Genomic DNA, 57,671 nt, shown 5'->3' with positions numbered 1-57,671 from the left:
AGGCCTCCGGCGAACTGCTGGCCGACCTGGTGGGCGGCACCCGGATCTCCTGCGACCCGGTCGGCGGGGCCGACCTCGCCGAGGCCTGCGCCGCCCGGCCGGCCACGCTGCGGCTGATGGCGCGCTGGCTGCGCGACAACCCGAAGACCGCGGTCACGGACGCGGCGCGCGAGCTCGACCGGGTGGTGGCGGAGGAGTCGGGGGCCGACGCCGAGGGCGGCAAGGCGGGGAAGGCCGGGAAGGCGGGGAAGAGCGGCAAGGCCGGGAAGAGCGGTCGGACGCCGAGCACCGCCGGGGCCCCGAAGAAGAAGGAGGGCCCGCAACAGGCGGCGGCGGAGGACAAGGCGGCGGAGCCCGCCGCCACGCCCGCCGCGCCCGAGCCGGCCGGCGGCCCGTCGACCTGGGTCAGGCCGGAGCCCGAGCCGGCCGAGCCGGTGCCCGTCCCCGACAACGACCCGCTGCTGGGGGCCTTCACCCTGCTGTACCGGGGGCTGCCGGCCGCCCAGGCGCGGATGCTGCGCACCCTCACGCTGGCCCCGGCCCAGACCGCCGACCCGCGCACCGCCTCCGCCCTGGTCGGCTGCCCGGTGCCGGAGGCCGCCGCGACGCTGGCCGCGCTGGCGGAGCGGGAGCTGCTCGGCGAGGAGGCCCCGGCCGCCGACGGCACCCCGCGCTACCGGGTGCCCGGGCGGCTCCACCAGCGGCTGGTCCGGCTGCGGGAGAAGGAGGACCGGCCCGCCGAGACCGAACTCGCCCGGGCCCGGCTGCTGGAGCGGCTGGTCCGGCTCACCGAGTCCGCCCGCGCCCTGCTCGCCCCGGGCACCGGCCCGGCGCCCGAACCGCTGCCCGCCGCGCTGCGGCTGGACTCCGCCGACCAGGCCCGGGACTGGCTGCTCGGCGAGCGGGAGCTGCTGCTCGGCGCGGTGGCCGACGCGATCGGCCAGGGCGACCTGGACGGCTCGGCCGGTCGGCTGGTCACCGCGCTGCTTCGGGCACTGCCGCTGACCGGCGCGGCCGCCCCCGCCGACCTCTACCGGCTGCACGAACTGGTGCTCACGGTCGCCGAGCGCAACGGCCGCCCCCGCCGGGCCTCGGCCGCGCTGCTCAACCTGGGCGATCTTCAGGTGGCCGCGGGCCGCTGGGACCAGGCTGTCGCGCACTACCGGGCCGCCCTGGAGCACGCCCGTGCGGTCGGGGACGAACCGCTCTGCGCCCGGGCCCTGGAGGGCGCGGCGGGCTGCCACCGGGCGCTCGGCGACGCGGTGCGCGCCGCCGACTGGTACGGGCGGGCGCTCGGCCTGCGGCAGTCGCTGGGGGACCATGCGGCGGAGGCCCGGCTGCTGGCCCGGGTGGCCGAGGCGCACACCGCGCAGCGCCGCTTCGAGGAGGCCGACCGGGAGTACCGGGCCGCGCTGGCGGTGCTGCGCCGGATCGGCGACGAGCCCGGCCGGGAGGCCGTCGGCGCCGCCCTCGCGGACCTGCGGGAACGCGTCGACGCCGGGTGGTGAGGGCACTTTCGGAGGTATCGTCGGAAGTGCCCGGCTACGGCACTTATGGCAGGTAAGTCCCTGTGGAAGCCTACGAACCTGCCAATGTGTTCGGCGAAATTATTCGATTTGGAAGGCTGACAGGCCGCCTGGGCTTCATTACACTCGAACTCAGTCGCGCAGCGATCCCCATGCCCCGGCCTGCCCGGAGGCTCCCCACGTGCGCGTCGCCCACCGGTCTTCTCCGGTCGGGACCCCCATGGCAAGAGGACGTGTTCAGTCGTGAAGGTCGGCATCCCCCGCGAGGTCAAGAACCACGAGTACCGCGTGGCCATCACGCCCGCCGGCGTGCATGAGCTGGTCCGCAACGGACACGAGGTCTACATCGAGGACAACGCCGGTCTCGGCTCCTCGATCCCCAACGAGGAGTACGTGGCCGCCGGCGCCACCATCCTCCCCACCGCCGACGAGGTGTGGGCCACCGCCGACCTGCTGCTGAAGGTCAAGGAGCCCATCGCCTCCGAGTACCACCGGCTGCGGAAGGGCCAGACCCTCTTCACGTACCTGCACCTGGCGGCCGACCGTGCCGGCACCGACGCGCTGGTCGCCTCCGGCACCACCGCCATCGCGTACGAGACCGTGCAGCTGGGCAACGGCGCGCTGCCGCTGCTCGCCCCGATGTCCGAGGTCGCGGGCCGGCTGGCCCCCCAGGTCGGCTCGTACCACCTGATGCGTCCGGCCGGCGGCCGCGGCGTGCTGCCCGGCGGCGTGCCCGGCACCCACCCGGCCAAGGCCGTCGTCATCGGCGGTGGCGTCTCCGGCTGGCACGCGGCCACCATCGCCATCGGCATGGGCTACGACGTGACCCTGCTGGACCGCGACATCAACAAGCTGCGCGAGGCCGACCGGATCTTCGGCACCAAGATCAAGGCCATCATGTCCAACTCCTTCGAGCTGGAGAAGGCCGTCCTGGACGCCGACCTGGTCATCGGCGCCGTGCTGATCCCGGGCGCCAAGGCCCCGAAGCTGGTCACCAACGAGCTGGTCTCCCGGATGAAGCCGGGCTCCGTGCTCGTCGACATCGCCATCGACCAGGGCGGCTGCTTCGAGGACTCGCACCCGACCACGCACGACGACCCGACCTTCCAGGTCCACAACTCGGTCTTCTACTGCGTGGCCAACATGCCGGGCGCCGTCCCGAACACCTCCACCTACGCGCTGACCAACGCCACCCTGCCGTACGTGCTGGAGCTGGCCAACCGCGGTTGGAAGGAGGCGCTGCGCCGTGACGAGGCGCTCGCCAAGGGCCTGAACGTCCACGAGGGCCAGATCACCTTCCCGGCCGTGGCCGACGCCTTCGGCCTGGAGTCGGTCACGCTGGAGAGCGTGCTCGCCTGATTCCCTGACCGCACGGCGGTCGTTCGCCCCCGACCCGATCCGTTCGGGTCGGGGGCTTCGCCGTGCCCGTGAACACCGGAGGGAGCGGGCGGGTCGCTCTGTCGTCAATTCCCCCGGGTCGTGTCACCCGACCCTCGGCGGCCCGCGGAAACGTTAGGGTCATAGGCCCGCTCATCCCTTGACAGCAGCCCGCCCGATAGTCGACACATCGTGCCCACTACCGTGGATTGTGTTGCTGCGAACGCCTTGAACGGCCTAGAGTCGCAAACCGTCGGCATGCTGCCACGCTGACGAATCGACATAGAGTCCTGGATGCCCAAGGAGGTAAGACGACTTGTGAATGAGTCGACAATTGCTCCCGGGGGTGGTCAGCCAGGACTGGCGGAGCTCACCGCCGGCCAGCCGAGTGAGGAGTCCGGGGCCCGGCAGCCCTCCGTGGGCTCGGCCGAGGTCGGCTCGGTCGCACTCCGTACCTTCGAAGCACGCCAGAACACAGCGCAGGTGACCACGGTGACCGATCACGACGCCGACTTGGCGGCCTACGGCCTGGCCTACGGCGAGTTCGCCTACGGCGCCTACGACGACCCGGACGCCGAGTACGAGCCGGACCCGGAGTACGCCGCCACGCTGGCCCCCGACGCCGCGCGCCAGCGCCGCGAGCGGGTCGGCCCGACCGGCCGTCCGCTGCCGTACTTCCCGATCCCCGCGCCGGTCGCCGAGCACGGCCCCGCCCAGATCATCGCCATGTGCAACCAGAAGGGCGGCGTCGGCAAGACCACGTCGACCATCAACCTGGGCGCGGCGCTGGCCGAGTACGGCCGCCGGGTGCTGCTCGTCGACTTCGACCCGCAGGGCGCGCTCTCGGTCGGCCTCGGCGTCAACCCGATGGAGCTCGACGTCACCGTCTACAACCTGCTCATGGAGCGGGGCCTGACGGCCGATGAGGTGCTGCTGAAGACCGCCGTCCCCGGCATGGACCTGCTGCCCTCCAACATCGACCTCTCCGCCGCCGAGGTGCAGCTGGTCAGCGAGGTGGCCCGGGAGTCCGCGCTGGCGCGCGCCCTGAAGCCGCTCCTGCCGGACTACGACTACGTCATCATCGACTGCCAGCCCTCGCTGGGCCTGCTGACGGTCAATGCGCTGACGGCCGCTCACAGCGTGATCGTCCCGCTGGAGTGCGAGTTCTTCGCGCTGCGCGGTGTCGCGCTGCTGACCGAGACCATCGAGAAGGTGTGCGAGCGGCTCAACCCCGACCTGCGCCTGGACGGCATCCTCGCGACCATGTACGACTCGCGCACCGTGCACAGTCGTGAGGTGCTGGCGCGGGTCGTCGAGGCGTTCGGCGAGCACGTCTTCCACACCGTCATCGGGCGGACCGTGCGCTTCCCGGAGACCACCGTCGCCGGCGAGCCGATCACGACGTACGCGACCAACTCGGTCGGTGCCGCCGCCTACCGCCAGCTCGCCAGGGAGGTGCTCGACCGGTGCCGCCCCGCCGAGTGAGTCTCCCGGGTGCCGACGAGCTGTTCCGGACCACCGGTGGGATGGCGCTGTCGCCGTCCCTCGCGCCGCGTCCGGCCGCCGAGGCATCCAGACCGGAGACCGCGCGGACCGTCAACGGCACGGACGGCGCCGAGGGTACCGAGGCCGCCCAGGGGGCCCAGGACGACCGGCAGGCGCCGCAGGAGCAACAGTCGGCCGCCACGGTGCCGTCGCCCGCGCAGCCGCCCGCCCAGCGCGTCGGCGGGCCCCAGGGCGCGGCCCCGGCCGGGCCGACCGTGACCGGCGGCCGCGGTGCCGCCGCCGCGCCGGCCGGCCGCACCCACGCCGGTGCCCCCGAGGAGCAGGCCGGCGCCGCCGGCCGGGCCCGGCCGCGCGGGCGCGCGCCGCGCCGTCCGACCGGGCGCGAGCGGCACGACGAGAAGATCACCGTGTACGTCTCCGCCGAGGAGCTCATGGACCTCGAGCACACCCGGCTGGTGCTGCGCGGTGAGCACGGCCTGGCCGTGGACCGCGGGCGGATCGTCCGGGAGGCCATCGCGGTCGTCCTGGCGGACCTGGAGCAGCGCGGCGAGGCCTCGATCCTGGTCCGGCGGCTGCGCGGCCGGTAGGGCGCCCGCAGAGGCGTGCCGCGGGCCCGGGGCGCGTGGGCCGGGGTGCGTGGGCCGGGGTGCGTGGGCCGGGCGGCGTGGGCCGGGCGGCGTGTCGGCGGCCCCTGGGCGGGGCGGCCGGTGCGGGCGGGTGAAGATGGACCGTCATGCCGAGCACCGTCGAATCAGCCGCCAGCGCCGCGAACGCCACCGAGGAGGAGTCCCGGGGCGGCTTCCGGGTACGGCTGGACAACTTCGAGGGTCCCTTCGACCTGCTGCTCAGCCTGATCGCCAAGCACAAGTTGGACGTCACCGAGGTGGCACTGGCCACCGTGACGGACGAGTTCCTGGCGCACATCCGGGCGATGGGCCCGGACTGGGACCTGGACGCGGCGACCGAGTTCCTGGTGGTGGCCGCCACCCTGCTCGACCTCAAGGCCGCCCGGCTGCTCCCGGTGGCCGAGGTCGAGGACGAGGCGGACCTCGCCCTGCTGGAGGCGCGTGACCTGCTGTTCGCCCGGCTGTTGCAGTACCGGGCGTACAAGCGGGCGGCGGCGCTGTTCGGCGAGCGCTGGGCGGACGAACTGCTGCGGCGGCCCCGGACCGTCGGGCTGGAGCCCCGGCACGCGGAGCTGCTGCCCGAGGTGGTCATCACCATCGGGCCCGAGCGGCTCGCCCAGCTGGCGGCCAAGGCCATGGAGCCCAAGCCGAAGCCGGTGGTGTACGTGGACCACATCCACACCCCGCCGGTGAGCGTGCGCGAGCAGGCCGCGCTGGTGGCCGGGCTGCTCACCGGCCTCGGCGAGGCCTCCTTCCAGGAACTGGTCGCGGACGCGCCGGACACCATGGTGGTGGTCGCCCGGTTCCTGGCGCTGCTGGAGCTGTACCGGGAGCGGGCGCTGGCCTTTGAGCAGCCGGAGGCGCTCGGCGAGCTGCGGGTGCGCTGGGTGGCCGAGGAGGGCCGGGGCCCGGTCGAGGTGACCGACGAGTTCGACCGGCCCGCGGGCGCCGCGGAGCGAGCCCGGGAGCCCCGGCAGTCCGCGGAATCCGAGGAATCTCGGGGATCCCAGGAATCCCAGGAGTCGCAGGAGTCGCAGGAGGAGGACGGGCGGCGATGAGTGGCGGGAACGACGGTGGGCGGCCGGTGCGCCGCCCGCTCGGGCTGCCGGGGCAGCCGCGGACCGAGGAGTGGTTGGAGCCGGCCTTCGAGCTGTTGCCGGACCGGGCGGCGGCGCCGGTGCCTGTTGCGGTGCCGGAGGCGGAGGGCGGCGAGCCCCGGGTGGTGCACCAGAAGTCGGCCTCGTCGACTTCCGGTGCGCTGGAGCCCGTCGGGCCGGGGCTGAAGGCCGAGCTGGAGGCGATCCTGATGGTCGTCGACGAGCCGGTCGGTGAGGACCGGCTGGCCGGGGTGCTGGAGCGGCCGCGGGCCGCGGTGGCCGCTGCGCTGCGCGAGCTGGCCGCCGAGTACGCTGCCCAGGGGCGCGGCTTCGACCTGCGGCTGGTGGCCGGCGGCTGGCGGTTCTACAGCCGGGAGACCTGCGCCGCGGCCGTCGACCGCTTCCTGCTGGACGGCCAGCAGGCCCGGCTGACCCAGGCCGCGCTGGAGACCCTGGCGGTGGTCGCCTACCGGCAGCCGGTGTCCAGATCCCGGGTTTCCGCCGTCCGCGGTGTGAACTGTGACGGCGTGATGCGTACCCTGGTACAGCGAGGACTGGTGGAAGAGGCCGGATCCGAGCCCGAAACAGGTGCGATCCTGTATCGGACGACGAAATACTTCCTGGAACGGATGGGGCTCCGCGGCTTGGACGAGCTGCCGGAGCTCGCTCCCTTCCTGCCCGAGGTCGACGACGTGGAAGCGGAGTCCCTGGAGGGCACGATGATCGCGGAGGCGGTCGCCGCCGCTGTCGCGCAGGCCGCGGACGGCAGTGGCGATGCCGATCGGGCAACGCCTGATCGGTAGGGGGAGGTGAGGTCGGCCGAAACGACCGCACATCCCAGACGGAACGACGTACGGACACTTTGATGCGTAGCAGTGGCAACGGCAGGAACAGCAGCGGCGGCGGCAGCGGTCGTGGCGGACAGGGCGGGGGTCGGGGCGGCTCCTACGGCGGCAGCAGCGGCGGCGGTCGCGGAGGCTCGGGTTCCGGCTCGCGCGGCGGTTCGTACGGCGGTGGCTCGTACGGTGGCGGCTCGGGTTCCGGCTCGAGTTCGCGCGGGGGTTCGTACGGTGGGGGCTCGGGTTCCGGCTCGGGTTCGCGCGGCGGTTCGTACGGTGGGGGCTCGGGTTCCGGCTCGGGTTCGCGTGGTGGCTCGTACGGTGGGGGCTCGGGTTCCGGCTCGGGTTCGCGTGGTGGCTCGTACGGTGGGGGCTCGGGTTCCAGCTCGGGTTCGCGCGGTGGCTCGTACGGGCGGGACGGTGGGCGCCGGGACGACCGGCGTGACGACCGCCGCTTCCCGGACCGCCCGCTGCGGCCCGAGGAGCGCAAGTACGACCGCCCCGAGTTCGGCGGCGGCCCCAACGCCACCCCCGCCCGCGGCGGCTTCGCCGGCCGTCGCCCCGGCCCGGCCCCGCGCCCGCGCCGGGAGGGCCAGGGCGCCCCGGGCGACCCGCGCCGTCAGCCGCAGCGCTCGCGCGAGCTGCAGGCCCGGATCGAGGACGCCGTGCTGGCCCGGCACGACAAGCCGGCCGTCAAGCTGCCCAAGACCTTCGGCGAGCCCGAGGGCGAGCGCCTGCAGAAGGTGCTGGCCCGGGCCGGCATCGGCAGCCGGCGCGCCTGCGAGGAGCTGATCGAGCAGGGTCGGGTCTCGGTCAACGGCAAGCAGGTCACCGAGCAGGGCAAGCGGGTCGACCCGGAGAAGGACGAGATCAAGGTGGACGGCCTGACCGTCGCCACCCAGTCCTACCTGTTCTTCGCGCTCAACAAGCCGGCCGGCGTGGTCTCCACCATGGAGGACCCGGACGGGCGCCAGTGCCTGGGCGACTACGTGACCAACCGGGAGACCCGGCTGTTCCACGTCGGCCGGCTGGACACCGAGACCGAGGGCATCATCCTGCTCACCAACCACGGCGAGCTGGCCCACCGCCTCACCCACCCCAAGTACGGCGTGACCAAGACCTACCTGGCCGCCATCCAGGGCCCGATCCCGCGCGACCTGGGCAAGCGGCTGGCCCAGGGCGTGGAGCTGGAGGACGGCTACGCGCGCGCCGACAGCTTCAAGGTGATCTCCAACGTCGGCAAGAACTACCTGGTCGAGGTGACCCTGCACGAGGGTCGCAAGCACATCGTCCGCCGGATGCTGTCCGAGGTCGGCTTCCCGGTGGAGAAGCTGGTGCGCACCCACTTCGGTCCGATCGCGCTCGGCGACCAGAAGTCGGGCTGGCTGCGCCGGCTCACCAACCCGGAGGTCGGACAGCTGATGAACGAGGTCGGCCTGTAGGAACCCGGCTTCTTCACCGGTTGTTCGTCGGAGGGTCCCCCGCCCGTGGTGGCGGGGGACCCTCCGACGTGTGTGTGAGCCGGGACGCAACCGCTGGTCACGGCCTTGTCAGCGCCATGATCCGTGGCCGAGGATGGCCACCGGACCACCGCCCCGCCGCATGGCGGGACCGCGCCAGCACCGGCGCCGGAGGGGTGTTCCGGGGCGAACAGGGGGAGACGGCGTCGTGTCCGATGCAGCACTGGGGCGGTCCGCCGGACTCGCGCTCGGCCCGTTGGGACTGGCCGAGCCGGACGGACAGGTGTACGCGGCGCTGGTCGCCAGTCCGCAGTCCACCGCGGAGGAGCTGGCCGAGAGCTGCGGCCTGACGCTCCAGCAGAGCGTGCGCGCGCTGGACCGGTTGGCGCAGCACGGGATGGCCACCCGGGCGCCGGTGGACCGGGAGCGCTACCTGCCCGTCGCCCCGGACGTGGCGATAGGGACCCTGATCGGCCACCGGGAGTCCGAACTGCGCAGCGCCCGGGCCGAGATGCACCGGCTGATGGACGCCTTCCGGGAGGCCTCGCGCTACACCGACCCGGCGCACTCGGTGGAGGTGCTGACCGGCGGCGAGGCGATCGCCCAGCGGCTGGAGCACATCACCGGGACCAGCCAGTACCAGGTCCGCGGTTTCGACCGCCCGCCGTACATCCAGGACCCGGTGGCGGCGATGCCGCTGCAGCGGCGGCGGCTGCGGGAGGGGCTGCGGTTCCGGACCGTCTACGACCGGGAGGCGGTGGCCTGGCCCGGCCGGCTGGAGAGGAACATCCTGGTCGGCGTCGCGGACGGGGAGGAGGCCCGGGTGCGGCCGACCCTGCCGATGAAGATGATCATCTCGGACGATCGGATGGCGATCATCCCGATCAGCGTCGGCGACAGCGTGCTGGACGCGGCCTACGTGATCCACCCCTCGGCGCTGCTGCAGGCGCTGGACACCCTGTTCGAGGCGGAGTGGGAACGCGCCGTGCAGCTCCAGGCCGCGATCGGCACCGGGGACGCCTCACCGGAGCCGGACGCCGACCACCGTAAGTTGCTCGGCCTGCTGGCCGCCGGGCTGACCGACGAGTCGATCGCCCGCTCGCTGGGCTGGAGCGCCCGGACCACCCAGCGGCGACTGCAGGCCCTGATGCGTTCGCTGGGCGCCACCACCCGCTTCCAGGCCGGGATGGCGGCCCGGGAGCGGGGGTGGCTGTAGGGCCTGTCGGGGAACCCTCGGAGGAGCTCAGCTCCAGGGGCTGAGGGAGGCCCAGCGGCCGTCCGGGCCGCGCTCGACCTTCTCCAGGCCGAGCACGGCGGAGCGGTTCAGCCGTCCGTAGATGTGCGGGAACAGGACGCCCGGGGTGGCCCCCGGCGGCGGGGCGCCGTGCGGGGCCTCCCACTTCACCATCGGCTCCACCAGTGCCTCCTCGATCAGCAGCACCATCAGCGGGTCCGGGGTGTCGGCGTAGAAGGCGTTGGCCACCGCGAGCGCCGTCTGCTCGTCCGCCGAGCAGTGGATGAACCCGTCGGTGAGCAGCGACGCGGTGGCGTACGGGCGGCCGGGGTCGGCCAGCCAGTCGTCCAGGGGGGCGAGATGGAGGATCATGTTCCTTTTGTACCCGCTTTCCGGTTCTGAACGGTCGTCACGAGCCCTCCCGGTCACAGCCCGGCCACCTTGGCGGCGGCGGAGACCTCGTACACCAGGGTGAGGCTGCGGCGGGCGCCCGGGCCGAGCGGGACGTCCCAGCGGACGATGCCCTCGGCGTCGAGGGAGTCCGGCGCCGGGGAGCACTCCTCCTTGCGCAGCCGCACCTCGACCGCGGCCACCTCGGAGACCGGCACCCGTTCGCGCACCGTGACCAGCTGCTCGTCGTGCTCCTCCGGGCCGGAGAAGCGGGACAGGTGCAGCCGGACGGTGCGGGTGGTGGTCTGGCGGCCGCTCAGCGCGGCGCTGCTCCGGCGCTCGTCCGTCTCCCGGACCACCCGGTAGTCGTCCGTGCTGCCGAAGGACAGCTCGGCGTCGGCGCCGGCGGCGGTGAAGCGCAGCGCGCCGCGGCCGGTGAAGCCGCTGCCGCGCACCAGCTCGACCGGTCCGGCCAGCAGCGGGTGCCCGGCCGCGTTGCGGAACCGGACCACCTGGGTGACCAGCGGGGACAGCTCCGGGGCGCAGGCGTACTCGCTGCCCGCCGGGACGGTGAAGGCACCCAGCGGGACCCGGTGCGCCCGGCCGTCGGAGGGGACGGAGGCCGGGGCGGGGGCGGACAGCACCCGGACCTCGCCGCCGTCGTCCAGGCCGGGGACGGCGGCGCCCGGGCCGAGGGTGGTGACCTCCTCCTCGCGCAGCTCGACCTCGACCGTGCGGCGCTCCTCGTCGGTGCGCTCGCGCAGGGACAGGACGTCCTCGGTGAGCGCGGGCGGGTCGGTGGCGAGGGCGGAGCGGGCGGTGGAGAAGGTCAGCCGGGCGCCGGTCCAGTCCTCTCCGGTGCGCTGCCAGACCACCGCCTCCGACTCCAGGCGCAGGCTGCCGGCGTCCAGGGCGGCGCGGTAGGAGGGACGCCACAGGGCGCAGGGCACCAGGTGGTGGACGGTCAGTCCGGCCGGGCCGGGGCGCTCGGCCTCCACGGTGAGCTCCAGGTGGGCGTGCAGTTCGGCGGGCTCCTCCTCGGCCGCGTCCAGGGCCAGCAGGGCCTGGGAACGCTCCTGGTCCAGGCGGCGCAGCCGGGAGTGGGTGGTGCGCAGCTCCTCGCCGTAGCGCTCGCGCTCGGCGTCCACCCGGTCCAGCTCGCGGGCCCAGCGGGTGCGCTCGATCTCGCCGACGCCGGCGCCCTCGCCGATCTCGCGCAGCAGGTCCGCGGTCAGCTGGGCGAGCAGGGCGAGCCGGGCCTCCAGTCGGGCGCGGGTCTGCTCCGCCAGCCGCGACTCGGCCTCCAGCCCGTGCAGCCGGTGGCGCAGCGCGGAGTCCGCCGGGCCGGGCGGCAGCGGGGCGCGCGGGGACCAGGTGCGCACCAGCCGGGCCTCCAGCACCCGGATGCCGGGGTCGGCGGACTCGGCGCGCAGGGTGCGGTCCACGGCCAGCGCGGTGAGCGGGCCCAGCCGCAGCCGCTGGACACCCCCGGTGAGCTCGACCGTCACCGAGCGTTCGACCTGGGCGCGGTCCTCCAGGCAGGTGACGGCGGTGACGGGGAGGGGAACGGTCTCTTCGGTCATCTGTCAGTTCCTCCGGTTTCCGCCCACGATGGCCTTTCCGGCCGGGATCTTGATCTGGTAGCCGCCGTCCAGCTCGGTGCGGCCGCCCGGCGGCAGTTCGACCCGCCAGAGCCGGGTGCCGGCCGGGCACTCCGGGGTCGGGACGGCCGGTGCCCGCCAGTCGGCGCGTTCCTCGATCCGGATCTCGGCGTCGGAGGCGACCGGCACGCGCTCGCGGACCTCGACCGTGACGGCGCGGCCGAGCCGGTTGGCCAGCTGGACGTGCACCCGGTGGTCGAGGACGGTGCTGTTGCCCTTCAGCATGCCGGTGGCGGACTCGTGCAGCTCGGTGCGGCGCGCCACCTCGACGCTCTCGGTGACGCCGATGCCCAGGCTCCTGGTGCCCCCCGGGGCGAGGGTCGGCAGGGCGGCGGTGAGCAGGAACTCGTCGTCCACGGTGACCTCCACCGGGCCGGCCAGCACGGCGCGGTCGGTGCGGTTGACGAGCACCAGGGTCGCGTACACCTTCGGTTCGACGGCGGGGACGGTGACGTACTCGGGGCGGACGGAGAGCGGGATGCCGTCCACCGTGACGGTGTGCCAGGTGCCGTCGGACGGGATGTCGGCGCGGGCCGCGGCGTCGAAGCGGTGGTCGAAGGAGCCGGCCGACTCGCGGGGCGGAACGGCGTGGCGGGGGAGGGCGAGCTGGGCCAGCTGGATGCCCTCGTGGCCGCCGGGCAGGAACCGCTTCAGCTCGTCGCGCTCGACCCGGGCCGGGTCGGGGCGCAGCGTGCCGCGGCGGCCGGAGGAGTCGTCGGGGCCGGCCAGCCGGAGGCCGGGGTAGTCGAGCAGGACGGCCTCCGGGGTGGCGCCGGTGGCCGGGGGCCGGGCCGCGCTGCGGCGGCGGGCGCGGCGGGACTCCCGGGGCGGGGCGCCGCCGAAGGCCTGGGGGCTGGGGGCGCCGCCCGGGGCCTGGGGCGCGGGGGCGCCGCCGGGGGCCTGGGGCACGGGGGCACTGCCCGGGGCTTGGGGCGCGGGGGCGCTGAGGGCGGGTGGGGCGCCGTAGCCGGCGAAGCCGGGCGGCGGCGGGGGTGCGGGGGCGGGCTCCGGGACGCCGAGGGAGCCGCCGCCGGCGGGTGCGGCCTCGTCCGCGAGGAACTCGGGGCCCGGGCCGGCGGGGCGGCCCCCGCGGCGGCGGGCGGGCTTGGCGGCGAGGGTCGGGACCGGGCGCGGGGCCGGGGTCGGGGCGATCGGGCCGCGGGTGACGGGGCGGCGAGGGGCCGGGCGGTCGGCGGCGGCCGCGTCGTAGCCGGTGAAGAGGTCGGACAGGCCGGCCGGGGGTTCGCGCCAGCCGGACGGCGGCGGGGCGGGCTGGCTGCGGCCGATCCGCAGCGAGGCGAGTCTGGGCAGGTCGGTGCGGCGCTCCAGGTCGGCGGTGGAGAGGGCGAGCCGGACGCCCGTCCAGTCCTCGCCGGTGTGCTGGGCGACGGCGGCGCGCAGGACCAGGTGGGCGGTGGACTCGCCGGTGCGGTGGCTGAGGCGGTAGGTGGGCACCCAGCGGGCGGTGGGGACGCCGTACTCCAGCTCCAGCTCGACCAGTTGGGGTTCGGGGGTGGAGTGGGGAGAGAAGGCGGCATCGGGGGTGCCGGGCGCGGGGGTGCCGGGCGCGGTGGTCAGGGTGAGCAGGACGGTGTCGGCGGCCTGAACGGGTTCGGTCCGCTCGGCGGTGGATGCCCGGTCCAGCCGGTCGGCGGCCAACTGGCGCTCGTGGTCGGCGAGTTCGATCTGCCGGGTGAGCCGCTCGGCGCGCTCCTGGAGGCCGGCCAGCCGCTCGTCGACGAAGTCGGCGAGCTCCAGCCAGGCCTCGGCCGGGGTGCGGCGCAGCGGTTCGGCGGGGCGGCGCTGGGGCGGGACGGCGCGCAGTGCGGCGGTCTCGGCGATCGCGGCCTGGACCAGCCGGTGGCGCTCGTTCAGCGCCCCCTGGCGCTCCATGGCCTCGTCCAACTCGCGCCGCAGTAGCGGGAGTTCACCGGGTTCGTGGAGTTCGGCGAGGGTTTCGAGGCGGGCCTCGACGACCGCCGTGCCGGCCGGGCCGGTGAGCACCCGGGCGCGCAGCGAGTCGGCGTGCAGCGAGCTGGGCAGGCCGGTCAGCCGCAGCCGTCCGTCGGGCGGGAGGGGGACGGTGGCCCGGCGCCGGCACACCGCGCCCTCGGCGTACACCACGACGGAGTCCAGGGTGGACGGATGGGCCGGTACGGCCGGATGGGCCGTTACGGCCGAGGGTTCCGACGGGCCGGTGTGGCTGCTGTGCTGTGCGTCCCGCTGCTCGTCCCGCTGCTCGTCCCGCTGGTCATCCCGCTGATGGTCCATGCGCAACCCCTTCGTTCGCGTCCGGTGTGCCGCGGCTCGCCCCGCCGCCCCCTGGGCGGCCAGTCTGCCCCGCTCGGGTCCGGGCGTCGCCGGATTTCCCGGGGCACGGCGTGTGCACGGTGTGGGACGGGGGTGCGGGGTGCCGCGGTTGCCGGGGCGGGGGGGTGTCGCGGCGGGGTTGCCAGGGGCGGCCGTTGGGGGTGGGGGTTGTGGGCGGGGTTGCCGGGGACGAAGGTTGTCGGCGGGGTTCTCGGGGTCCGGGGTTTTCGGGGGCTGTCGGGTGGGAGGATGGGCCCGGGTGCTCCCGGTCGACCCCGGTTCCTGTCGTGACACCGGCACCTGTTGAGAACCGCCAGTGACAAACCGTCCAGTCGAGAACCGTGATCGAGGAGAGCCACCCGCCATGCGCACTGCCGTCGTCGTCGGCACCGGACTGATCGGCACCTCCGCAGCCCTGGCCCTGGCCGCCCGCGGGCTGACCGTCCATTTGGAGGACGCGGACCCGGACGCCGCCCGCACCGCCGAGTCGCTCGGCGCCGGCATCACCGAACCGGCCGAGGGCCCGGTCGACCTGGCGATCATCGCCGTCCCGCCGGCGCTGGTCGGCAAGGTGCTGGCGGACTGCCAGCGCCGCAACCTGGCGCACTGGTACACCGATGTGGCCAGTGTGAAGTCCGGTCCGGGCAGCGAGATCGCCGCGCTGGGCCTGGACACCGTTCACTACATCGGTAGTCACCCGATGGCCGGCCGCGAGCGCTCCGGGCCGCTGGCCGCCCGCGCCGACCTGTTCGAGGGCCGTCCCTGGGTGCTCACCCCGACCGCCGACACCGACACCGACACCCTCAACGCCGCGCTGGAGCTGGTCGCGCTGTGCGGCGCGGTGCCGATCGTGATGGACGCGGACGCGCACGACCGGGCGGTGGCCCTGGTCTCGCACGCCCCGCAGCTGGTCTCCTCGCTGGTCGCGGCCCGGCTGGAGCACGCCGACGAGACGGCCATAAGGCTCTCCGGCCAGGGCGTGCGCGACGTGACCCGGATCGCCGCCTCCAACCCCGGGATGTGGGTCGACATCCTGTCCGCCAACGCGGGCGCGGTCGCCGACGTGCTGGAGGCGGTCGCCGGCGACCTCGGCGAGACCGTCAGCGCGCTGCGCGCCCTGGCGGCCGAGGAGGAGGGCGCCCGCCGCACCGGCGCCGAGGGCATCGAAGCGGTGATGCGGCGCGGCAACACCGGGCAGGCCCGCATCCCCGGCAAGCACGGCGCCCCGCCCACCCGCTACGAGACCGTCGCGGTGGTGCTCGGCGACCAGCCGGGCGAGCTGGGCCGGCTGTTCGGCGAGGTCGGCGAGGCCGGGGTGAACATCGAGGACGTCCTGATCGAGCACTCGGACGGGCAGCAGGTCGGGTTCGTCCAGCTGTCGGTGGCGCCGATGGCCGTCAAGCGGCTCACGGCGGCGCTGCGCGCGAGCGGGTGGAGTGTTCGGGACTGACACCCGTCGGGTGGCCGCGGTCGGGGTGAGGCGGTCGGGCGGCGGGCCGGGTGGTGTCCGGGTGGTGGCCAGTTGCTGAGGGGGCGGGCGTGATCATCGAGTTGCCGCTGGGGGACACCCGGCACAGGTTCGCCGGAGAGCCGGTGGACCTCGGGAACGAGCGGTTCCTGCGGGCGGTGGTGGGCGGGGAGTTCGCCGTCCACCACCGCAGCGTGGCGGCGATGGTGGAGCGGCCCCGGCCCACGCCGCCGGAGTTCGCCGAGCCGGAGTCCGTCGAGCCCGAGCCGACCTGCAGCCTGCTGCTGCGCGCCGCCCACGCGGCCTTCGCGGAGCACCTGCCGCTCAGCCTGTCGCCGGACGTGCTCTGGTACGCGGTGGTGCACGAGGTCGCGGTGCACGTACGGATGTACCCGCCGCGCTACCGGGCGCTGTTCGGCGCGGCGGACCGGTCGCGGGCGCTCGTCGTCCGGGACGACACGCTGGCGGGGCCGGACGGTACGGGCGTGGGCGCGGACTGGGCGCGGTCGGTGCGGCTGGTCCGGGAGCCGCTCGCGGCGGTGCTGGGGGAGGAGCTGGTGGAGCTGTTCCGGCCCTCGTTCTCGACCACGACGCCGGACGACGTGTCCTCGGTGCTGGTCGCGCTGATGGACGTGGTCAGCCCGTACTACGACTTCCGCTGGGAGACCCGCTGCGGCATCCCGAGGGTCCGGCTGGAGGGTACGGCGGAGGACTGGGAGCTGCTGGCGGCCCGGGTGGCCGCGCTGGCGGAGCGCTTCGACTGGCTGGCGCCGTGGTTCGCCGGGCTGTGCCCGGTGCTGGCGGAGATCGCGGCCACGGCGGCGGGCGGGCCGGTGGACGAGGGCTTCTGGCGCTCGCTGTACAAGTGGGAGTCGGTCTCCGGCGGGCCGCTGGTGACCGGTTGGCTCACCGCCTTCTTCGCCCACACCCAGTCCCCGGACGGGCCCCGGCTGCGGCAGACCTTCGACTGGCGGGAGGCGGCCGGCACCTCGTACCACCGGGACGCCTTCGCGGTGAACGACTTCCCCTCGCACCTGTCCACGGTGCCTTTCGTGTGGGATCGTCTGGGCGTCGAGCGGCCGATGATCTTCGTCGGCGGGGTGCTCGGGATCGAACGGGACGGGGAGTTCCTGCGACCCCGGCTGGGGCACGCGGTACTGGAGGTGCGGTGATCATCGAGGTTGCGCTCGGCGACGGGCAGGCGCCGGGCGATGCGGCGGAGCTGGAGGCCGTCGGGAACGACGGTTTCCTGGCGGCGGTGGTCGGCGGGGAGTTCGCGCTGCTGCACCGCAGTACGGGGACGCTGCTGGTCTCCCCGGAGCAGTACGCGCCGCGGGCGGGGGAGGCGGAGCCGACCTGGAGCCTGCTGCTGCGCGCCGCGCACCTCGCCTTCGCGGAGCACCTGCCGCTCAGCCTGTCGCCGGACGTGCTCTGGTACGCGGTGGTGCACGAGGTCGCGGTGCACGTACGGCTGGACGCGGAGCGGTACGAGGGGCTGTTCGGCGCCACCCCCGGCGAGAAGCGGACCATCGAGGTCAGGGACGACAGCCTGCTGAGCGTCGACCCGGACTGGGCGCGGTCGACCCGGCTGGTCCGGGAGCCGCTGGCGAAGGAGATCGGGCCGGAGCTGGTGGACCTGTTCCAGCCCTCGTTCTCGACCACGACGCCGGACGACGTGTCCTCGGTGCTGGTCGCGCTGATGGACGTGGTCAGCCCGTACTACGAGTTCCTCTGGGTCTCGCTGTGCGGCATCCCGAGGATCCGGCTGGAGGGCACCGCCGAGGACTGGGCGCTGCTGGCGCGACGGGTCGGCGAGCTGGCGGAGTGGTTCGAGCCGCTGGGCCCGTGGTTCGCCGGGCTGCGGCCGGTGCTGGCGGAGATCGCGGCCACGGCGGCGGGCGGGCCGGTGGACCAGGAGTTCTGGCGCTCGCTGTACAAGTGGGAGTCGGAGTCCGGCGGGGACTTCGTCTCCGGCTGGATCACCGCCTTCTTCGCCCACACCCAGACCGAGGCCGGGCCGCAGCCGCGCACGGACTTCCAGTGGCGGGCGACGCAGCGGAGGTGGAAGCGGCGCACGGTGGAGCTGGGCCCGGCGCGATTGACCGAGAACGCGTTCCCGTCGCACGTCTCCAAGGTGCCCTTCCAGTGGGAGACACCGGGCGGGGTACGGTCGATGGCCTTCCTCGGCGGCGTGCTCGGGATCGAACGGGACGGCGAGTACGTACGGCCCCGGCTCGGGAACGCGGTGCTGGAGGTGGAGCGGCAGCGGGAGGACCCGGCCGCCGAGCAGGCGGTGCCGGCGGCGGCCCAGCCGCCGGCGTAGCTGCCGGGGGGGGGGTGGTGACCCGGCCGGGGCGGGGTCCGGCGCCGGTCCATTAACCTTGAGGGAGACAATCCCCGGCCGCTCGCCCACGCAGGCGTCGGCTTCCATGCCTCAGCATGCTCAGAGAGAGGTTCGCCCCCGTGGACACTGCCGACCGAGCGCACGCCCCGGTCGTCGTCGCCATCGACGGACCCTCCGGCTCCGGCAAGTCGACCGTCTCGCGGGCGGTCGCCGCCCGGCTGGGCCTGAGCTTCCTGGACACCGGCGCCATGTACCGGGCGATGACCTGGTGGATGCTGGCCAACGACGTGGACGTCGACGACCCGGAGGCGGTGGCCGTCGCCTGCGGCAAGCCCGTCATCGTGTCCGGTACCGACGCCGACGGGCCGACGATCACCGTCGACGGCCAGGACGTCTCCGGCCCGATCCGGGGCCCCGAGGTGACGGCGCAGGTCAGCGCCGTCTCCGCGGTGCCGGCGGTGCGGGCCCGGCTGGTGGAGCTGCAGCGCGGCTGCGCCGAGGTCGCCGAGCGCGGCATCGTCGCCGAGGGCCGGGACATGGGGACCGTGGTGTTCCCGCAGGCCACCGTCAAGGTGTTCCTGACCGCCTCCGAGGCGGCCCGGGCCGAGCGCCGGGCGGCCGAGCTGCGCGCCAAGGGTGTCGACGAGTCGACCATCACCGCGATGGCCGCCGACCTCGCCCGACGCGACGCCGCCGACTCCTCGCGGGAGACGGCGCCGCTGGCCCAGGCCGTGGACGCGGTGCTGGTGGACACCAGCGAGCTCACCCTGGAGCAGGTGATCGACCGGATCACCGCGCTGGTGGAGGAGCGGGCCGGACTGTCGTCGGTCTGATCAACTGATCGGTCTGATCGGTCTGATCTGCGTGACCGGTCGATTGGCCCATTGGTCGATCAGCTGATCAACTGATCGGCCTGACCATGACCATCTGAGGTATCGAACGAACCGCGGGCCGTCAAGGCGCCGCGGGAAGAAACCATCGCGCTGCCCCAACGGGGCAGGTACGCACGGCACGCCCCTGGGAAGGGCCGGGCCGGGAAACGGAACAGACGAACATGACCGTAGAGCACTCCGCCTCCGGGCCCGGTGACCTGGACGCCGCCGACTACGCCGAGTACATGGCCCTCGCGGCCGAAGAGGGCTTCGACCTCGACGGCTTCGACGGCGTGGACGGCGTCGAGCACGTCCGGCTGCCGGTACTGGCCGTCGTCGGCCGCCCGAACGTCGGCAAGTCGACCCTGGTGAACCGCATCATCGGCCGCCGTGAGGCCGTCGTCGAGGACAAGCCGGGCGTCACCCGCGACCGGGTCACCTACGAGGCCAGCTGGAACGGCCGCCGCTTCAAGGTGGTCGACACCGGCGGCTGGGAGATCGACGTCCTCGGCATCGACGCCATGGTCGCCGCCCAGGCCGAGTTGGGCATCGAGCAGGCCGACGCGGTGCTGTTCGTGGTGGACGCCAAGGTCGGCGCCACCGACACCGACGAGGCCCTGATCAAGATCATCCGCCGGGCGGGCAAGCCGACCGTCCTGTGCGCCAACAAGGTCGACGGCCCCTCCACCGAGGCCGAGGCCGCCTACCTGTGGTCGCTGGGCCTGGGCGAGCCCTACCCGGTCTCCGCCCTGCACGGCCGCGGCTCCGGCGATCTGCTCGACGCCGTCATGGACGCGCTGCCCGAGGCCCCGCCGCAGACCTTCGGCGACGCCGCCCCCGGCGGCCCGCGCCGGATCGCGCTGATCGGCCGGCCCAACGTCGGCAAGTCCAGCCTGCTGAACAAGGTCGCTGGCGAGGAGCGCGTCGTCGTCAACGAGCTGGCCGGCACCACCCGCGACCCGGTCGACGAGATGATCGAACTCGGTGGCAAGACCTGGAAGTTCGTGGACACCGCCGGTATCCGCCGCCGGGTCCACCTGACCGCCGGCGCCGACTTCTACGCCTCGCTGCGCACCTCCGCCGCGCTGGAGAAGGCCGAGGTCGCGGTCGTCCTGATCGACGCCAGCGAGACCCTCGCCGAGCAGGACACCCGGATCATCTCGATGGCCGTCGAGGCCGGGCGCGCCGTCGTCGTCGCCTACAACAAGTGGGACCAGCTCGACGAGGAGCGCCGCTTCTACCTGGAGCGCGAGATCGAGCGCGACCTCGTCCAGGTGCAGTGGGCCCCGCGCGTCAACGTCTCGGCCAAGACCGGCCGGCACATGGAGAAGCTCGTCCCGGCGATCGAGACCGCGCTGGAGGGCTGGGAGACCCGCATCCCGACCGCGCGCCTGAACGCCTTCCTGGGCGAGCTGGTCGCCGCCCACCCGCACCCGATCCGCGGCGGCAAGCAGCCGCGCGTCCTGTTCGGCACCCAGGCGGGCGTCCGTCCGCCGCGCTTCGTGCTGTTCGCCTCGGGCTTCCTGGAGGCGGGCTACCGACGCTTCATCGAGCGCCGGCTGCGCGAGGAGTTCGGCTTCGTGGGGACGCCGATCTCGATCTCGGTGCGGGTTCGGGAGAAGCGGAAGAAGAAGTAGTAGGTAGTAGTGGGTAGTTGGTCGTAGGCAGTACGAGTTCGAGGGCTCCGTCACCGGTGGTGGCGGGGCCCTCGGCCGTTTGCGCTGCTTCTCGTGGGGGTGGGGGTGGGGGTGGAGTGGGGTGGCGGTGCTGGTGAGTGGGCGGCGATCAGTGGTGGTCGCCGACGCGGCCCGGGGGGAGGGAGAGCATCTGGCGGTGGCGGCCGCCGGTGGGGGGCGGGGCGGTGGCCAGGCCGGTGGCCGTGCCCAGCACCGGGGACGGGGCCGGCGGGGCGGGTACCGCGTGCGGGACCGCGCCGAGGTAGCCGGCGGCGACCCAGCCCTGGCCGTTGGTGAACTGGGGGGAGGGGGGCACGGCCTGGCCGTGGCCGTCGCTGGTGGCGGCGGTGGCAGCGGCGGCGACGGGCTCCGGGTGGCCGTGGGCGTGGCCGTGGCCGTGGCCGTGGGGCGGGGGGTACGGGTGGGACTGGGTGTGGTTCGAGGCGTGGTTCTGGGTGTGGCTTTGGGCGTGACTCTCGGCGTGACTTTGGGCGTGGTTGTGGGCGTGACCTTGGGCGGGCGAGTGCTGCGGCTGCGTCGGCATGAACTGGGGGAGGCCGGACGGCTGGCCCGCGTAGGTGTGGAAGGCCTGGTGCTGCGCGGGCGGGTACGGGCGCTGCTCGCCGAGCAGCGGGTAGCCGTCGCGGATCGCGAAGCCGGTGAACCTCAGGTCCTCCTCGCCCGAGCGGTCGCCGGGCAGGGCGCGGAACAGCCGTCGGTACTCGGAGTACAGCTCGTCGTAGATCGGGGTCGTCGAGTGCGGGTGCTCCGCGTCGTACGACGGGCGCATGCCCGGGATCGAGCGGGGGGCGGTGGCCGACCGTCCGGCGGGTGCGGAGACGTCGTAGCTGTACACGTAGGGGCCAACGAGTGAGAGGCGGCGGGGATGCGGGGGCGTTCGGCGTACGGGACGGAGGCGTTCGGCGTACGGGACGGGAGCGGGGCCGCGCGGTCGACGTGGGGACGGCAGATCGGCGCGGGGGCGGGAGGTCGGCGCGGGGGCGGGAGGTCGGCGTGGGGACGGGAGGTCGGCGCGGGGGCGAGAGGTCGGCGCGGGGCGGGGCAAGGGGGGTGGCGGGAGGTCGGACGGGTGGCGGGCTTCCGGGGGCTTCCGACGGGTGGCGGGCTTCGGACGGGTGGTCGCTGCCGGGTGGTGCGGCGGCCGCCCATCCGAAGCGTCGGAGCGCAGGATCAGGTGCCGGCCAGCGGGAGGGAGGCGGCGACCACCTGGCCCAGCGCCACCGCCCGCTCCAGCGCCTGGCGCAGCAGGTCCTCGCGGGGCTGGCGGCCGACCATGCCGGCCGGGACGGCGTACATGGTCACCTCGGAGAGCTGGCTGGCCGCCATCCGCCAGGCGTCGGTGACCTGGAGCGGCTGGTGCGCCTGCCACCAGCCGGTGCTGCCGCCGGCCGCGGCGGGCTGAAGGATCGCGTGCAGCTTGCCCATGGCGACCAGGACCGACCAGCCGGGCAGTTGGTCCGGGGTCTCGTCGAGGTCGGCGACCGGCTGGAAGCCCGCGTCCTGGAGCAGGTCGAGGAACTCGTCCTCGCCGGAGGTGCTGCCGGGGCGGCCGACCGGGCCGGTGGGCTCGACCACGAGGGAGGCGTGGCCGACCTTGCCGTGCAGCACGAGGCCGCAGGTGATGCCGAGGATGGCGGCCTGGCCGGGGGCGGTCGGCTGGGCCGGGGGCCCGGCGGGGGTGGTGGGTGCGGGGATGGTGAAGTTCGGGGCGGGGACGGCGAGGTCCGGGGCCGCGGGCTGGGACTGGTTGATGCTGCGGACGGCGCCGACCAGTTGCTCCTCGGCCACCGGTACCACCTGGGACGGGATGCAGCGGGCGTGGGCGAAGGCCAGGACGGCGGTCTCGTCGCCGACGAACAGCACGGTGCTGGTGGCCTCCGCGTGGGTGTCGCCGGGGGTGCGGCAGGAGGTGCATTCGTAGCTGTCGGGGGCGCGGTCGCCGCCGAGCAGGCGGTCGGCCTCGTCGTCGCCGATCTCGGACCGGACCTCGTCGCTGACGTCGAGCATGCGCGGCACGGGGGTCTCCTCGGATGGGTGCGGATGGGGTCATGGGGGCGGACTCGGGGAGGTCGCCATGCCCAACGGGCCCTTGTGTCAGGCGTCACGGGTGCCCGGTGAGGGTGACGGGAATTGCCCCGGATCCGACCGCGCCGCGTGTTCTCGTGGTCGCAATCTGTCGATGTCGGTGACACGACTGCCGGAATGAAACGGTGAGGTGGGTCACGCCGCCTCGATGTTTGATCTAGGAATCGATGGCTAAAACGGACAATTCGGGCAGGAATCCACGGGCCTTACCGCCGGTAACCCTTCGCTGACCTGGGCAGACCGGTGGTGTTTTGGTTTCCCCACCGACCGGCTCGTAGCTTCATTGGCGGCGCAACGAGCGCCACCCGGGCTCACCCCCGATGCACCGCCCCCCGGCTCCGGCCAGGCGTGGCAGGTGCCCGCCGACGCGATCGCTCGAACGGATCGTGCCGGCGAGCGGCTGGGTGGCCGGGGCGGCAGCGGCACGTCCGACACGTGCACGGCCGTCCGACGGACGCGGCAAGCGATCTCGGCCCTCCCCAGGGTCTGGTTCCGCATGCCCGCCCGGGGCTGTCGAGAGGAACCTCATGACCTTCCGTAACGAGAACGCCGCTGCCACCACCACCGCCGCCACCAAGCGCAACCGCGTTCGGATGGCCGTCGTGGCGGGCGCCGCTGTCGCGGCCCTGCCGGTGGCCGGCCTCGTCACGGCCACCTCGGCCTCCGCCGCCCCCGTCTCCACCTGGGACGCCGTCGCCCAGTGCGAGAGCGGCGGCAACTGGGCCATCAGCACCGGCAACGGTTTCTACGGCGGTCTGCAGTTCACCTCCAGCACCTGGGCCGCCTACGGCGGTACCGCCTACGCCGCGCAGGCCAACCAGGCCACCAAGGCGCAGCAGATCGCCGTCGCCGAGAAGGTCCTCGCCTCGCAGGGCCCGGGCGCCTGGCCGGTCTGCTCCGTCAAGGCGGGCCTGACCAAGGGCGGCGCCCCGGCCGCCGTCGACACCTCGGCCGGCTCCACCGCGGCCAAGCCGGCGCAGACCCCCGCGCCGAAGGCCGCGGCCGCCCCCAAGGCCGCCGCCCCGAAGGCTGACGCCGCGCCGAAGACCGCTGCGCCGAAGACCGCTGCGCCGAAGGCTGACGCCGCGCCGAAGTCCGACGCGTCGTCGAAGAAGGACGCCGCCAAGTCCTGGAACGGCGCCAAGTCCTGGACCGGCTCCAACGACGCCAAGCCGGCCAAGGGCAACTACACCGTCAAGTCCGGTGACACCCTGAGCTCCATCGCCGCCGCGCAGGGCCTGGACTGGCACGACCTGTACAAGAACAACGCCAAGGTCATCGGTGGCAACCCCGACCTGATCCTGCCGGGTCAGACCCTGAGCATCTGAGCCTCTGGCCTCTGAGCCTCTGAGTTCGTGGGCTGCTGAGCTGCTGAGCTGCTGGGCTCCTGAGCTGCTGAGTTCGTGAGCTTCGCCGGGTTTGCAGGGTTTGCTGCGTTTTGCTGGGCTTCGATGAGCTGACCGCTCGTCGGGTCGTCGTCGCCCGGTTGCCACGGCCGTTCCTCCGCCACGCGGGGGAGCGGCCGTCGGCGTTTCCGGCGTGTCGGTGCGGGGTGGCGCCCGGGGTCCCTAGGGTCGGCTGCCGTGCCGCATTCGTGTGATGAACGGACAGTCCGGGCCGTGCTTCGGGTGGCCGCCGCCGTGGCGGTGGTGATGGCCGTGGTCTCGGGCGGCGTACGGGCCGGCGCGGCGGCGCGGGTCGCGGACATGATCTGGGACGAGCTCGCCGACTGCGAGAGCGGTGGCGACTGGCGGGCCGACACCGGCAACGGCTACTACGGCGGTCTGCAGATCCGGCCGGCCACCTGGGCGGAGTCCGGCGGCCTGCGCTTCGCCGACCGGCCCGACCACACGGGCCGGCGGGAACAGACCACGGTCGGGGAGGAGATCCTGCGGCAGCAGGGGTGGGAGGCGTGGCCTTCCTGCGCGCGGGAGCTGGGGATGATCGGCCCCGGCGCGGCGTAACTGGGGCTTCCGGGCGCTCGAGGGGGCCGACGGCTGACCGGTGGTGGGGGCGGTGCGGGAGGATGGTGGGGTGATCCAGGGTGAGCTGTTCGACGACCTGCCCGGGGAGCGCCGCGGTGGGCCCGCCGGTCGGGCGCGGTCCGCGGGCCGGGTACCGACCGCCGGCCGGGAAGGGTCCGACGGCCGGGAAGGGTCCGACGCCCAGGTGCGGTCCGAAGCCCGGGTGCGGTCCGAGCCCGCTCCCGGGGTCGTCCTGCTGCCCGACTGGCTGGACCGGGCCGCGCAGTTGCGGCTGGTCGACGCCTGCCGGGAGTGGGCCCGCCCACCGGCCGGGCTGCACAGCGTGCGGATGCCCACCGGCGGCGTGATGTCGGTGCGGATGGTGAGCCTGGGCTGGCACTGGTACCCCTACGGCTACGCGCGGACCGCCGAGGACGGCACGCCCGTCAAGCCGTTCCCGCCCCTGCTCGGGGAGCTCGCCCGGCGGGCGGTGGCGGAGGCGTACGGGGAGCGGGTCGGGGAGGTCGCGGGTGCGGCGGCGTACGAACCGGACATCGCGATCGTCAACCACTACCCGCACGGCGCCAAGATGGGCCTGCACCAGGACCGGGACGAGCGGGTGGACGCGCCGGTCGTCTCGCTCTCGCTGGGCGACGCCTGCGTCTTCCGGCTCGGGAACACCGAGACCAGGAACCGGCCGTGGACCGACCTGGAGCTGCGCAGCGGGGACCTGCTGGTGTTCGGCGGGCCGGCCCGGTTCGCGTACCACGGGGTGGTGCGGACGCTGCCGGGGGATTCGGGTGCGGACGGCTCGGGGTTGGGGCTGGTCGGGCGGCTCAACATCACGGTGCGGCAGTCGGGGCTGGGGCGTGGCCGCCGGTGATCCGCTTCTGCGCTCCTGATTCGTTTACTCGTCACTCGTCACTCGTCACTCGTCACTCGTCACTCGTTACTCGTCACTCGTTATTCGTTTACTCGTTCGAGTGAATTGGGCGCTCGGGGTCGGTGAGCGGGAATGTCCTGGGTCGCCGGAGAATTGTCGCCGGAGCATTCGAGTGAGCTGGATGACTCGAATCGGCATCGACCGGCAACACGAGAGAGAGCGCGCGCATGGGTACCCCCGTCGACGACCTCGTCGATCTGCTCGACCTGGAGCAGATCGAACTGAACATCTTCCGCGGGCGCAGCCCCGAGGAGGCACTGCAACGCACGTTCGGCGGCCAAGTCGCCGGGCAGGCGCTGGTCGCGGCAGGGCGCACGATCGACGACGCGCGCCCCGTTCACTCGCTGCACGCGTACTTCCTGCGGCCCGGGGTGCCCGGCGTGCCGATCGTCTACCAGGTCGACCGGATCCGTGACGGCCGCTCCTTCAGCACCCGCCGGGTGCTCGCCATCCAGGGCGGCCGGTCGATCTTCTCGCTCACCGCCGACTTCCACAGACCGGAGGAGGGCAGCATCGAGCACCAGTACCCGATGCCGGACGTCCCGGCGCCCGAGGAACTGCCCAGCGCCCTGGACGAGGTCGGCTCCCGGCTCGGCGAGCTGCCCCCGTTCATCAGCCGCCGCCAGCCCTTCGACATCCGCTACGTCGAGCGGCTGCGCTGGAACAAGGAGGATCTGGTCGGCGTCGAGGCGCGCAGCGGCGTGTGGCTGCGCACCAACGGCCCGCTGCCGGACGACCCGCTGATACACGTCTGCGCCCTCACCTACGCCAGCGACATGACGCTGCTGGACGCCGTCCGCGCCCCCGTGGAGCCGCTCTGGGGCACCCGGCACTTCGACATGGCCTCGCTGGACCACGCGATGTGGTTCCACCGGCCGTTCCGGACCGACGACTGGCTGCTCTACCAGCAGGAGTCCCCGATCGCCCACGGCGCGCGCGGCCTGGCCCGCGGGCAGCTGTACGACCGGCACGGGCAGCTGGTGGTGTCGGTTGTGCAGGAAGGGCTGTTCCGGCGGCTGAAGGACTGACGTCCGCCTTCTGTTGCCGCGGCATTGCCGTGCCTTGCGGTCTTCTTACGGGTGCGGCGGCGTGCCGGGTGCGGGGAATGCTCCGTACTGGCGCGCGGTGTTGTGCAGGATGACCGATACGGGCGGCCCGAACGACGGGCCGTCCGCGGACCGGACCGGGAGGGTTGACCGATGACGGCGACGGCCGCGGAGGACTGGAAGTACTGGAGCGACGGGCGAGCGGCGTCGGTGAGCGCGCCGCACGGCCAGCTCGCACTCACCGGCACGCACTGGCTGGAGCCCGAGCCGGCCGAGGTCCCGGGCTTGCCCGGGCGCTGGTGGGCCGACGCCGAGGGCGTCCGGGTCCGGGCCGCGGCGGCCGACGGCATCACCGTCGAGGGCGCGGACGGGCCGGTCGACGGCGAGGTGCTGCTGCGCCCGGACACCGATCCGGCCGCCGACACCGCCAGGCTGGGCGACCTGCTGCTCGTCCCGATCGAGCGGGAGGGCGAACTCGGCCTGCGGGTCTTCGACCCGTCCTCGCCCAGCCGGACCGGCTTCGTCGGCATCTCCGCCTACCCCTACTCGCCTGAGTGGGCCGTGCCCGCCGTCTACACCCCCTTCGAGGAGGAGGGGCAGTCGGTGGTCGTCCCGAACGCCGACGGCAAGGACCGGCCGCTGGCCGTCACCGGGCGGATCGAGTTCACGGTCGCCGGCGAGCACCGCACCCTGACCGTCGGCCGCTCCGGCCCGCACCTCACCGGCGTCATCGCCGACGCCACCAGCGGCGTCGACACCTACCGCTTCCGCTTCATCACCCTGCCGGCGCCCGACGCGGAGGGCCGGACCGTCCTGGACCTCAACCGGGCCTACCTGCCGCCCTGCGCCTTCGCGGACCACTTCATCTGCCCGTTCCCGCCGCCGGGCAACCGGCTGGACTTCGCGGTGGAGGCGGGGGAGAAGCAGGTGCTCAGCCGGTAGGCCTGGGGCGGGGGTGGTCGGTCGAGTGGGCGTGCGGGCGGCGGTGCGGGTGGCGGTTCGGGCGGCCGTGCGGGTGGGGCGGGCCCCGGTGCGGGCGGGGCGGGCCCCGGTGTCGGGCGCGGCGGAGGGCGGGACAACCATGGACCGTTGTGACGACCAACCAACCCCCTGATGCCCCGACCGACGCCCCCACCGAGTCCGCCCCCGGCCCCGCTCCCGCCGTCTCCGTCCCCGCTCCCGCCGCCCCCGGCGCCGCTTCCGCCGTCTCCGCTTCCTCCTCCCCGGCGCCCGCCCCCTGGTACCGGCGGGCCTTCGCCGACCTCAGCCCGCTGCGCGAGCACCCCGACTACCGGCGGGTCTGGACCGGCCAGGCAGTCTCCTCCATAGGCCAGCAGATGACCTCCGTGGCCGTCTCCGTCCAGGTCTACGACCTGACCGGCTCCGCCTTCGCGACCGGCCTGGTGGGTCTCTTCTCGCTCGTCCCGTTGGTCGCCTTCGGTCTGTACGGCGGCGCGATCGCCGACACCGTCGACCGGCGCAAGCTCGGTCTGACCGGCTCGGCGGGCCTGGCCGCCGTCTCCGCCCTGCTCGCCGTGCAGGCCTTCGCCGGGCTCGGCCTGGTGGCCGTCCTCTACGCCGCCGTCGCCGTCCAGGCGAGCTTCTTCGCGCTCAGCTCGCCCGCCCGCTCCGCGATGGTCCCCCGGCTGGTCCCCGCCCACCAGCTCCCGGCGGCGAACGCCCTGAGCACCGTCAGCATGAACCTCGGCCTCACCGTCGGCCCGATGCTCGGCGGCGTCCTGATCGGCGCCTTCGGCGCCCAGGCCGCCTACCTCGTCGACACCGTCGCCTTCACCGGCACCCTCTACGCCATGTGGCGCCTGCCCGCCATGCGGCCACAGGGCCCACGCAAGGGCCGCGCCTCGGTCCTCGACGGCCTGCGCTTCCTGCGCGAGCAGCCCAACCTGCGCACCAGCTTCCTCGCCGACCTGGCCGCGATGATCTTCGGCATGCCGCGCGCCCTCTTCCCGGCGATCGCCGCCACCTTCTACGCCGGCGACGCCCGCACCGTCGGCCTCCTCGTCTCCGCCCCGGCCGTCGGCGCCCTGATCGGCGCGCTCTTCTCCGGTTGGGTCAACCGGGTCCACCGCCAGGGCGCCGCGATCCTCGCCGCCGTCTCCGCCTGGGGCCTCGCCATCGCCGCCTTCGGCGCCCTCCACAACCTCTGGCTCGGCCTCCTCTTCCTCGCCGTGGCCGGCTGCGCGGACACCGTCAGCATGATCTTCCGCAGCACGATGATGCAGGTCGCCGCCCCCGACGAGATGCGCGGCCGCCTCCAGGGCATCTTCATCGTCGTCGTGGCCGGCGGCCCCCGCCTCGGCGACTTCGAGTCCGGCACCGTCGCCGCCCTCAGCAACCCCGCCACCTCCGTCATCACCGGCGGCCTCGCCTGCGTCGCCTGCGTCCTCCTCCTCGCCGCCCGCCGCCCCGCCTTCCTCGCCTACGACGCCCGCCACCCCACCCCCTGACCCACCCACCCGCCCCACCCCCGAAACCTGGCAGCGAGCACCCCCCGACGTGCTGTATTGTTTTCCACGTCGCCGGGACACCGGAGACAAGGTCGAGAAGCCAAACCGGCAAGGCCCCCCAGGCCCCACCGCAAGGCACCGAGACCACGGGACGTGGCGCAGCTTGGTAGCGCACTTGACTGGGGGTCAAGGGGTCGCAGGTTCAAATCCTGTCGTCCCGACTGTGAAGTCGGTTGTGGGAGCCGGTACTTGGGAAACCGAGTGCCGGCTCTTTCTGTTTTGACGTCAGCTGGTGGTCGCATGGTGGTCGCCGGGCCACATCGGCCATGGTGTCGGGGGTACTTCTGTTCGTGCCTGCTGGTAGGCGGGCAGTTGCCGGTGGGGGCGTGGGTGCTGGCGCCAGGGGTGCTGGGCGCGGCAGACGGGGTGTCCGAGGACGGCGCGGTCGGCGTTGTCGAGGATCCATGCGACGGCGTCGACGGCTGCGCGGGCGGCGAGGAACGTCAGGTCCGTGTAGATGTTCGCGCTGGTGGACAGGGTGCGGTGGCGCAGGGTCTTGGAGATGACGGGTAGCGGGACGCCGGCCGCTGTGGCGAAGCTGGCGGTGAGGTGGCGCAGGTCGTGGAGGGCGATGCGGGGGACACCTGCCTTGTCGCAGAGCAGGTGGAAGCGGTCGAGGACATTCTTGGGGTGCAGGGGGCGGCCGTGGCGGTGGAAGACGTAGCCGCCGACGGGGGTGATCTCGCCAAAGGCCCGTGAACCGGCCCGGTCTTTCAAGGTGTCGACGATGCGGTCGGACAGGGCGACCCACGCCTTGCTGCCCTTGGTCTTGGGGGCGGTGAGCAGGAGCTGGTTGTTGTCGATCACGGACAGGGTGGACCGTACGAAGAGGACGCGGTCCGTGAGGTGAACGTCGTCCCAGTGCAGGGCGAGGGCTTCGCCTTTGCGGATGCCCGTGCCGATCATGAGTTCGGCGAGGTCGGCGTAGAGGGGGTCGGTGACGTGGGTGAAGCGCAGGAAGCGGGCGGTCTGCTCCTCGGTCCACAGGCGCCTTGGGGCGGAGGCTGGGCGGGCGAGGAGCGGGGGTTTGGCGGGGTTGCGGGCCAGCAGGCCGTCGTAAACCGCGCTGGACAGGGCGCTGGAGAGGGTGGCCATGATCCGATAGACGGTGACCTTGCCGCGGCCCTTGCGGAGTTGGGCGGTGACGAACGCGCTGAGGTGCTGGCGAGTGAGGTCGATCAGGGGGATCGCGCCGAGCGCGGGGATGAGGTCCTGCTCGACGTAGGTGCGGTAGCGGGCCATGGTGGTGGGCTTGAGGCGCAACTCCTTCTCGTCGAGCCAGCCGCGCAGGTATTCGGCGGTTCGCTGCCTGGGATCGGTGACGATGCACAGGGCCAGGCCCTCGTTGAAGCGCCGCAGCGCGGTGCGGGCGTCGAGTTCGTCGGAGAAGCCGGCGCGGCGTATGGTGCGGCGGTGGCCGTCGATGGGCGGGGTGTCGACGGCGAAGACCCAGGAGCCGTGGCGCGGGTCGGTGGCGAGGTGGGGGCAGGTGGTGCCGAGCTGGCGGCGGTGGTCGTCGCGGCAGCCGCAGCGCCGGTAGACGCGGCCTCGGTCGTTTCCCGGGTTGGGTGAGCAGCGCATGGTGATCGCCTCGGAAGGTCGAACGCGGAGGATTTCGTTCTTCCAGTCTGCGCCCGTGAGGCGACCACCGTGCGACCACCAGGCTCCGAAAATCACGACTGACCTGCGGTTCTCCCTTGGCCAGCGGAAAGGGAGAACCGCAGGTCGCCCGGCTCGGCCGCGTATCCCGTCTTCGAATGCGGTCGGTCAGACGAGGCGGTCGCGGTTCTCGGCGGCGGCCGCGCGGACGAACTGGGCGAAGCGTGCACGGCTGCGCCGCTGGTGTTCCTCGGCCTGCTCGTCGTCCCAGTCCTCCGCGTCGCCGAGGTCTTCGTCAGTGTCGAGTTCGTCGTACTCGCTGTGGAGGAGCCAGCAGCCGTGGATGCCGGTGAGGAGGTCTTCGAGGAGGTCGCGGGCGGGACGCTTCGGGTCGAGCGGGGTGAGGCGCACGGCGATGTCCTCGAGGGCGGGATCGTCTTCGCCGGTGTACTCGGCGACGGTCTCCTCAAGCTCGTCGAGTTGCTCGCGGAACGCGTCGGGGTCGGGCAGGAGGCCGTCGGCGACGTGCATGGCGTGGCGGACGAGGCCGGTGACGGCGTCGCGCGGGGTGGCGCCGTCGTCGATGAGTCCGAGGACGAGGGTGGGTGTCTCGTGGGGGAGGGCCTCGATGTTGTCGGCCTCCTGGACGACGTGAACGGGGTCATGGCCGGAGGCTTCGGCGGTGACTTCGGCCGCCGCGGCGAGCCAGTGGGCCGCGGCGACGGCGGCCGCGGTGGGGTCGATGGCGGAGAAGAGCTCCGCCGACCCGAAGGGGTTCTCCTGGAGGAGGTGGTCGGCGGCGGCGACCTGGAGGGGGGAGGCGTCTTCGCGGCTGAGGAGGACGGCCTGCTGGGCGCGGCCGGTCAGGTCGCCGAGTTCGGCGTTCTCCACGGCGGCGAGCTCGGTGGCGGCCTCGGCGACCACAGCCTTCGTGAGTTCGGGGTCGTCGAGGTCGTGGAGGGCACGTCCGACGCGGTTGGCGGACTCCAGGAGGCGGCTGTAGGAGACGACCATCGAGCCGCCGCTGGGAAGGTTCGGCTTGGCGATCGCGTCCGCGACGTCGCTGAAGTGCTTGCGTTCCTCCTCGCGGCGCCAGCCTTCGGTGTTGGGCTCCAGGGAGTCGGCGGCGCTGGCGGGGTGGGTGTAGCTGTGCCAGGCGGCGTCGGAAAGTTGGCTGAGGGCGCGGGCCAGGCCCAGGAGCGCGGAGCCCCCGGCCCCTGCGGGAAGGGTGGCGATGCGGGTGGCGAGGTCGCCTTCACCGCATCCCCACGTGGCGATCAGCTCATGCCGGTCGGGGTCGATGCTGTAGCGGGTCAAGGGGCTCTGCCTCCGGGTCTCGCTGGGGCCGCCGTGAGCGGTGTGCTGCCAAGTCTGCTGCATCGTCAGCACGGTGGAGACCGCATGGTCCGGGCGGAGCGGCGGATGCGAGTACTCCCGCCACGTCTCACGCCCGGGGCTGAGGTCGCGGTGCGTGCGTTTCCCGTGCGAATGCCGTCCGATTCGGTGTGCTGGACAGTTCTGGACGATGAGCTGCAGTTGGTGGTGGAGGCTGACCGGTTCCTGCGGGAGCTGGTTTTGGGACGCGATCGAGCGGTGAACACCTCGTGCTCGTACGCGTTCGCGATCGCGTTGTGCCGATGGTGGTGTCGCGATTCCGAGCGTGATTGGCGGGTTGCCGCCCGGGATATCGGTCTGTTCATGCTCTGGCGCGTAGCGTCGTGCCTTGGCCCGGGTTACGAACGGCCCGGAGCAACACCCGAATCCGGAGCAACACCCGAATTGAGGAGCGGAACGCCGTGGGTGATGGGGAGACGACTGCCGAACAGCGGCTGGAGCGGTTGCAGGGTCTGCTGTCAGGGACGCGAGGTGACTCGCGGCTGGCACGGAACCTGGCGCGCGTGCCGAAGGCGAACGTGATGTTCGGGGCGCTGCTGCATGCTGCGGACCGGTTGCGGCAGGGCGAGCAGCTGACCGATCTGGAGGAGAGGCTGCTGGGCCCGCTGCGGGGCACGCTGCCGGAGGAGGAGGTCAAGGAATGGGGCCGCGTTTACCGCGAGTCGGTGACCGCCCGCGGGACCCTGACGGGGGTGCCCGAGGTCATCACGAGCCGTCCAGTCTCTGAGGGGTACGGCTTCGCCGACCTGATCGAGGACCTGCCGGCGGTGACAGAGGAGTGGATGGCACAGTCGAACTGGTCGACGGTCGACCAGCAGGCGTTGGCCGCGGGAAAGGACTTCGACAGCCCGGAGTTCGTCGAGGGCATGCGCGAGTGGGGGTGGAGCGTCACTGTGCCTGCCTGGCTGGCCGCGCCTGGGGACGGCAGCAGGAGCCAGGAGCCGCCGCGGGAGGCCGAGCCCGGGGCGGTGCACAGCTTCAAGCTGGAGTACGAGAACTTCCACGTGCTCCGCACGGTGGGTGACGGGTGGCCGGGTACCCGGGACGAGATCCGCTGGCTCTCAGGCGGTCAAAGCGACCTGGGGGTGCATGCCAGGCCCTTCGTGTCGCAGGAGTTCGGCGGCGGCTCAGCACAAGAGGGGAAGACGCCGGTGTTCGGTCCCCACCGGGTGGCCTTCGAGGGGGCGGCGGACCGTGGGGTGATCCTGAACGTCGCGTGCTGGGAGTGGGACACCGGCGACGGCAGCGTCGACAGCGTCGGGGAAGCCCTAATCAAGCTGAACGGCGACCCTTTGTTCAGCACCGCGTGGTCGGTCCTCGGCTCGCTGGCGCCCACCTTCATCGGGATCCTGATGGACCTCACGTCCGTCGCGATCACCCTTGTCAATTTGATCGCGAAGAACGACCTATCGTGCTCCCGAACGATCTTCCTCGACCAGCACGCCCTGACTGCCCTCTCCCATAGCGGGTACGCGCAATGGCACTTCAACGGAGACGGTTACCACGACCTGAAGGTCAGGTTCCATGGCGGCACCATTGCCTTCCCCGTCGGCACCCTGGAGTACGTCGTCCGCAACGGCACCTCGTGGAGCGCGCCCACCCCGCTGCCCTTCGAAAGCATCAGTGCGCCGGCCCTGGCCTCGTACAACGGCAAGCTCTATGCCCTGTTTGTGCGCAGTGACCTGGCAGTGATGTGGACCCGTTTGGAAGGACAGACCTGGAAGACTCCCGAGCGGGTCGGTGGCCAGGACGGCAGCACCTTTTCCCCCGCCGTGACTGCGGCCCACGGCAAACTCTTCTACGCCGTCACAGGTTTCGGCGGCAAGCTGTGGTGGCGGACCTATACCGAGACAGGGGGATGGAGCCCCGTCTCGCTGATGGGCAGCGACTCGGCTTACGCTCCTGCCCTGGCCCGTTCCCCGTTCGACCAGGTGTTCCTGATCACCGTTGGTTCCGAAGGCAAGGTGCGGACCTGGATCTACGGCGGCAACTCCTGGTCTCTGGAGGGGTTTGACGACTTCGTAAGCACGTGGACCCTGGACAACAGCGTCGCGTTGGGCACCCTGGGGGAACGCTTCTGGAGGATCGCCAACGGACTGAACAACAGGGTCTATACCAGCCTCTGGCAATTCCTCTACCCGCCGTATTGGCGCGACGTGGAGGCCCATCCGACCTGGCAGACCGAGCACGCCCCGGCGCTCGCCACCCAGGGCAACCTCATGTGGATCTTCATGCGTGGCACCGACGGTCTTCTCTATGCGTCGGCCACCGACAACAGCAGCTGGACTACCGGCCAGGTCATCGGCGGAGCGAAGCCGATGGACTCACCCGCCGCGGTCTCGCACGACGGCGAGCTGTACGTGATGTACCGCCGCTGACCGCGGATTCAATCGTCCAGCCCGGCGTCGTCGTCTTCTACGGTGGACCGGATCGCGCAGCGGCCTGAGTGCCGGCAGCCACATGAGCCAGGACTTCTCGGTGCAGATCGAGCTGCCTGTGGGATCAGTCCAGCGCGCTGATTGCAATGTCGTAGTCGGCCGCCTGGGTGACGGTGAGGAGATGGACGATCCTGAGCAGGATCGTGCCGTGCCCATGGATGGTCGTACTCGGCGCCGCGGGACGGCTTCCGGCGGCGGCCTGGGCCCGGATGGTGGGGTGGACCGTACGCGCAAGGTCGCTTGCCGATCAACAGTGACTTACCGCACTGATCACCGTTTCACAGGGCATGGTCACTCGTCGAGCAGTCACCGCCCTCGCGGTCGTCGCAGCAGCCCTGGGAAGTGGATTCGCGTCGGCGACTCCCGCGACAGCAGGCGGAATCATCGTCCTCGCATCCCCCTCGTCCGACAACGCGTGTGCCAACCAGGGTCACGCAGCCCACCACGGAGGGACGACGAACGGGACCGGAACCGCGGGAGGGCTCCTCGCCGCAGTGCCGACCAGTGCGCCACTCAACCACTGCGGGGGCGCCGATGCCCCAACAGGCAATCTAATCCTCCTTGACAGGACCAATATCGGCCCGACGGGGTGACGGCCCGACGGCGCAATCCCCCGCGGGCTGTGGTTACGAGAGGTTCTCGTGGACGAAGCCAGATCGCTTCTTCGACACGTCCCCTTGCGGGTCGTCATGTGATTTTCGCTGGCGCGGAATCGGCGCGCCGCCGCCAGGGGCAGGTCTGCCATGTATTCAGCCATCTTCGCGGAATCTGGCGTTCCTCTGTGCTCGGACTGAGGAGCGCGCGGGCCAGGACGGCAGTGCGTCCGGCTGGCATGCCCGCACTCGGGGCCTGCTATCGGATCAAGCCAACCCGAACCACTGTTTCATTGTGTGCACGTCACGTCACTCATAGTGTCGGTTGTCGTCCGGTGCGTAGCACAGGCGCCCGGGCATTTGCCGTGTCTTGAGGAGGCAGCATGTCTACGAACGACGGCTTCGAGCCCGTGGGTCCGAGCGCGTACGTCGCGGAGGAGAACCGGGCCGGCGCCAAGAACGTTTCCGGATCCGCCACCGACTACGCGAACGCGGCGCGGGGCCTGCTCGCGGTCCCCCAGAACCCCGCCGTCGCGGCCAAGGACGGCAAGAGCGCCGTCTGGAACTTCTTCTCCTTCGACTTCCTGGAGGACCCGGAGAATATCCCGCCCATGGTGTCGGCTCCGGTCTGGCGCCAGGGCACGCTGCTCCGGCAGGCGGGGCTGTACCAGGCCATCTCGCAGCCTCCGGCTGGTCAGATCTACCAGGTGCGCGGTTTCGACCTCACCAACATGACCATCGTCACCGGCAGCACCGGGCTGGTGGTGATCGACCCGCTCGGCTCGTCCGAGACCGCGCAGGCCGCGCTGCAGCTGTACCGCTTCGCCACCGAGGACCAGCGGCCGGTGTCGGCCGTGGTCTACACCCAGAGTGGGGTGGATCACTTCGGCGGCGTCCGGGGCCTGTTCGGCGCAAAGGTGCCCGCGAACCTGCCCGTCTACGCACCCGACAGGCTGCTCGCCGACGCGCTGCTGAACCAGGTCACCAACGGCGCGCAGAGCGCGAAGCTCCTGGACTACGCCTACGGCACGCGACTCGACACGAGCCCGTCCGGTCTGGTCGAATCCGACCTCGGCCTGACCATCTCCGTCGGGTCCTCGACGTTCGTGGCGCCCACCCACACCGTCGGCGGCCTGCTGCCCGCCGCGACCTCGCAGGCCGACTGGCCCGCCTCGACCCAGATCGCCTGGCACGAGGGCCTGTACGTCGTCGAGGTGGACGGCGTGCAGCTGGTCCTCCAGCCCCTCGGCGGCCACGCCGCCTCGCCGGAGATGAACGTCTACCTGCCCGCGTTCAACACCGTCTACCTGGCCGGCCCCGGCCCGCTGGGCGGCGTGAACAAGGCCCGCGCCGGCTTCCTGGACGCGACGATCGGCGCCTTCGGCTCCACGGCCCGGATCGGCATGTCCGCCTACGGCTGGCCGGTGTGGACGACGCTCGGGGAGGACATGACGACGCCGGGCGACGAGGTGTCCACCTGGCTGGCCGCCCACCGGGCGGCCGCCACGACCGCGGACCCGGGCGCGCTGGCGAGCGTGGTCAACAGCTCCGGCTACGCGGGCACCCCCACCCGCACCCTCCGCGAGCTGTGGGCCAAACTGGCCGGCGCCAACCTGGGGGCCCCGGACCTCGCCGTCACCGCGAAGGCGGCCCTGATCGCCCAGGGCGGCGCGGCCAAGCTCATCGCCGCCGCCCAGAACGCCTACGACAAGGCCACCCCCGACTACGCGCAGGTCGTGGTCCTCCTCGACCCGGTGATCTCGGCCTCCTCCATCCCCCTGGCCGTCCCCGCCAACACCGAGAAGCAGGCCCGCACCCTTCAGTCCCAGGCCCTCACCCAGCTCGCCTACCTCTCCACCGACGGCCGCCTGCGCAACGCCTGCCTGACCGCGGCCCACGACGTCCTCCACCCCGGCTCCATCGCCACCCGCTTCCCCCAGACCATCACCGACCTCGCGGCCGCCGCCAACCCGCTCTCCTGAGCACCACGGTGTGGCCGCCCGGCTCCCCGGGCGGCCACACCGATGCCAGCCGGGGGTGCGGGCCCGGCCCCTCGCTGTGAACGCCCCGGCTCGCGGACCGGTCGATCCGGCCGCGCGCGACAACCAGCTCCCCCCCCGCGACCGACCACTCACCGCGAGGCCGCGGCGCCACGCTCTCCCGGTCACCCCCTACGCAGCTCGGCCCTGTCGCCCTCGCTGTGGAGCTGCAGCCGTCAGTCCTCAGCTCCCTTCTGGGTATCAGCCCCAACTGTGTCTGGAAGTGGACCCGGCGCGTCGGCCGCGACCGGAATACCTACCTCGCCGACCGCACCCGTGCGCCGACCAAGTACCCCGGCGTCGCTACAGACGCGAAAGGCGGAGCCAGGCGCCGCGGTTCGCGCACCAGTGGACGCGGGCCGCGTCTCCAGACCGCGCGCCGGCCGCCCGCGTGCCCAAGGAGTCCCTGCGATCGTCGCCCATGCTGCGGCTCCCGGCTGCGGGTTCAGGGCGCGCGGTGGACGGCTGCCGGCGTGGACTCCGCCTCGACACATTGCGGTCGTTTTGCCCGCATTCATGCTAACCAGTAGTCATGTCACATCCCGGGACGCTCATCCTGATCATGGTCATCGCGGTGCTCGCCCCGCTCCTCGCCTATGCGGCCGCCCGCCGGCTGACCGTGCCAGTGGCGATCTTCGAGATCGGCCTCGGCATCGTGATCGGCCCCGACGCCCTGGGCTGGGCCCACCCCGACGCACTCATCGACACCCTGTCCAACCTGGGGCTGTCGATGCTGATCTTCCTGTCCGGTTACGAAATCGAGTTCGCCGCGGTACGCGGGGACACGCTGCGCCGGGCCGTCGGCGCGTGGCTGCTCACGCTCGCGCTCGCCCTGGGGATCGCGCTCGCCCTGGGGATCGCGTTCGCCCTGACCGGCGCCCAGGCCACCAAGAGCTTCGTCATCGGCACGGCGCTCACCAGCACCGCGCTGGGCGCCGTCCTGCCGATCCTGCGCGACTCGGCCGTGCTGCACAGCCGGTTCGGCACCGTGGTGATGGCCTTCGGAGCCGTCGGTGAATTCGGCCCGATCATCGCGATGGCGCTGCTGCTCAGCGGGCGCGCGCCGGGCGCGGCCACCGCCGTCCTCGCCGCCTTCGCCGCGGTCACCGCCGGCGCCCTCTACTGGGCGATGTGCCCACGCCCGCCGTGGTTCGCCCGCATCGTCGCCACCACCCTGCACACCAGCGGACAGTTCGCGGTCCGCCTGGTCATGCTGCTGCTCGCCGCTGGGGGTCAAGGGGTCGCAGGTTCAAATCCTGTCGTCCCGACCAGCGTTTACGCAGGTCGGAAGCCACTTCTATCAAAACGATAGGAGTGGCTTTTTGCTTTGGTGGTCGCAATGTGGTCGTGAACGCTCGTTCACATTGCCTCGCTGAGCGCGTTTCCGCAGGCCTGGCCCCTCCGGCCTGGTCGTGACGGGGCATTTGTTCATTCATCTGGGAACCCGCGTGCCGTCGATCGCGGGCTGGTCGCCTCTTCGGTGAGGAAACGGGCCAGGATTCGCGGGAAATAGGCATGCCGACAGAACCTGCGGCGTCATCTGTTTCGACGGGCCGCACGTTTATCGGGTGTCAGCTATGAGCCGGGAATCCCGGTTGCTTGTCGGCCCTGGTGGCCGGAGCGGCCGGGTGCCGAGCCGCCTGCAGCGGTGGGGCCGTCAGGCCGCGTGGCTGAACAGCGGGTTCGGCAAGCCGACGTCGTAGGCGGGGGCGTCCGGGCCGGACTGGGTGCGGGCCTCGACGAGGTGGAGTCTTGCCTCGATGGTGTTCACGGCGGCCCTGGCGACGTCCCAGGTCAGGTGGCTGTAGATGTTCGCGGTGGTCGAGAGTGTGGAGTGCCGCAGGGTCTTGGAGATGACGGCCATGGAGACGTTGCCCTCCAGGGCGAGGGTGGCGGCGAGGTGGCGCAGGTCGTGGATGGTGACGTGGGGCAGCGCGGCCTGTTCGCGTAGCTCGTGGAAGCGCCGGCGGACAGCGGCCGGGTGGAGGGGCTGGCCGTCGGGGCCCTGGAAGACGTGGCCGTTGATAGTGGCGGTGCTCCGGTCCATGGCGCGCTGAAGGGCGGCGGCGACGCGCTCGGACAGGGGCACCCAGTTGCGGCTCTTCCTGGTTTTCGGCGCGGTCAGGACGAGTTCGTGGTTGTCGACCGCGGACAGGGTGTGGCGGATGTACATGACGCGGTCGTCGAGCCGGACACACGGGCGCTGGAGACCGAGCGCCTCGCCCTTGCGCAGCCCGGTGCCGATGATGACCTCGAAGAGGTCGGCGAAGGCGGGGTCGACGCCTCGGCAGTGGGAGAGGAAGGCGACGGCCTGCTCCGCGCTCCAGGGCACGCGCTCGTCGGGGCGGGGTCGGCGCATGGGCAGGGGCTGGGCGGCGTTGAACGGCAGGCGGTGGGTGCGCACGGCCGTGCCCAGGGCGCTGGAGAGGGTGGCGAGGCAGGGTAGACGGCCTGGCGTCCGCGACCGGCTTCGAGCTGCTCGTGGGCGTAGGCGGAGATGTGGTCGTGGGCGAGCTCCTCCAGGCGCAGCTTGCCGAAGACGGGTATCAACTCGCAGAGCACGTAGGTGCGGTAGCGGGCGTAGGTGGTGGGCTTGAGCAGGAACTCCATGCCCTTGAGCCACTTGGTGAAGTAGGCGGCCACCGTCTCGTGCGGGTCGGCGTCGAAGCCCAGCCGGCGGCCTTCGAGGAAGCGCCGCAGCGCCGTCTCGGCGGCGAACGCGTCCTCGAAGCCGCCGCGGCGTACGGTGCGCCTGCGGCCGGTGAGGGAGGGAATGTCGACGGCGAACGTCCACGTACCGTGCTCCTCCCCGGCCAGACGAGGGCACGCTGCGCCGAGCTGACGCCGGTCGGCGTCCCGGCACCCGCATCGGCGGTAGACCCGGCCTGGCCGTCCTGACTTGCGCACTTCCTGTTCCTCCAGCGGTCATTGGCTCTTGATCGGCCCGCGGAGGCTACTGGCGCAACGGGCCGGAGGGTCGTCTGCGACCACCATGCGATCACCAACGCCGAATCAGGCCCCTGACCTGCGGCTCGCGGTGAGGACCCGCACCTGGGCGGGCCAATACACCGGAGGATCGCCACGCTGCCTCGGCGGACGGGACGAGTACCCGAAGATTATTACCGTGCGTAACCAGGATCCCCCGAAGGGGGCCCGAAACAGGGGCCGTGCGAATGGCAGGGCGGGATCACTTTTCAATTGACGGATGCTCATGTAAGTGATAACGGCAATCTGCTCTCTGGTGCATCTTCGATCCGAAGGCGGGGAGTCTTGTGACCTCAATTCGATTACGCAGTGTCACTGAAATCGGCTCGGATGGATCACCGGCGACTCCAGGTCCAGGCGGGTAGACGCGCCGATGTTGGGGGAGCATCCCGTTGGCTGGCCGGCGCCTGGATGTGCCCTGGGGGAGTCGAGGGCTGGTCGGAGTGACTGCTCGTGTGGTCGGGCCGGACGGTCAGACGAGCCGGTCTCGGTTGGCAGATGCGGCTTCGCGGACGAGTCGGGCGAACCGGCTGCGGTCGATGCCGGGTTGTCCTGTGTGCTCGTCGTCGTCCCGGTCTTCGCCGTCGCCGTCGCCGTCGCCGAAGCCGTCGCCGTCGCCGAAGCCGTCGTCGTCGTCGGATTCGTCGTATTCCTCGTGGAGGAGCCGGCAGCCGTGGATGCCGGTGAGGAGGTCTTCGAGGAGGTCGGGGGCGGGGCGTCTGGGGTCGAGCGGGGTCAGGCGCAGGCCGGTGTCTTCGGGGTCGGTGTCCGGGCCGGTGTGTTGGGCGAGGTCGTCGTCGATGTCTTCGAGTTGTTCGCGCAGTCCGGCGGGGTCGGGGAGGAGGCCATCGGCGATGTGGAGGGCGTGGCGTACGAGGCCGGTGACCGCGTCGTAGGGGGAGGCGCCGGCTTGGAGGAGTTCGAGGACGTGGGTGGGGGTTTCGTGGGGGAGGGCTTCGATGTTGTCGGCTTCGAAGAGCACGGCGGTGGGGGAGTGGCCGGTGGCTTCGGCGGTGACCTCGGCGGCGGCCGCGAGCCAGTGGGCTGCGGCGACGGCCGCGGCGGTGGGGTCGATCTCGGTGAGGAGGGCTGCGGGGCCGAAGGGGTCCTGTTCGAGGAGGCGGTCGGCGGCGGCGACTTGGACGGGGGAGGCGCCTTCGCGGCTGAGGAGGACGGCCTGGCGGGCGCGGCCGGTGAGGTCGCCGAGTTCGGCGCTCTCCACGGCGGCGAGCTCGACGGCTGTCTCGGCGAGGACGGCGTCGGTGAGCTTCTGGTCGTCCAGGGCGTGCAGGGCGCGGCCGGCGCGGTGGGCGGATTCGACGAGGGGGCTGTACTCGACGTCGAGCATGCCGTCCTGGGGGAGGTTGGGCCGGGTGATGGCGCCGGGGACCTCGCCGAAGGCCTTGCGCTCCTCGTCGCGGCGCCAGCCCTCGGAGCCGGGCTCCTGGGAGGCGGCGGCGCTGGCTGGGTGGGTGTAGGTGCGCCACGCGGCCTCGGACAGGTGGGTGAGTGCGCGGGCCAGGCTCAGGAGTACGGGGGTGCCGGCCTCGGCTGGGAGGGCGCAGACGCGGGCCGCGAGGTCGCCCTCGCCTGTTCCCCAGGTGGCGATCAGCTCGCGCCGGTCGGGGTCGATGCTGTAGCGGGTCATGAAGCCGTACCTCCGGTGATCTGCTCGGCAACGCCGCCGGACACCGAGCCATTCTGACGCATCGCCAGAAAGCTCCGGATCGTGCAACCGGCACGCGCAGACGACCGCGAGAGAACGAGACTTCCTAGTGTGGGTCCGGCGCTCGGGCATGCTGGGCATTATCGGCAGGACCGGCTGGGACCGGTCCAGGGCCTGGATGGCGTCGAGGACTCGGTAGAAGGTCAGGCCGGCGCCTCGACTTTCGGGTCGAGGCGCCGGAGGGGTGAGGAAGGCGTGGGCGGCGGTGACCAGGGTGACGTGGTGGTGCCAGCCGCGCCAGGTGCGGCCCTCGAAGTGGTCCAGGCCCAGGCCGCGCTTCATCTCGCGGTAGTCGTGCTCGATGCGCCAGCGGATCCTGGCCAGGCGCACGAGGCGCCGGATCGCGGTGTCGGGCGGCATGCTGGTCAGCCAGTACTCGGTGGGCGCGCTCGCGCCCGACGGCCATTCGACCAGCAGGGTCTCGGCCGGCAGGACGCCGTCCCAGTCGGCGCTTTCGCCCGCGTCCGCGGCGGCGAGCGCCCGGGGGATCTTTCCTGCCGGCCGTACCTGCAGGACGCGGAACCTTGAGCGCATCGCTCCGCGGCTGCCCTGGCGCCAGGTGACCTGCCGAAACGCCCGTCGGCCGCCCTCGGTGGCGAGCTCGTGCAGGGCGACGGAGTCGGTGCGGTAGCGGGGCAGCGTCCTGCGTCCCGCACCGCCGTAGACGAGAGCCACTGGTTCGGCGTCATGGCGGTGCTCGGTCTCGTCACCGCGCACCGCCACGATGTAGTCCAGGCCCCGGGAACGCAGGGCGTGACGGAACGCGGCGCACTGGCCGAATCCGGCGTCGGCGGCCACGACCTGCGGGGCGAGCACCCAGGAGATCAACTCTTCGAGAGTCTCGATCACCAGCCGCCACTTCTCGACATGACCGGCCTCCGGCGGCAGGCCGATGCGACGCCGACGGTCGTCCTCGCGGTCGTCCCAGTCCGGCGGCACGAACAGACGCCAGGACAACGGGCTGGAAGCCTTGTCGGTGACGGCGTGGACACTCACGCCGACCTGGCAGAGCGAGTGTTTGCCCAGCGCACCGCAGTACTGCCGTGAGGTCGCCACCGACTGGTCGCCGGCCTTCGGGAACGAGGTGTCGTCGATCACCCACGCCTCCGGCACGAGGGCGGAGGTCATCTTCGCGGCGATCTGCCGCAGCACCGGTGTGTGGTCCCACGGCGACTGGCTGACGAACTACTGCAACGCCTGCATGTTCCCGTCCGGCAGCCGCTCGGCCATCGGCTGGATCGACTTGCGCCGCCCGTCCAGCAGTCACACGCGGGAGCGACCGAAATGGACCCCGCTACCGCAATGCCGTAGGACTGCGACAACAGGGCCTCCTGGGCTGCTCTTTGGTGTAGACACCCTTCGAGCTACCAAGAGGCCCTGCTTTCATGCGCGGCGGCCGTCGTACTCACCCGTTCGAGACTCTCGTTCGACCGGAGCCCCTCAAGATCGGAACGACGACATCCGCTCATTGTGTTACGAGCCGGTCAGCGACCCAGCTTCGTGCGGAGCATGCCGATCAGGCCGTCGACCTCCCGGACCTTCATCATCCGAGCAAGGGCGAGGTAGGTGCCCAGGAGCGCGAGGCCGCCCAGGGCGAGGGCGGAGAGGGATCCCGGAACGCCGCTCCCGAGCCTTTTGAGGAGGACGAACGCGACTGCGCCGCCGATGGCTGCTGCGGGAGCGGCGGCGGCGACGAGCCGGGCGTAGGTGCGCATGACCCGCGAGCCGTCGAGGTCCCCGCCCAGACGTCGGCGCAGGCGTCGCCAGGCGATTCCGACGCCGACTGCGTAGGCGAAGCCGTAGGCCGCGGCCATTCCGGCGACGGCCCAGCGTGCGGGCAGGACGGCGAAGGCGATACCGGATCCCGCAGCGTTCACCACTGCGACGACGACGGTGTTGTAGAAGGGCGTGCGGGTGTCCTCAAACGCGTAGAAGCCACGCAGAACCACATACTGCACCGAGTAGGGGATGAGGCCGAGGCCGAAGGCCATGAGGATGTAGCCGATGTTCTGTGCGCCGGGGCCTGCGCCCGCGTACAGGAAGGTCGCCGTTGGCACGCCGAGGGCGAGGAAGGCGAAGGCGCACGGCACGATGGCGACCGCCGAGGTGCGCAGGCCGTGGGAGATGTCGTCGCGCACGGCGCCGACGTCGCCTTCGTTGGCGGAGCGGGCGATCCGCGGCAGGATTGCGGTCATGACCGACACGGTGACGATGGCCTGCGGCATCTGCCACAGCTGCAGCGCGAAGTTGTAGGCGGTGATGCCGGTTCCGGGGTGGCCCTGCTTCTCGGCGACCGGTCCGGCCCAGGTGGCCAGCTGGGTGACGACGAGGAGACCGGCGTGGTTGGCGAGGACGAACAGGACGGTCCACTTCGCCAGGCCGATGGCCTTGCCGAGGCCGTGTCCTCGCCAGTCGAAGCGTGGGCGGATCCTGAACCCGGCGGCGCGGAGGTACGGCACCATGGCGAGGGCCTGCACGACCAGGCCGAGCAGAGTGCCGGCGCCCAGAAGCCGTACGCCTTCGGGGGTGATGGTGTCGGCGGTGACGCCGGAGTGGCCGAAGCTGCCGAAGGCCCAGACAAAGCCGCCGAAGGCCGCAGTGATCACGATGTTGTTCAGGACTGGGGTCCACATCATCGCGCCGAAGCGGCCCCGGGCGTTGAGGACCTGTCCGAGCAGGACGTGCGCGCCCATGAAGAACATGGTCGGCAGGCAGTAGCGGGCGAAAGTCGTGGCCACCGCCAGCCGCTGTGGATCGTCACCGATGGACGGTGACATCATCTGCACGAGGAACGGGGCCGCTAGTACGGAGGCGACGGTGATGCAGCCCAGGAGCACCAGAACGAGGGTCACCAGGCGATTGGCGTAGGCCTCGCCGCCGTCCTCGTCCTCCTTCATTGCACGGACCAGCTGGGGGATGAAGACGGAGTTCAGCGCGCCGCCGGCGACCAGGATGTAGATCATCGTCGGGAGGACGTTGGCGACCTGGTAGGTGTCGTTCAGCGTACCGACCCCGATCGCTGCCGCCATCGCGAGCGTGCGGAGGAAGCCGGTCAGCCGGGAGACGATGGTGCCGGCCGCCATCAGGGCGCTGGACTTGAGGAGGCCGGAGCTTCGGTTCGCGGCATGGTCGGTGCCGGTGCCCTCGGCCGGAGCAGGATGGCTCTCCGCTTCGGGGGTGCGGGGCGCGGCATGTCGGCCTGCGGGGCGGACCTGGTTCTGGTCCGGCCTCGGAATGGCGAGATCGATCGTCGGGGACGGGTCGTACGTCTCCCCCTCGTAGGGCCGCAGGTGTCCATCCGGCGGGCCGGCCGCTGCCCGGGTCGCGTACCAGGCCGGTTCCGCCTCGTCAGTGCGCTGCTCGTAGTCGTCGTTGTACGGCATGTTCATGGATACCCACCCTTGTGCACCCTGTGGCACCTCGGCCCGCCCTGTGCCCGGCACCGCACGCCCGACGGGCATCATCCGCTGTGGGCCACGGTGTGGACGGGGAACGGGCGCCGACGCGCATTCGACCGAACTGACCGTTGCTCCGCTCGAGGCTCAGACGGTGTTCGACGCCAGGGGCGACGGTGAGTGCAGCCTTTCCTTAGCAATGATGATCTGTTGAGCCTACCTGCAGCGCGCCGTGCCCATGCCGGGTTTGAGCCGTCGCGCTCCAGGCAACCCTCGTCGGTCGCTCCGAGCCCCCGGCGGCGCTCGCCTCGCCGCTGGCGGGCGGTCAGGCAGTCTTCGGGACCTGACGGAGCCTTTGGTGGACGGCTCTGGTGAGCCGGAGTTCGGCCTCAGGATCCACCCCGAACAGGCGGTTGCAATGCATGTGGACCAGACTCTCGTTGATCCTGGCCAGACGCGTCGGATCGAACTCGTCGGGCTTCCGGAGAAGTCGTCCGAAGCGCTGTGCTGCGGGGCGCCGTGTCCGCGCCCCCGTCGCACGATCGGCTTGCCGCCTTGGGCCTCCTTCGGTCGGTGCGTCTGAGACGCGTCCCATCCAGGAGGCTGAGCGGAGTGTGGGATCGAAGGCCTGGAGCAGGTCGAGGACACCTTCCACGGCGGTGTCCAGCGAGGACCCGGCGGCTCCGTGGCGACGCCAGAGGTCCAGAACGGACCGGCTGTCCTCGGCGAAGAGGCGCTCGGCGTCCGCGATGAGTGCGGCGCCGCCGTAGCGGTCGACCTCTTGGTCGTAGGTGTCCAGGCTCATGGCACCGGTGAGCCCCGCCAGGTGAAGTTCGGCCACGGTGTCGCGCAGCACAGGCAGGACCTGCGTCAGGAGGGGGTCCGGGTGTCCGTGCAGACGCAGGCGCAGCTGTCCGCTGCCCTGGTCGAGGTAGCGGACGAAGAACCACCGGTCCACGGCGTCGGCGAGAACGGTCGCGAGGCGGTCGTGGATGCGCAGGAGGACCAAGGGCTGGCTGCGCTGGGGACAGGAGATCTTGGCGTAGAGCCATTCGCCGCCCGGGAGGTGCCGGCTCAGCGTGAACCGCCGTGCGGGACGCGGGGTGGGTGGCGGGACCCGGCGGTGCTGATCGCCGTATATGGATGGTGCACCCAGGGGGAAGTGGACGCGCGGTGAGCGCGAGGCCTCCGCCAGCCCGGCGTCGCCCGCGGGCTCGAGTACGTACCCGTGCGTGCCGGAGGCGACCAGCTCGCGGAACTCGTCAGATCGGACTGCGACTTCGAGGCGCTGACGGCCGCCGCTCGCGGGATCCGGTATCCGCACGAGGTCCGGCACGCGGTAGCCGGCCTGCCAGGCGTCCCGGCAGGTGGCCCAGGTCGGGCCGGCCTCGGCGGCGGCCGTGGTCAGGCGCGCGGGAACCCGCCACCGCGCGAGAGTGAGAACGGTGCGGCGGTACCGGACGCGGGGGAGGAAGGGCTGGGCGGAGAGGGCTCCCCACGACCAGGAGAGGGGTCCTCCGATCGTCAGCCGGCCGAGGGCGAGAAGCAGCCGCGCGACCGGCGGGAGAGCCGATTTGGGCGTGTCGTCCGCGGCCACCGGAATCAGCATCGTTCTGTGCTCGAGGTCGACGACGTGCAGCCGATGCGCGTCGGCCGTGAGCCCGATCGCGGTGAGAGGAAGGTCTCCGGGGAGGGCGGGTGCGATGTCCACGACGATGCGTCGGCCGTGGAGGGGAGTGGCGGCCGTTCCCGGCGCTGCGACGGGGACGAGGACCGCCGGCTCCCGGTTGGCGAAGGGCTGGGGCGTGATGTGCCGCCACCCTGAGCTCGTGCCGAACTCCGGCTCGAGGAGGAGGGGATCCGGCCCGCTGTCCGCACGGAGTCCGAGCGGGGACACCGAGACCGAACAAGGTAGGTCGAATCGCGTGTCTGCCGGGACCCCACCGCTCATGACGTCGGCTGCGTGCTCGGCGTTCATCAGGACCTCGCGATGTCCTTCAGTCAGGGACTCGTGCAGCAGGGACGCGAGAACGGCCTCGCCCGCCTCGGACGGCAGCGACGTGGCAGGGACGGGCGGTCCCCCCGTCAGATGTCGATCCGGGATTCCCAGACCCCGGTGATCGTCCAGTACGGCGGACAGTGGCACCGCACTGTCCACTCCGTAGGCCTCGACGAAGCGTTGGTGAAGCCTCTTCTCGGCATCCGGAACGACCGGGGGAAGGAGGTGGCGAAGCAGCTCGAGCGCCTCCTTCGCCTCGGACCTGACCTCCTCCGCGAATTCGTCCGTGGTGGTGGTGTTCAGTCCAGGCCATTCCTGCGGGACTGTTTCGAGCGGACTCGGACCCATTTCGGCGGCCAGCAGGAACCCCAGTGAATGAAGTCTGCGAATGAATCCGCGGCACATGTCCGGGGTGGCGGCGGGCAGCATCTCGAGCATCCGCCGCACTATCGCGTCCTCCGGCACCGCTTCCTGCGCGAAGCCGAGAATCAGGTCGACGGTTTCGGTGGCCGCGATCGTGACCTCCCTCGCAGGACCCGCCCCGCCCTCCGCGCGGCGGAGGAGTACCACCGAGTCCCCCCTTCGCGTGGCCTGGCAGTTCGCCGTGAAGCTCGGCAAATCGAATCACCCAATCCCAATGACGATCTGAATCACGGGCCGCACAGCAGCCCGCCCGACTGCGGCTCTTCTTCCCTGGAAGGAGTGGACCCGAACGGAACCGGCCCCGCGCCCGCACTCATCGAGATCCTTCCACAGGGGACGAGACCGGACGGAGCGACATCACACCCACCCTGAGCTTGGCATGCTCATTAATCCTACGGACGCCTCCTCGAATTTCTACGGAGTTGAAAGTCTCCGCACTGCGGAGCCGTTCACCTATTGCTGCGGAGCAGAAAGAGGATTACTGCGGAACCCTCGGTGAGCCGCATCACAAGGGTGATCGTTTGACATGTGTTCGAATGCGGATGAGGATCGTTCTGCATCTCGAGAGGCAACACCGCTTGAAAGCCGGATTCCACATCCGGAATCCGCCATTCGTCGAATCCGAGGGGAATCATCATGGAGAAGCAGCTCGCTGAGCTCGTCGCCGAGCTCGACATCGACGTCACCGAGATCGCCATCGAGGGCGCCGACAAGGAGTTCCCGACCGGTTACGGCTCCTGCGGCGTCTCGGGCAGCCCGGCCGGCGCCTGCTGACGTACGAAATGAGCACCGCGGCCGAGATATCTCTCGGCCGCGGTGTCGTAACTGGGGGAAAAGACATGCGATCCGTTCTGGTCTCCGGGAAGACGATGGTTCTTCGCGAAATCACGGAGGCCGACCTGCAGCCGCTCTCGGCCATTCTTGGCGATGCCGCCACGATGGACCCCTACGGATCGGATCCACTGACCACCGAGCAGATCCGTCAGTACATCGCCGATGCCCGTCTGGCGAGCACGAAGGAGCCGAGGGAGCGTTACATCCTCGCAGCGGAAGGCCTGGTGAATGCCGAGGTGATCGGTGTCTCGACACTGGAGCTGGGTCCGTATCGAAGCGCCATGGTGGGCGGCCTCGTCCGCAGGGACCTGTGGCGGGCGGGAAACGCCTCGGAAGGTATCACCCTGACGGTCGACTTCGGATTCCGCGAACTCGGCCTCCACCGCATCTGGGGCTGCCACGACAGCACCAACCCCGCCTCGGGCCACGTCATGGCCAAGGTCGGCATGAGGTACGAGGGCACCAGGCGCGACAGCGCGCTCGTACGCGGCCAGTGGCTCGACTCCTCGACATACTCGGTGCTGGAACACGAATGGCCCGCCCGATGAGCCCGCAGGGCACCGAGCTGCTGCGCATCGCCTCGGTCCCCGTCTGCCTCTGGACGGACGGGGGAAGCTCCGACCTGCTCGACCTCATGACGCGCGCCGACCTGGCGCGGGATCGCTACAACCGCCTGGCCGAACGGACCGCGGTACGGATCGGCGACGCCGTCGTCCCCCGCGAGGACCTGACGAAGGCCGAACGGGCCCAGGCGCTTCGCGTTCGGCGCTCCCTGCACCGCGGAGTCGGGCACGACCTCGCCGACTGGCATCGGCAGAGCGCCCAGCTCGACGAGCTTGCCGATGTCGCCCGGCGCGGGCCCGGCGGCCCGCAGCTGGCCGAGGAGATCGCGACGACCCTTCAGGCCGGCGCCCTGGCGGTCCGGGAGTGGCAGTCCGCTCAGGCCGCGGTCCATGCGGAGCTGGAGCGCACAGGCCGCCTGCCCTGGGAGACCGCCCAGAAGACACAGGTACTGTGGCAGACCCTCGCCGAGGACCACCCCGACGTGACCGCCGACATCCGACGGCGCTTGGCTGAGGGCAAGCACTGGGATGGCAAGCAGCTGCGCAAGCGGTCGGACTTCCTCTGGCGCCTGATCACCAGGGCGGCCACCAAGACGACTCCACGCGGCTGGCTTACCCATGTCGCCCCGGTGCGGATCCACGCGACCGGGAGGAAGACCACCACCGTCGCCGACGCCCTGGCCGTCCACCGGACCGAGAACCTGTACATGGCGAGGCGGCGCCACGCACTTCCGTCCGGCGCCGCGGACGCCGCTGCGTACGACGGCACCCACTGTGCCAACAGCGGGACCTGCTCCTGCCCTCGGGTCTCCCTCGCCCCACTGCACCGTCTGGAGGTCGAGGCCCTGGTGGTCTGGACCCAGCAGGACAGGGGCCGACTCGAGCGATTCCGCATCCGCCGCACTCCGGTCCTGTCCGCCACCCTGAGTCGACTGTCGGACGGCCCTCTTCCCTGGCACGAGCTCCGGCAGCCACCGGACACCGGCACCACCCGGATCAGTGCGGACGCCTGGTCGAAATTCCTCGAGCACCTGATCACGCTGGGCGTGCTCCAGGCCCAGGGCACGGCCGCGGAATCGAAGCCCGCATGGGCGTCCCTCCCCGACGTGCGCCCGGCGGAGGCGACACCGGACACCGACGCATTCCCCGCGTTCACGGACGTGTACCGGCAGGCAGTCGATCTCACCCTGCAGCCAGGGCCCCGGCGACTGCAGGAGCTGCTGGCCCACGCTTCCCGGCTTGCGGACCTGCTCTACGACGAGGCTGGCCCGAGTGTCCAGGACTTCAACGTCCTGGCACTGCTGAGCGACGAACCGCGGCCCGTGCTCGACATCCTGCACGAGTACGTAACCGGGAACGCACCGCAGACACGTGACGGCGGCGCCCACACACACGGTAGGTGGCCGCAGCCGAACCTGCGCGACTCGCCCTACGCGCGCGTGGTGGACTACATCGCGCGGTCGGCCGCAGCCTCCCCCGAGACCATCGACCTCACCCCCGGTCTGCTCGACCGGCTGGGCGTCCCCGACTACAGCCCGGTGTGGCCGATGACGGCCATGCTGCGCCCGATGGGCGCCGAAGGCTCAAAGTCCGCGGTCCTGGACGCGGTGATGCCGTCCGGCGTGATCGACTCGCGTTTCGCCGACGCGCTCTCCCTGCTCCACCCGGACCGTGAAAGCGGCGACGAGTACCGCGCTTTCCTCAGGGGACTCGAGGTCCGTTCGGGAGCGGCCTTCGTCGAGATTTGCGCGCCGTCCTTGGGCACGCACTCGGCGAACGCCGTGCGGAGGCCCGAATACACCTCCCTGTGGACCGGGGACACCGACCGGACGCTCTACTACGCGCCGCTGGACCGGCACGCCGCGATGCGCCACGTCGCGCTGGGCGCCATTACCATGCGCCGGGACGGAGGGCGGCCGATCGCCGAGGCAGAGGGGGCCACACTGTGGCCGGTCCTGCATGCCACGAAGGGGATGGAGCCACCGTGGGACACACTCGGCGGACTCCTTCTGGCGGCAGGTCCGCGGCGTCTGCTGAGGCCTTTCAAACTCGGCGGGGTGCTGGCCGCGCTGCCGTCGCTGGCCAGCCTCCCAAGGGTGACCCTGGGCGGGGAACTCGTCATCTCTTGCGCCCAGTGGCGGGTGCCCGTCGCCGAGATACTGCCGCCGGGCGCCTCGGTTCCCCTGCAGATGCTCATGCTGGCGCGGCTGCAGCGGGACCGCGGGGTGCCTCGTTGGGTCTTCGCCACGACGCATTTCGGCGCAAAGCCGGTGGCCGTGGACCTCTGCAGCGTCCTCGCCCCGCGGCTGTTGGGCAGGATGGCGGCCGACAGCCCGACCGGCGAACTCGTCCTCGAGGAGATGCTCCCCCAGCCCGGAGCGTCACCGTTCACGGACGAGCGTGGAGAGCGGCTGACCGCTGAGATCACGATGCGGTTCCCGGCGGGCCCGACCGGCGACGGACTCGCCGCGGCCGTCTCCCCCGGTCTGTGCCGGCGACTGTTGCCCGAACGGAAGTAGGACCATGCCGGATCATGGCGAGCTGGCTCTCCAGACCTGCGCCGATGCGCTGGGCCTTGATGCAGTGGCCTGGCTGGGAGACCCCGGTCCCGCCTTCCTCGCCGCCGCGCTCCTGGAGCTCGGCTCCGAGCGGCAGCGGGACCGGGCGGTGTCGGGGCTGGAGCGCTGGCTGCACGGCCTCCGCGAGGTCCGGGGAACCGCGCTCTTCGGCGGGCTCACCGGGTACGTCGGCGGGCTGTCGGTCGCCGCCGAGGCCCACGAGCCGCTGCGCCCCCTGCTCTCTCGTCTGAGCGGGCGGTTGGCCGATTTCGGCGCCGGGCGGCCCTGGCGTGCTACGGATGTGACGTTCACCGATTACGACCTAGCGGTCGGCCCGAGTGGATCACTGCTGGCCCTGTGGGCCGCAGGGGTGGGCATGGAGCGGCTAGGTCCGTACGTCGACCATCTGTCGGCGTTGTGCCTGAGCCCCGATCTGGTGTCGCTGCGCGTGACCGGCTATCCGGCCGGCTCGGCACTCGGCTGGTGCCATGGCCGGGTGAATACCAGTCTGGCCCACGGTGTATCCGGCATCGCCGTGGCCCTGGCCTCGGTCGACTCGACCCCCGGCTCGGTTCACCGGATAGGGTCGGCGCTCGAACGGGTGCAGGGCTTTCTGCTGTCACAACTCGTGGACGACAGCAGAGGACTGCCGACCTGGCCCAGGGCGGGGCGGCTCCGGGGGGAGCCTCGCCCGTGTCCCGACGACCTGCGCCAGTCATGGTGCTACGGCTCTCCCGGTGTCGCATGGTCGTTGTGGGAGACGGCGCGGGTCACCGGGGATGCTGAGGCCGAGAGCAGTGCGCTGCGTGTCTTCGCCGCGTTCTGCGAGCGCTTCGACGAGGAGACCTACCTGCTGGGTCCGTCGTTGGGAGACGACCTGGGTATTTGCCACGGGGCGGCCGGCCTGTGCGCCATCGCGGACGCGTTCTGGCGGCACGCGCGGCTTCCCCAGGCCCGCGCCCTGCGCGACCGGCTGCTGCCCGGACTCGCCCGGGGACTGCCGGAGTTGCTCGGATCGGCGGCGACGGAGCCTGCCGCGACCCTGCTCACCGGTGCCGCCGGACCGGCGCTGGTGCTGCTTACGGCCGCCGACCTCATTCCCCGCCGATGGCTCACATGCATCGGCCTGCGGTGATCACCTCTCACCGCCACAGTCCACCTTCCGATCCCGGTAAGACGCAGGAGAAGTACATATGAAGGCGCCTCGTGTTGTGGCGGTGTCCCTCCAGAAGTGCGGCACCCATCTGGTCAAGGAGTTGATGTCCGCTCTGGGATACGGCCTGTACGGGCAACTGCTCATAACGGACGACGTTCGCCCCGTTTTCAGCGAGGAGACGGCCTGGCGGATGTTGGAGACCGTCTTCACCGCCGGGGAGATCGACCGGCTGAAGGCCTCTGCGGACCCGACCGCCTTCGTCGCGGCGGCGGAACGGGCCGCGCAGGCCGTCGGCTGGGCCTGGAAGAGGCGCCTCGGCCTGCCCCTGGACAACTGGTACGGGCACGAGCTCCCCGATGCCGACCTGGTCGACCGGGCGTACGCCGCCACCCGGAACTCGGACTTCGCCGAAACCCCCGAGAACATCTGCTGGATCTTGCACCAGCTCAACGTCGAGAAGGCGGACGGACGCTTCCTGCGTGAGTGGGTGGCGACGGGGCAGCCGCGCATGCTGTTCAACTACCGCGACCCCAGGGACGCCTTGGTGTCGATGGTCAACTATCTGGCGGCCGGGGACCGCATCAAATACGGGCTCTTCGCCGAGTTCCACGTCTACAGCGACATCCTGGCGGCCATTCCCACCATGGCCGGCCGCCTGGACTTCGCGCTCAGCGATCCGCGTTTCCCGGGGCTGCGGGACTTCGAGGAGTCCCTGTGGCTGCTGGCGCACCCTCAGGTCTGCAAGATCACCTTCGAGGAACTGGTCGGCGAGAAGGGCGGCGGCAGCCGGGACTCGCAGGCTGCGGCGGTGCGCCGTGTCCAGGAGTTCATCGGGGATGAATCCGACACCGCATCCATCGCGGACGTGCTCTTCAACGAGAAGTCCTTCACCTTCCACCGGGGGCGGACCGAGGGCTGGCGTGAGAGCTTCACTCCCGCGCTCGAAAGGAAGTTCAACGCCCGGTACGGCCACCTGGCCGAGGCTTACGGATACCACTGAGCCCCTGTCCGCCCACCGTCGGAGTCTTCCCGAGGAATCCCTGATGCCCGTCACGTCATTGAAGCAGCTTCCCTTTCTCCCCTACACGAAGAACCTGACCGGACAGCTCATCGCCGCCGGCTGTGTGCGGTCCGCGGCGGTGGCCGAGGCCTTCCTGCAAGTGCCCCGGCATCGTTTCCTGAGCGGCTTCTATCCCGCCGCCGGGAGTGGGCGCGTGCAGGTGACCGGAGACGTTCCCCCGGAGCTGCTCGAGCTGGCCTACTCCGACTCGACCGTCACCACCCACCGCCTCGGGGACGGCGTGGGCCACAGCAGCAGCTCCCAGCCGTCCGTCATGGCCGAGATGCTCGAACTACTCGAGCTGCGGCCGGGTCTTCGGGTCCTGGAGATCGGCGCCGGGACGGGATACAACTCGGCTCTGATCTCCCGCATCACGCAGGCTCCGGTCGTGACCGTGGAGGCCACGCCCCAGGTGGCCGCCGAAGCCGCCGAGGCCATCGCGGCGAACGGCTTCGACGACCGGGTGCGCGTGGTCGCGGGCGACGGCTACCTCGGTTGGGCCGACGGAGCGCCGTACGACCGCGTCATCGTGACGTGTGGGATCGCCGGGGTCGCCGAGACCTGGTTCGAGCAGCTCGCCCCTGACGGCTTCATCCTCGCCCCCGTCGCGCACGGGGGTCTGCATCCGCTCATGCGCATCGAGAACGGCGGGGACACCCCCACGGCCCGGGCGATCTCCATGGCGGACTTCATCACGGCGGGTGGCCCTCTCTACGCGGGCGGCCGCCACACGCCGGAGAACCGGAACGTCGTGCTTCCGACCGCCGAGCGGTCAGTGGCCAATCATGTCCCCGTCGATCTGCCGGCTGTCGGCGGGTACGACGATCTCTGGTTCCATCTCGCCACGCGCGACACGCGGACCACCAAGGTCCATCTTCCGGGCAGTTCCTCCGGGACGGTCTCGTGCGGCCTCGTGAGCGAGGACGACGCCTCCGCGGTCCTGCTCCAGCGCGGCAGTACGCAACTGGCCGGCCCCGCGTCGGAGCGCCTCGCGACAGAAGTGGAAACCGCCGTCACCGAGTGGCTCGCCCTCGGGAGCCCCCGCCTGGCGGACCGCTCCTGCACGCTGCGCCGGACGGGGGACGAGACCTGCCCCATCTGGGTCCCGGCCCGGTGGACCGACGGGGGGCGGGGCACGGAGTGACCCGCAGCTCTCACGGCTACCCCGCCGCAGAGCGCCTGGACCTCTGCGAAGACCTCGGCGGTGCTCGTGTCCCCGATCCCTATCGTTGGCTGGAGGACGCCGAAACCTCGGCCACACGTGCCTGGAGGCGGGCTCAGCGGGATCTCTTCGCAGCCGAGTGGCAGCGCTGGGACTCACGGCGGTACTTCGCCCGGGTGCTACCCGATCTGCTGCCGGAGCGGCTGAACCTGGCCGCCGTGTCGCGTGGCAGCCGTGAGTTCTTCTGGCGGCTGGACCGCCGGAACGAGCATCCCGTCCTCATGGTGGCTGAGGAGGGCACCGAGCGCGTCCTCGCCGATCCGGCCGCCCTGGACACGTCCGGGAGTCTGGTCATCACTGCCTGGCACCCGTCGGTGGAAGGCGACCTACTCACCCTTCAACTCGCCCGCGGTGGCAGGGAAACGGGCGTGCTGTGCGTGATCGACGTCGCGACCGGCCAGGTCGTCGACAAGGCACTGACCGGGATCAGGAACTCGGGCGTCGCCTGGGCTCCCGGAGGGAGCACCTTCTTCTACGTCGGCCGGCCATTGCCCTCGACGGCATTGGTGCCCGGGGGCGAAAGGGCCGTGATGCGTCATCGCGTCGGCACACCGCAAAGTGCCGACACGGTCGTGCGGCCCGCTGCGCCGCACGCGGTCGGTCCCTACTCGGTCGCCCCGACGGTGGGCGACCGCTGGCTCGTCGTGACATCGGCCGACGCGGACCAACCCGACCGGCGCTGGACGTGGCTCGCCGACCTGGCCGGGGACCCGGTGGAGCCCGCCCTGCGCCGGGTGGCGCTACCCGACGCTCAGATCCGGGCGGTGCGCGAGGACGGGATCTACATCCTCACCACGCACGGGGCGCCGAACGGCAGCATCCACGTGGCCGATGCGCGCTACGAGCGGTCGTTGGCCGACCTGGCGGCCTGGCGCGAGCTCGTTCCCGAGTCGCCCGAGGAGATCCTGGAGGACTTCGTGGTGCTCCAGCCTCCGGACCGGTCTCCTGTAGCCCTGCTCGTCCACCGCCGACGGCACGCAGCCTCCCGTCTGGCTCTGCACCGACTGGACAGCGGTGAACACGTGCAGGAGATTCCGCTGCCCGGCTACGGGGACGTGCGCAACCTGCGGAACACGACGGAACCGATCGCGGCTCTGGAGTACTCCGACCACGCCTCCTCCGTCCGGACCCTGCACTACGTGCCCGGCCAGCCGCGGCCCTCGGTGCTCGAACCGGGCACCGACTGGCTCGACGGCAACTCGACCGTCATGACCACCCACCTCGAGTACACGTCCTCGGACGGCACGGCCGTTCCCCTGCGCATCGTGTCTCGGGTAGGCAGGCCCCGCATGCCAGCGCCGACGATTCTGAGTGTCTACGGCGGCTTCGGCGTCACCCAGGCCCCGGAGTACGCGCCAGGTATCCGTGCCTGGGTGGAGGCGGGCGGTGTCTTCGCGATCGCGGGCGTCCGCGGCGGCGGGGAGAACGGGGTGTCCTGGCACCGGGCGGGCCGACGGGAGAACAAGCAGAACACCTTCGACGACGTGATCGCCGCAGGCCGGTACCTCGTCTCACAGGGCTGGTGCACGAATGCACAACTGGGTCTGCACGGCGCCTCCAACGGCGGTCTGACCGTCGGGGCGGTCCTCGTACAGCAGCCCGGCCTGTTCCGGGTCGCTGTGTGCGCCGCCCCGCTGCTGGACATGGTGCGGTACGAGCGACTCGGTCGCGGTGCCACGTGGAGTCTGGAGTACGGTAGTGCCTCGGTACCCGAGGAACTGCCGTGGCTGTTGTCCTACTCTCCCTACCACCACGTGACCCCGGGAACCGCCTACCCGTCGGTGCTGTTCTCGGTGTTCAACGGCGACGACCGAGTCGACCCGGCCCACGCGCGCAAGATGTGCGCGGCGATGCAGCGGGCGACGTCGTCCGGTGCCCGGATCATCCTGCGTGAGGAGGACGAGCTGGGCCACGGTCTGCGAACGCGGACGGCCGAGCTCTCGCACACCGCCGACATGCTGGCCTTCCTGGCGACGGAACTCGGGCTGCGCGTTCCCCCGACGCCGCTGGAGCGCGACCGATGACACACACCGCCCACCCGAACCGGGCTCCGGGAGGCACGGTGTGGCTGACCGGGCTGCCGAGCGCGGGCAAGACCACGCTGGCCTTCGCGCTGGCCGAGCGGCTGCGCGCCGAGGGCCACAGGGTCGAGGTCCTGGACGGAGACGAGATCCGCGAGTTCTTCTCCAAGGGTCTCGGCTTCTCCCGCGAGGACCGGCACACCAACGTGACCCGGATCGGCTTCGTCGCCGAACTGCTGGCCTCCCACGGGGTGACGGTACTAGTACCCGTGATCGCCCCGCATGTCGCCGGCCGCGAGGTGGTCCGCGACCACCATCGGCGAGAGGGGACCCCGTACCTGGAGGTGCATGTGGCGACCCCGGTCGAGCTGTGCGCCGAACGGGACGTCAAGGGCCTGTACGCCAAGCAGGCCGTCGGGGAGATCTCCGGCCTCACCGGCGTCGACGACCCGTACGAGGCCCCGGCCGCACCGGAGTTGCGCCTCCAGACGCAGGGCCGCGCGGTCACCGAGTCCGCCGCCGAACTGCATGCCTTCCTGACCGAAAGGGGCCTCGCATGACCACCGCGACCCAGCACAAGGTGCAGGCCGACGACACCCCCTTCGCGCTGTCCCACCTGGACGCGCTGGAGGCCGAGTCGGTGCACATCTTCCGCGAGGTCGCGGGGGAGTTCGAGCGTCCGGTGATCCTGT

General features: G+C 71.9%; 40 protein-coding genes, 1 tRNA gene and 4 pseudogenes (1 of these 45 running past the window's edge). 32 read left to right on the top strand and 13 right to left on the bottom strand.

The annotated features are described in order from the left end of the window. The 8 genes from ACZ47G_RS36965 to ACZ47G_RS36930 all read left to right on the top strand — a co-directional run. A protein-coding gene (locus ACZ47G_RS36965) for a tetratricopeptide repeat protein (RefSeq protein ID WP_465750446.1) crosses the window boundary here: on the top strand, nt 1-1,508 show its 3' portion. It extends 562 nt beyond the left edge of the window; only the last 1,508 of its 2,070 coding nucleotides appear in the window; its start codon lies off the left edge, out of view; the stop codon is at nt 1,506-1,508. A gap of 261 nt (nt 1,509-1,769) precedes the next feature. Continuing rightward, nucleotides 1,770-2,885 (top strand): alanine dehydrogenase, encoded by a 1,116-nt coding sequence (ald, locus tag ACZ47G_RS36960; protein WP_380463897.1) that lies wholly within the window; start codon nt 1,770-1,772, stop codon nt 2,883-2,885. Between the two features lie 435 nt (nt 2,886-3,320). Further along, complete coding sequence (locus tag ACZ47G_RS36955) at nt 3,321-4,388, top strand: ParA family protein (protein WP_369808367.1); 1,068 nt, start codon at nt 3,321-3,323, stop codon at nt 4,386-4,388. Further along, nucleotides 4,385-4,996, top strand: a complete 612-nt coding sequence (locus ACZ47G_RS36950) for a hypothetical protein (protein ID WP_465750443.1) — start codon at nt 4,385-4,387, stop codon at nt 4,994-4,996. Before ACZ47G_RS36955 ends, ACZ47G_RS36950 begins: the two co-directional genes overlap by 4 nt. A gap of 146 nt (nt 4,997-5,142) precedes the next feature. Further along, nucleotides 5,143-6,093 (top strand): segregation and condensation protein A, encoded by a 951-nt coding sequence (locus ACZ47G_RS36945; RefSeq protein WP_465750441.1) that lies wholly within the window; start codon nt 5,143-5,145, stop codon nt 6,091-6,093. A 164-nt stretch (nt 6,094-6,257) separates the two neighbouring features. Beyond that, nucleotides 6,258-6,935, top strand: a complete 678-nt coding sequence (gene scpB / locus ACZ47G_RS36940; RefSeq protein ID WP_465750474.1) for an SMC-Scp complex subunit ScpB — start codon at nt 6,258-6,260, stop codon at nt 6,933-6,935. Nucleotides 6,936-6,997: 62 nt separating this feature from the next. Continuing rightward, nucleotides 6,998-8,413, top strand: coding sequence for a pseudouridine synthase (locus ACZ47G_RS36935; protein WP_465750439.1), 1,416 nt, complete (start codon nt 6,998-7,000; stop codon nt 8,411-8,413). Between the two features lie 226 nt (nt 8,414-8,639). Then, nucleotides 8,640-9,647, top strand: a complete 1,008-nt coding sequence (locus tag ACZ47G_RS36930; protein WP_465750437.1) for a TrmB family transcriptional regulator — start codon at nt 8,640-8,642, stop codon at nt 9,645-9,647. 27 nt (nt 9,648-9,674) lie between these two features. Here ACZ47G_RS36930 and ACZ47G_RS36925 read toward each other — a convergent pair whose 3' ends face one another. Genes ACZ47G_RS36925 through ACZ47G_RS36915 form a run of 3 tightly spaced genes read right to left on the bottom strand, consistent with a single transcriptional unit; the run spans nt 9,675 to nt 13,987 of the window. Beyond that, nucleotides 9,675-10,037, bottom strand: a complete 363-nt coding sequence (locus tag ACZ47G_RS36925; protein ID WP_465750435.1) for a DUF952 domain-containing protein — start codon at nt 10,035-10,037, stop codon at nt 9,675-9,677. A gap of 53 nt (nt 10,038-10,090) precedes the next feature. Further along, entirely contained in the window at nt 10,091-11,638 is a 1,548-nt protein-coding gene (locus ACZ47G_RS36920) for a mucoidy inhibitor MuiA family protein (RefSeq protein ID WP_465750433.1), read from the bottom strand. Nucleotides 11,639-11,641: 3 nt separating this feature from the next. Beyond that, the gene (locus ACZ47G_RS36915; RefSeq protein ID WP_465750431.1) at nt 11,642-13,987 is read right to left on the bottom strand and encodes a DUF4139 domain-containing protein; all 2,346 of its coding nucleotides are present in this window, start codon (nt 13,985-13,987) and stop codon (nt 11,642-11,644) included. 403 nt (nt 13,988-14,390) lie between these two features. Between ACZ47G_RS36915 and ACZ47G_RS36910 the strand changes: the two genes are divergently transcribed. From ACZ47G_RS36910 to der, 5 genes are all read left to right on the top strand, one after another. Continuing rightward, complete coding sequence (locus ACZ47G_RS36910) at nt 14,391-15,476, top strand: prephenate dehydrogenase (protein ID WP_465750429.1); 1,086 nt, start codon at nt 14,391-14,393, stop codon at nt 15,474-15,476. An 89-nt stretch (nt 15,477-15,565) separates the two neighbouring features. Then, nucleotides 15,566-16,666 carry a DUF4419 domain-containing protein gene (locus ACZ47G_RS36905; RefSeq protein ID WP_465750427.1) on the top strand — a complete coding sequence of 367 codons (1,101 nt, stop codon included), beginning with the start codon at nt 15,566-15,568 and terminating at the stop codon, nt 16,664-16,666. Next, nucleotides 16,663-17,817: a DUF4419 domain-containing protein gene (locus tag ACZ47G_RS36900; protein WP_465750425.1), complete on the top strand. Its 1,155-nt coding sequence runs from the start codon at nt 16,663-16,665 to the stop codon at nt 17,815-17,817. Before ACZ47G_RS36905 ends, ACZ47G_RS36900 begins: the two co-directional genes overlap by 4 nt. A gap of 116 nt (nt 17,818-17,933) precedes the next feature. After that, nucleotides 17,934-18,671, top strand: coding sequence for a (d)CMP kinase (gene cmk / locus ACZ47G_RS36895; RefSeq protein WP_465750423.1), 738 nt, complete (start codon nt 17,934-17,936; stop codon nt 18,669-18,671). Nucleotides 18,672-18,892: 221 nt separating this feature from the next. After that, the gene (der, locus tag ACZ47G_RS36890) at nt 18,893-20,347 is read left to right on the top strand and encodes a ribosome biogenesis GTPase Der (RefSeq protein ID WP_465750421.1); all 1,455 of its coding nucleotides are present in this window, start codon (nt 18,893-18,895) and stop codon (nt 20,345-20,347) included. A gap of 148 nt (nt 20,348-20,495) precedes the next feature. Here the strand turns inward: der and ACZ47G_RS36885 are convergent, their stop codons facing one another. Continuing rightward, nucleotides 20,496-21,242, bottom strand: a complete 747-nt coding sequence (locus ACZ47G_RS36885; RefSeq protein ID WP_465750419.1) for a hypothetical protein — start codon at nt 21,240-21,242, stop codon at nt 20,496-20,498. Between the two features lie 335 nt (nt 21,243-21,577). Beyond that, nucleotides 21,578-22,414: a hypothetical protein gene (locus tag ACZ47G_RS36880; RefSeq protein ID WP_465750472.1), complete on the bottom strand. Its 837-nt coding sequence runs from the start codon at nt 22,412-22,414 to the stop codon at nt 21,578-21,580. A gap of 605 nt (nt 22,415-23,019) precedes the next feature. Here ACZ47G_RS36880 and ACZ47G_RS36875 point away from each other — a divergent pair. The 7 genes from ACZ47G_RS36875 (at nt 23,020) to ACZ47G_RS36845 (ending at nt 29,134) form a co-directional block, all read left to right on the top strand. Beyond that, the gene (locus ACZ47G_RS36875; RefSeq protein ID WP_465750417.1) at nt 23,020-23,820 is read left to right on the top strand and encodes a transglycosylase family protein; all 801 of its coding nucleotides are present in this window, start codon (nt 23,020-23,022) and stop codon (nt 23,818-23,820) included. Nucleotides 23,821-24,111: 291 nt separating this feature from the next. Continuing rightward, nucleotides 24,112-24,456 (top strand): transglycosylase family protein, encoded by a 345-nt coding sequence (locus tag ACZ47G_RS36870; protein WP_465750415.1) that lies wholly within the window; start codon nt 24,112-24,114, stop codon nt 24,454-24,456. 223 nt (nt 24,457-24,679) lie between these two features. Then, nucleotides 24,680-25,339 carry an alpha-ketoglutarate-dependent dioxygenase AlkB family protein gene (locus tag ACZ47G_RS36865; protein WP_465750413.1) on the top strand — a complete coding sequence of 220 codons (660 nt, stop codon included), beginning with the start codon at nt 24,680-24,682 and terminating at the stop codon, nt 25,337-25,339. A gap of 227 nt (nt 25,340-25,566) precedes the next feature. Beyond that, nucleotides 25,567-26,427, top strand: coding sequence for an acyl-CoA thioesterase (locus ACZ47G_RS36860; protein ID WP_465750411.1), 861 nt, complete (start codon nt 25,567-25,569; stop codon nt 26,425-26,427). 171 nt (nt 26,428-26,598) lie between these two features. Continuing rightward, complete coding sequence (locus ACZ47G_RS36855; RefSeq protein WP_465750409.1) at nt 26,599-27,387, top strand: DUF1684 domain-containing protein; 789 nt, start codon at nt 26,599-26,601, stop codon at nt 27,385-27,387. Nucleotides 27,388-27,536: 149 nt separating this feature from the next. Next, entirely contained in the window at nt 27,537-28,913 is a 1,377-nt protein-coding gene (locus ACZ47G_RS36850; protein ID WP_465750407.1) for an MFS transporter, read from the top strand. Nucleotides 28,914-29,060: 147 nt separating this feature from the next. Next, nucleotides 29,061-29,134, top strand: a tRNA-Pro gene (locus ACZ47G_RS36845). 64 nt (nt 29,135-29,198) lie between these two features. Here the strand turns inward: ACZ47G_RS36845 and ACZ47G_RS36840 are convergent. Together ACZ47G_RS36840 and ACZ47G_RS36835 are read right to left on the bottom strand one after the other, a co-directional pair. Next, on the bottom strand, nt 29,199-30,554 hold the full coding sequence (locus ACZ47G_RS36840; protein WP_465750405.1) for a tyrosine-type recombinase/integrase: 1,356 nt from the start codon (nt 30,552-30,554) through the stop codon (nt 29,199-29,201). A gap of 186 nt (nt 30,555-30,740) precedes the next feature. Next, the gene (locus tag ACZ47G_RS36835; RefSeq protein WP_465750403.1) at nt 30,741-31,889 is read right to left on the bottom strand and encodes a hypothetical protein; all 1,149 of its coding nucleotides are present in this window, start codon (nt 31,887-31,889) and stop codon (nt 30,741-30,743) included. Nucleotides 31,890-32,368: 479 nt separating this feature from the next. On the opposite strand from ACZ47G_RS36835, the gene ACZ47G_RS36830 reads away from it, so the two are divergent. The 3 genes and pseudogenes from ACZ47G_RS36830 to ACZ47G_RS36820 all read left to right on the top strand — a co-directional run. Continuing rightward, nucleotides 32,369-34,345 carry a PLL family lectin gene (locus ACZ47G_RS36830; protein WP_465750401.1) on the top strand — a complete coding sequence of 659 codons (1,977 nt, stop codon included), beginning with the start codon at nt 32,369-32,371 and terminating at the stop codon, nt 34,343-34,345. A gap of 1,036 nt (nt 34,346-35,381) precedes the next feature. After that, nucleotides 35,382-36,980 (top strand): MBL fold metallo-hydrolase, encoded by a 1,599-nt coding sequence (locus ACZ47G_RS36825; RefSeq protein WP_465750399.1) that lies wholly within the window; start codon nt 35,382-35,384, stop codon nt 36,978-36,980. Nucleotides 36,981-37,569: 589 nt separating this feature from the next. Continuing rightward, nucleotides 37,570-38,262: pseudogene (locus ACZ47G_RS36820) on the top strand (cation:proton antiporter domain-containing protein); the annotation flags it as partial. Between the two features lie 432 nt (nt 38,263-38,694). Here the strand turns inward: ACZ47G_RS36820 and ACZ47G_RS36815 are convergent. The 6 genes and pseudogenes from ACZ47G_RS36815 to ACZ47G_RS36790 form a co-directional block, all read right to left on the bottom strand. Next, on the bottom strand, nt 38,695-39,441 hold the full coding sequence (locus ACZ47G_RS36815) for a tyrosine-type recombinase/integrase (RefSeq protein ID WP_465750397.1): 747 nt from the start codon (nt 39,439-39,441) through the stop codon (nt 38,695-38,697). Between the two features lie 140 nt (nt 39,442-39,581). Further along, a pseudogene (locus tag ACZ47G_RS36810) lies at nt 39,582-39,647 on the bottom strand (hypothetical protein); the annotation flags it as partial. Nucleotides 39,648-40,494: 847 nt separating this feature from the next. Continuing rightward, nucleotides 40,495-41,670, bottom strand: a complete 1,176-nt coding sequence (locus ACZ47G_RS36805; RefSeq protein WP_465750395.1) for a hypothetical protein — start codon at nt 41,668-41,670, stop codon at nt 40,495-40,497. A gap of 158 nt (nt 41,671-41,828) precedes the next feature. Beyond that, a pseudogene (locus ACZ47G_RS36800) lies at nt 41,829-43,011 on the bottom strand (IS701 family transposase); the annotation flags it as partial. 221 nt (nt 43,012-43,232) lie between these two features. Next, complete coding sequence (gene murJ / locus ACZ47G_RS36795) at nt 43,233-45,212, bottom strand: murein biosynthesis integral membrane protein MurJ (RefSeq protein ID WP_465750393.1); 1,980 nt, start codon at nt 45,210-45,212, stop codon at nt 43,233-43,235. 256 nt (nt 45,213-45,468) lie between these two features. Beyond that, on the bottom strand, nt 45,469-47,760 hold the full coding sequence (locus ACZ47G_RS36790) for a lantibiotic dehydratase (protein WP_465750391.1): 2,292 nt from the start codon (nt 47,758-47,760) through the stop codon (nt 45,469-45,471). A 441-nt stretch (nt 47,761-48,201) separates the two neighbouring features. Between ACZ47G_RS36790 and ACZ47G_RS36785 the strand changes: the two genes are divergently transcribed. The 9 genes and pseudogenes from ACZ47G_RS36785 to ACZ47G_RS36745 all read left to right on the top strand — a co-directional run. Further along, nucleotides 48,202-48,339 carry a hypothetical protein gene (locus ACZ47G_RS36785; RefSeq protein WP_395293800.1) on the top strand — a complete coding sequence of 46 codons (138 nt, stop codon included), beginning with the start codon at nt 48,202-48,204 and terminating at the stop codon, nt 48,337-48,339. Between the two features lie 65 nt (nt 48,340-48,404). After that, nucleotides 48,405-48,947 (top strand): GNAT family N-acetyltransferase, encoded by a 543-nt coding sequence (locus ACZ47G_RS36780; RefSeq protein WP_465750389.1) that lies wholly within the window; start codon nt 48,405-48,407, stop codon nt 48,945-48,947. Beyond that, on the top strand, nt 48,932-51,481 hold the full coding sequence (locus ACZ47G_RS36775) for a hypothetical protein (RefSeq protein WP_465750387.1): 2,550 nt from the start codon (nt 48,932-48,934) through the stop codon (nt 51,479-51,481). Before ACZ47G_RS36780 ends, ACZ47G_RS36775 begins: the two co-directional genes overlap by 16 nt. Before the next feature lie 4 nt (nt 51,482-51,485). Continuing rightward, nucleotides 51,486-52,655 (top strand): lanthionine synthetase LanC family protein, encoded by a 1,170-nt coding sequence (locus ACZ47G_RS36770; protein ID WP_465750385.1) that lies wholly within the window; start codon nt 51,486-51,488, stop codon nt 52,653-52,655. Between the two features lie 58 nt (nt 52,656-52,713). Next, the gene (locus ACZ47G_RS36765) at nt 52,714-53,676 is read left to right on the top strand and encodes a sulfotransferase family protein (protein ID WP_465750383.1); all 963 of its coding nucleotides are present in this window, start codon (nt 52,714-52,716) and stop codon (nt 53,674-53,676) included. A gap of 43 nt (nt 53,677-53,719) precedes the next feature. Further along, complete coding sequence (locus ACZ47G_RS36760; protein WP_465750381.1) at nt 53,720-54,880, top strand: protein-L-isoaspartate O-methyltransferase family protein; 1,161 nt, start codon at nt 53,720-53,722, stop codon at nt 54,878-54,880. After that, the gene (locus ACZ47G_RS36755) at nt 54,877-56,982 is read left to right on the top strand and encodes a prolyl oligopeptidase family serine peptidase (protein WP_465750379.1); all 2,106 of its coding nucleotides are present in this window, start codon (nt 54,877-54,879) and stop codon (nt 56,980-56,982) included. The genes ACZ47G_RS36760 and ACZ47G_RS36755 overlap by 4 nt, the downstream gene beginning before the upstream one ends. Continuing rightward, entirely contained in the window at nt 56,979-57,539 is a 561-nt protein-coding gene (gene cysC, locus ACZ47G_RS36750; protein WP_465750378.1) for an adenylyl-sulfate kinase, read from the top strand. Before ACZ47G_RS36755 ends, cysC begins: the two co-directional genes overlap by 4 nt. Further along, nucleotides 57,536-57,671: pseudogene (locus ACZ47G_RS36745) on the top strand (sulfate adenylyltransferase subunit CysD); the annotation flags it as partial. The gene cysC and the pseudogene ACZ47G_RS36745, both read left to right, overlap by 4 nt.

It is taken from the genome of Kitasatospora sp. NPDC030952, assembly GCF_055571335.1.
This window is presented reverse-complemented; position numbering and strand designations above follow the sequence as displayed.

Bases quoted from the DNA above. Each gene is read 5' to 3' on its own strand.
- ACZ47G_RS36945 (WP_465750441.1), top strand. From the start codon at position 5,143: ATGCCGAGCACCGTCGAATCAGCCGCCAGCGCCGCGAACGCCACCGAG.
- ACZ47G_RS36935 (WP_465750439.1), top strand. From the start codon at position 6,998: ATGCGTAGCAGTGGCAACGGCAGGAACAGCAGCGGCGGCGGCAGCGGT.
- ACZ47G_RS36925 (WP_465750435.1), bottom strand. From the start codon at position 10,037: ATGATCCTCCATCTCGCCCCCCTGGACGACTGGCTGGCCGACCCCGGC.
- ACZ47G_RS36920 (WP_465750433.1), bottom strand. From the start codon at position 11,638: ATGACCGAAGAGACCGTTCCCCTCCCCGTCACCGCCGTCACCTGCCTG.
- ACZ47G_RS36915 (WP_465750431.1), bottom strand. From the start codon at position 13,987: ATGGACCATCAGCGGGATGACCAGCGGGACGAGCAGCGGGACGAGCAG.
- ACZ47G_RS36910 (WP_465750429.1), top strand. From the start codon at position 14,391: ATGCGCACTGCCGTCGTCGTCGGCACCGGACTGATCGGCACCTCCGCA.
- cmk (WP_465750423.1), top strand. From the start codon at position 17,934: ATGCTCAGAGAGAGGTTCGCCCCCGTGGACACTGCCGACCGAGCGCAC.
- der (WP_465750421.1), top strand. From the start codon at position 18,893: ATGACCGTAGAGCACTCCGCCTCCGGGCCCGGTGACCTGGACGCCGCC.
- ACZ47G_RS36880 (WP_465750472.1), bottom strand. From the start codon at position 22,414: ATGCTCGACGTCAGCGACGAGGTCCGGTCCGAGATCGGCGACGACGAG.
- ACZ47G_RS36875 (WP_465750417.1), top strand. From the start codon at position 23,020: ATGACCTTCCGTAACGAGAACGCCGCTGCCACCACCACCGCCGCCACC.
- ACZ47G_RS36860 (WP_465750411.1), top strand. From the start codon at position 25,567: ATGGGTACCCCCGTCGACGACCTCGTCGATCTGCTCGACCTGGAGCAG.
- ACZ47G_RS36855 (WP_465750409.1), top strand. From the start codon at position 26,599: ATGACGGCGACGGCCGCGGAGGACTGGAAGTACTGGAGCGACGGGCGA.
- ACZ47G_RS36840 (WP_465750405.1), bottom strand. From the start codon at position 30,554: ATGCGCTGCTCACCCAACCCGGGAAACGACCGAGGCCGCGTCTACCGG.
- ACZ47G_RS36825 (WP_465750399.1), top strand. From the start codon at position 35,382: ATGTCTACGAACGACGGCTTCGAGCCCGTGGGTCCGAGCGCGTACGTC.
- ACZ47G_RS36805 (WP_465750395.1), bottom strand. From the start codon at position 41,670: ATGACCCGCTACAGCATCGACCCCGACCGGCGCGAGCTGATCGCCACC.
- murJ (WP_465750393.1), bottom strand. From the start codon at position 45,212: ATGATGCCCGTCGGGCGTGCGGTGCCGGGCACAGGGCGGGCCGAGGTG.
- ACZ47G_RS36785 (WP_395293800.1), top strand. From the start codon at position 48,202: ATGGAGAAGCAGCTCGCTGAGCTCGTCGCCGAGCTCGACATCGACGTC.
- ACZ47G_RS36780 (WP_465750389.1), top strand. From the start codon at position 48,405: ATGCGATCCGTTCTGGTCTCCGGGAAGACGATGGTTCTTCGCGAAATC.
- ACZ47G_RS36775 (WP_465750387.1), top strand. From the start codon at position 48,932: ATGGCCCGCCCGATGAGCCCGCAGGGCACCGAGCTGCTGCGCATCGCC.
- ACZ47G_RS36770 (WP_465750385.1), top strand. From the start codon at position 51,486: ATGCCGGATCATGGCGAGCTGGCTCTCCAGACCTGCGCCGATGCGCTG.
- ACZ47G_RS36765 (WP_465750383.1), top strand. From the start codon at position 52,714: ATGAAGGCGCCTCGTGTTGTGGCGGTGTCCCTCCAGAAGTGCGGCACC.
- ACZ47G_RS36760 (WP_465750381.1), top strand. From the start codon at position 53,720: ATGCCCGTCACGTCATTGAAGCAGCTTCCCTTTCTCCCCTACACGAAG.
- cysC (WP_465750378.1), top strand. From the start codon at position 56,979: ATGACACACACCGCCCACCCGAACCGGGCTCCGGGAGGCACGGTGTGG.